This is a genomic window from Cupriavidus oxalaticus (assembly GCF_004768545.1).
Lineage (GTDB): Bacteria > Pseudomonadota > Gammaproteobacteria > Burkholderiales > Burkholderiaceae > Cupriavidus > Cupriavidus oxalaticus_A.
Genome location: NZ_CP038635.1, coordinates 2,207,438 through 2,265,108, shown reverse-complemented (window position 1 = coordinate 2,265,108; position 57,671 = coordinate 2,207,438). Strand labels below are relative to the sequence as shown.

Genomic DNA, 57,671 nt, shown 5'->3' with positions numbered 1-57,671 from the left:
ATACCAAGAATCCGGCGCTGCAGGAAATGGCCGCCAATGCGCCCAAGCTGATCGACTTCCTGGGCGAAGAGTCGCTGGCTCACTTCGAGGGCGTGCAGCGCCTGCTCAAGGCCAACAACATCCCCTTCAAGATCAATCCGCGCCTGGTGCGCGGGCTGGACTACTACAACCTGACGGTGTTCGAGTGGATCACCGACAAGCTCGGCGCGCAGGGCACCATCGCCGGCGGCGGCCGCTATGACCCGCTGATCGCGCAGATGGGCGGCAAGCCGGCACCGGCTTGCGGCTGGGCCATGGGCGTCGAGCGCATCATCGAGCTGATCCGCGAAGAGGGCGTGGTGCCCGACGCCGCGGGTTGCGATGTCTACCTCGTGCACCAGGGCGAAGCCGCCGCGCAGCAGGCGATGGTCGCGGCCGAGCGGCTGCGCGACGCCGGCCTGGACGTGGTGCTCCACGCCAGCCCCGACGGCAAGGGCGGCAGCTTTAAGTCGCAGATGAAGCGCGCCGACGCAAGCGGCGCGGCCTATGCCGTTATCATTGGCGACGACGAAGTGGCCGCTGGCGTGGTCCAGGTCAAGGAACTTCGCCAGCGCGATCAGGCCGAAGGCGGTGGGCAACAGGCCACCGTGCAGGCCGAGGGCCTGGTCGACTACCTGATCGACGCCATGGTCGGCGCCAGCGAATAAGCGCGCCCGCCGCACCGTCATCCAAGACGCCCGTATCCAACCAACGCAGGTGATTGCCTCGACATGGCTTACGATCTAGAAGAACAGGAACAGCTTGAGAATCTGAAGGCCTGGTGGCGCCAGTACGGCAATGCGCTGACCTGGGTGGTCATCGCCGCGCTGCTGGCGTTTGCCGGCTGGAACGGCTGGAAGTACTGGGAGCGCAAGCAGGCCGGCGAGGCCGCGGTGCTGTACGAGCAGGTGCTCAAGGCCGCCGAGGCACGCGATGTCGAACGCATCAAGCGTGCGGCAACCGACCTTGAGGACAAGTACGGGCGTACCGCCTATGGCCAGATGAGCGCACTGGTCGCCGGCCGCGTGTTGTATGACGCGGGCGACCTGGCCGCGGCCAAGACCCAGCTGCAGTGGGCCATCGACCACGGCGACGAAGAATACGCGCATCTGGCGCGGGTGCGCCTGGCCGGCGTGCTGCTCGACGAAAAGGCTTATGACAAAGGCCTGGCGTTGCTGAAGGACGAACCGCCGGCAGCGTTCATGTCGCTGTATGCCGACCGCCGCGGCGACCTGCTCGCCGCGCAGGACAAGCGCGACGACGCGCGCGCCGCCTATCGCAAGGCGCTGGACAAGCTGGGCGAGGCCGAGCCGGCCACGCGCCAGATCATCCAGTTCAAGCTCGATGCGCTGGGCGCGGCCTGATGCGGCCGCGCGCGCTTTATAGCATCACGCAAAACCAGGACCGTAACCTTATGACGTCAGTGCTTTCCCGTGCCGTACACCGCCAGCGCGCCCGCGCCGTGACCCGTGCGCTGGTGGCGGCTGCCTGCCTGGCCGCGCTGGGCGGCTGCTCGCTGTTCAGCAAGGAAAACAAGCACCCGCCCGCCGAACTCAAGCCGGTCTCGGCCACGCTGACCGTGCGCCAGGCGTGGAAGGCCGATGTGGGCAAGAGCGGCCCGTATTCGATGCAGCCCGCCGCGGCGGGCAACAATGTCTATGTGTCGTCCAACAACGGCAACGTGATGGCGCTGGAAGGCGCCTCCGGGCGCGTGCTGTGGAAGGCCAAGACCGACCTGGACCTGACCTCCGGCCCGGGCAGCGATGGCTCGGTGACCGCGGTCGCCGGCGAGAAGGGCGCGATCTACGCCTTCGACGCCAGCGGCAAGCAGATCTGGAAGAAGCAGGTCAACGGCGAGGTGCTGTCCGCGCCGCTGGTCGGCAACGGCCTGGTGGTGGTGCGCACCACCGACACGCGCGTGTTCGGCCTCGACGCCGGGACCGGCGAGCGCCGCTGGATCTACCAGCGCTCGCAGACGCCGCTGAACCTGCGTGCCGCGATGGGGATGGTGTTTGCCGGTGACGGCATCGTGATGGGCTTTCCCGGCGGCAAGCTGGGCGTGCTGACGCCGGGCAACGGCGTGCTGCGTTGGGAAAGCACGATCTCCTATCCCAAGGGCGTATCCGAGATCGAGCGCCTGAACGATGTCACCGGCCAGCCGATGATCAGCGGCCGCCAGGTCTGCGCCACCACCTTCCAGGGACGCGTGGCCTGCCTTGAGCTGGCCAGCGGCCAGCCACAGTGGGGCAAGGATTTCTCGTCGCCGAGCGGCCCCGCGCAGGATGACAATGCCATCTATGCCAGCGACGAGCAGTCGGTGGTGCATGCCTTCGACCGCCAGAACGGCACCGAGCGCTGGAAGAACGACCAGATGCGCAACCGCCGCCTAGGTGCGCCGCTGGCACTGGGCCGCTCGGTGGTGATGGGCGACTTCGAAGGCTATGTCCACTTCCTGTCGCGCGAGGACGGCCAGGTCGTCGCCCGCATGAAGACCGATGGCAGCGCCATCACCGCCGCGCCGGTGGTGGCGGGGCAGACGCTGGTGATCCAGACCCGCGACGGCGACGTCTTCGGGTTCCAGCCGGGCTGACCAGCAAGCAGTGCGCGCTGCCGTACACCTGTCGGTACGGTGCGCGCCGAATCCGGTAGCATGATCCCTGGTCGTGCGGCAAATTGCGCAGCGGGTTGCTGACCGGCGCCGCGCCCCGACAGGACAAGCGGCAAGGGCGCCCACGGGTGCGCGTGCCGTCGGATCCATTGACTCCGGAGTAACCGGGGGGCGGCAGGTGCCGGCCCCCGTTTCCGTTTATTGCATGAAACCAGTTATCGCACTTGTCGGCCGTCCCAATGTGGGGAAGTCGACGCTATTCAACCGCATGACCCGCTCGCGCGACGCCCTCGTCGCCGACCTGCCGGGCCTGACGCGCGACCGCCACTATGGCGAGGGCCGCGTCGGCGAGCGTCCGTTCATCGCCATCGACACCGGCGGCTTCGAGCCGGTGGTCAAGGAAGGCATCGTCGCCGAGATGGCCAAGCAGACCAAGCAGGCGGTGGTCGAGGCCGACGTGGTGATCTTTATCGTCGACGGCCGCCTCGGCCTGGCGCCGCAGGACCGCGCCATTGCCGACTACCTGCGCAAGACCGGCCGGCGCATCATGCTGGCGGTGAACAAGGCCGAGGGCATGAAGTACACCTCGGTTGCCGCGGATTTCTACGAGCTCGGCATGGGCGATCCGTACGCGATCTCCGCTGCCCACGGCGACGGCGTGCGCGAGCTGGTCGACGAAGCGATCGAGCTGGCGGTGCAGGAGCGCCCGGAACTGGCCGCCGAAGAGCCCGTGGACGGCAAGGGCGTCAAGATCGCCATCGTCGGGCGCCCCAATGTGGGGAAGTCCACGCTGGTCAATACGCTGATCGGCGAGGAGCGCGTGATCGCGTTCGACATGCCAGGCACGACCCGCGACGCCATCTACGTGGAATTCGAACGCGGCGGCAAGCCTTATACGCTGATCGACACGGCGGGCCTGCGCCGGCGCGGCAAGGTGTTCGAGGCGATTGAAAAATTTTCAGTGGTCAAGACGCTGCAATCGATCGCCGATGCCAACGTCGTGATCCTGCTGCTGGATGCGCAACAGGACATCTCCGACCAGGACGCGCATATCGCGGGCTTTATCGTTGAATCCGGCCGCGCGCTGGTGGTCGGCGTCAATAAATGGGACGGGCTGGACGGCCATACCCGCGACCGCATCAAGCACGACCTCGAGCGCAAGCTGCAATTCCTGAATTTCGCGAATTTCCACTTTGTGTCGGCGCGCGAGCGCACCGGCATCGGCGCGCTGATGCGTTCCGTCGACGACGCCTATGCCGCGGCCATGGTCAAGCTGCCGACGCCGCAGCTGACGCGCGTGCTGCAGGAAGCGGTCGAATTCCAGCAGCCCAAGCGCGTCGGCGCATCGCGTCCCAAGCTGCGCTATGCGCACCAGGGGGGCTCGAATCCGCCGATCATCGTGATCCATGGCAACGCGCTGTCAGGGGTTGCGGAGACCTATCGGCGGTATCTGGAAAACCGTTTCCGTGCGGCCTTCAAGCTCAAGGGCACCCCCCTGCGCATCGAATTCCGTACGAACAAAAATCCGTACGCGGACTCGAAGGATTGAGTCCGGAATCGGATCCTTGGCGGGGCCAGTTTTCGTTTGCGTTCGTTTGGAACTGCGGCTAAATTCACGGTAGCAGGGGGTTCCCTGTGCATTGACGCCGACTTGGTACCGTTTTTGATCTTTTTTCTGGCGCGTTTTTGCGCCGCTTGACTTGAACCGGGGAGTTCCATCCCCATCATTCACCACTAAACCTATAAATTTGGAGTGTGCCATGAGCAACAAAGGGCAACTGCTACAAGACCCGTTCCTGAACGCGCTGCGCAAAGAGCACGTGCCGGTGTCCATCTACCTCGTCAATGGCATCAAGCTGCAAGGCAATATCGAATCGTTCGATCAGTACGTCGTGCTGCTGCGTAACACTGTGACGCAGATGGTTTACAAGCATGCGATTTCCACCGTCGTTCCGGCGCGCGCGGTCAATTTCCGCGTGGATGATTCCTCCGAGAACTGATCTGCCTCACGGCCGCGGCAACCCGCGGTCGCGGACCCAAGGCATCGGCCTGGCGCCCTTCAGGGTTGCACCGATGCCCGGTACCGGTGCGCCAGCGCGGCCGGTGCCTGCCGGACCGGCCGCGCATCTCGCCGCCGTGGCTTCCCGCCCGGTGCGGGCAGCCATCCCGGCCGGGGACAGGGCAGGGCGGGACTTCCGCCGGCCATCCCTGGAAACCATCGGAAAGCGTTCCGCTATTCCTTGCTATTCCTCTCGCTACCGCTAATTCCCAGCGCATTCGCGCCATCCCTTGGATCCCAGAGCTACTTCCAACACTGCCCCGTCGCGCGCCATCCTCGTCGGCGTCGATTTCGGCAAGCATGATTTCGAGGAAAGCCTCAGCGAGCTCGCCTTGCTGACCTCCACCGCCGGCTCGCTGCCGGTGCATACGCTGACGGGCCGCCGCTCGCGGCCGGATCCGGCGCTGTTTATCGGCTCGGGCAAGGCCGAGGAACTGAAGGAAGCCGCCGACGCGCTCGATGCCGACGTGGTCGTGTTCAACCACGCACTCAGCCCGGCGCAGCAGCGTAACCTCGAGCGCTTCCTGAACCGCCACGTGATCGACCGTACCGGCCTGATCCTGGACATCTTCGGGCAGCGCGCGCAGAGCCACGTCGGCAAGGTGCAGGTCGAGCTGGCGCAGGTGACGTACCGCGCCTCGCGGCTGGTGCGCGCGTGGAGCCACCTGGAGCGGCAGAAGGGCGGTATCGGCATGCGCGGCGGCCCCGGCGAGCGCCAGCTCGAGCTGGACCGGCGCATGCTGGACGACCGTGCCAAGCGGCTCAGGGCGGACCTTTCGCGGCTGCAGCGCCAGCACAGCACGCAGCGGCGCGCACGCGCGCGCAACGACACGCTCAGCATTTCGCTGGTGGGCTATACCAATGCCGGCAAGTCGACGCTGTTCAACGCGCTGACCAAGGCGCGCGCCTATGCCGCCGACCAGCTGTTCGCCACGCTCGATACCACCTCGCGGCGGCTGTTCCTGGACGGGCTGGGCAACGTGGTGCTGAGCGACACGGTCGGATTTATCCGCGACCTGCCCACGCAGCTGGTGGCGGCGTTCCGTGCCACGCTCGAGGAAACGGTCCATGCCGACCTGCTGCTCCATGTGGTCGATGCATCTAGTCCGGTGCGCCATGAGCAGATCGAACAGGTCAACCGCGTGCTGGCCGAGATCGACGCGTCCGACATCCCGCAGATCGTGGTGATGAACAAGATCGATGCGGCGCCCGAGTTGCTGGACCAGGGCCCGCGCACCGAGCGCGATGAAGACGGCATTCCCACCCGGGTGTTCCTGAGCGCGCGCGAAGGGATCGGCCTGGATGCGCTGCGCGAAGCGGTGGTCGAGGTGGCCCAGTGGCTGGCCAGCCGCCCGCCGGAGCCCGCGCCCTACGACCAGAGGCTGGGCGACGCCCATCTGTATGAGGGCAACGGCGACAGCGGCGATCTGGCAGGCGATGGCGCCGACGACGACCAGCTGGGGGCCAGGCCCTGAGCCGGGCCAGCGCGGAGTCTTGCGCGGCTCAGGTGCCGCAGTGGTGCCGCAGCGGCGCATCTGCGGCCCGATTCGGAGCGCCTTTCCACGGATTGGTCGCGATTTGGGTAAATGTGGCGCAGATGACTGCTAGAATCCCCCTGTTACAAACTTCCCCGGACCCGTGCACTTCATGCCCCAGTTTCCCCGGAATGCTGATTCGAGCCTGACACCAGGCAGCCGCTTCGCGCCACGCGCGGGCTGGCAGCGCCTGCGCGCCATCTTCTCGCTGAACGATCCGCGCTGGGGTCGCAATGGTGACGACGACGACAAGAAGGACGGCCGCGACGACAACCGCCAGCAGAACCAGCGCCCGCAGCAGGATGGCGGCCCGCCGGATCTGGACGAACTGTGGCGCGACTTCAACCGCCGCCTGAACGGCCTGCTCGGCCGCAAGGAAAACGGCGGTGGCGGCAACCAGGGATTCGGCGGCCCGCGCACCCCGGGCAAGGGCTCGGGCGTGGGCGTCGGCGTGATCGTGGCCGCGGTGGTCGGCATCTGGCTGGCCAGCGGCTTCTTCATGGTGCAGGAAGGCCAGACCGCCGTGATCCTGCAGTTCGGCAAGTTCAAGTATTCGGCCGGTCCCGGCATCAACTGGCGGCTGCCCTGGCCGATCCAGTCGGCCGAGGTTGTCAACCTGTCGGCGGTGCGCTCGGTCGAAGTGGGCCGTTCCACCTCGATCAAGGACAGCAACCTGAAAGACTCGTCGATGCTGACGCAGGACGAGAACATCATCGACGTGCGCTTCACCGTGCAGTACGTCATCCAGGACGCGACCGAGTTCCTGTTCTTCAACAAGACCGACCGCGGCGGCGACGAGGAGCTGGTGACCCAGGCCGCCGAGACCTCGGTGCGCGAGATCGTCGGCCGCAACAAGATGGATGCGGTGCTGTACGAGAACCGCGAGCAGATCGCGCAGGGGCTGGCCAAGTCGATCCAGGCCATCCTGTCGGCCTACAAGACTGGCATCCGCGTGCTGTCGGTCAACGTGCAGAGCGTGCAGCCGCCCGAGCAGGTGCAGGCCGCGTTCGATGACGTCAACAAGGCCAGCCAGGACCGCGAGCGCGCGATCAGCGAAGGCCAGGCCTATGCCAATGACATCATCCCCCGCGCCAAGGGTACCGCGGCGCGCCTGATGGAAGAGGCCGAAGCCTACCGCTCGCGCGTGGTGGCGCAGGCCGAGGGCGATGCCTCGCGCTTCCGCTCGGTGCAGGCCGAATACGCCAAGGCGCCGCAGGTGACGCGCGACCGGATCTATCTCGAAACCATGCAGCAGATCTACACCAATTCGACCAAGGTGCTGGTGGACGCGCGCCAGGGCAACAATCTTCTTTACCTGCCGCTGGACAAGCTGATGGCACAAGCTGGCGACGGCCGAGCGGCCACCCCTGGCCAGCCGGGAGCCGGCACGCCGGCGCCGGCTCCCGAGACTTCGCCGGATACCCGGTCGCGCGAATCGCTGCGCAACCGTGACCGCGACTCGCGCTGAGGAGACCCGTCATGAACCGACTGATTTCCTTCGCGATCGGCTTTTTCATCCTGCTGGCCGTGCTGTCGTCGATGCTGTTCGTGGTCGACCAGCGCCAGTACGCCGTGGTGTTCGCCTTCGGCGAGATCAAGCAGGTGGTGCGCGAGCCCGGCCTGCATTTCAAGCTGCCGCCGCCGTTCCAGAACGTGGTCTTCATGGACCGCCGCCTGCAGACCATCGACGTGGCCGCCAACGAGCGCTTCCTGACCGCCGAGAAGAAGAGCATGGTGGTGGACTGGTTCGTCAAGTGGCGCATCACCGATCCGCGCAAGTTCTTCGTCGCCTTCGGCGGCAACCTGCGCGGCGCCCAGGACCGCATGACCCAGCGTATCGATGCCGTGGCGCGCGAGGAGTTCGGCAGGCGCACCGTGGCCGACGTGGTCGCGGGCGAGCGCGAGCAGGTGATGCAGGCCATCCGCAGCGGCATGGTCGAATACGCCAAGTCGGTGGGTGTCGAGATCCTGGACGTGCGCCTGAAGCGCGTCGACCTGCTGCCGGCGATCAGCGAATCGGTGTACCGCCGCATGGAGGCCGAGCGCAAGCGCGTGGCCAACGAGCTGCGCTCCACCGGCGCCGCCGAGGGCGAAAAGATCCGCGCCGACGCCGACCGCCAGCGCGAAGTGGTGCTGGCCGAGGCCTATCGCGATGCCCAGGTGATCAAGGGCAACGGCGATGCCAAGGCGTCGCAGATCTACGGCGATGCCTTTGGCCGCGACCCGCAGTTCGCGCAGTTCTGGCGCAGCATGGAAGCGTATCGCAACACCTTCCGCGACAAGCGCGACGTGCTGGTGCTGGAGCCCAATTCCGAGTTCTTCCGCTATATGCGTTCCAGCGGCGGCGCCGCGGCGGCCGCGTCCGGCGGGTCCGGAGGCAAGCGCTAGAACGTCCGCTTGTCCGTGTGGCGAATTGACAAAACCCCGGCTTGCCGGGGTTTTGTCCGGCTGGAGCCATCATTGCCGAGTGATGGACCGGGCGCGCGGAGAGGCAGGGCTGCGGCAACAATGTGCCCGGGCGTGGCCCGGCACCGCGGGCGCGGAGCCCGCGGGGTAACCGAATGACCGAGAAGAGATTCACCATGTCCAACCATTGGCTGCTACCAGAAAACATTGCCGACGTGCTGCCGTCGGAAGCGCGCAAGATCGAAGAACTGCGTCGCCGCATGCTGGACCTGTTCCGCACCTACGGCTACGAGCTGGTCATGCCGCCGATGCTGGAATACCTGGAGTCGCTGCTGACCGGCACCGGGCATGACCTGGACCTGCGCACGCTCAAGCTGGTGGACCAGCTGTCGGGCCGCACCATGGGCCTGCGCGCCGATATCACGCCGCAGGTGGCGCGCATCGACGCCCACCTGCTGAACCGGCCAGGCGTGACGCGCCTGTGCTATGCCGGCAACGTGCTGCATGCGCGGCCGGCGGGCTTCCATGCCACGCGCGAGCCGATCCAGATCGGTGCCGAAATCTACGGCCACGCCGGCCTCGAAGCCGACGTCGAGATCCAGGAGCTGATGCTGGCTGCGCTGCAGGCTGCGGGCCTGTCGGAGATCCGCATCGACCTGTGCCACGCCGGCATCCTGGAAGCGCTGCTGGCCGGACTGCCGTCGATCCGCAAGATCGAGGACGCACTCTTTGCCGCGCTCGAGACCAAGGACGTGCCCGCGCTGCGCGAGCTGACCGTGGGCATGCCGCAGACCGAACGCGATGCGCTGCTGGCGCTGCCGACGCTGTACGGCGGGGTCGAAGTGCTGGACCGCGCCCGCGCCACGCTGCCGCCGAGCCCGGCGATCGGCCGCGCGCTGGACGAACTGGCCGCGCTGGCGGTGCAGGTGCGTGGCGCCAGCGTCAATATCGACCTGTCGGACCTGCGCGGTTACCACTATCACAGCGGTGTGATGTTCGCCGCCTATGTGGCGGGCCTGCCCAACTACGTGGCCCGCGGCGGGCGCTATGACAAGGTGGGCGAAGCCTTCGGCCGCGCCCGCCCGGCGACGGGCTTTTCGCTCGACCTGCGCGAAGTGGCGTCGCTGTCACCGGTGGAAGTGCGCGCCCAGGCGATTTTCGCGCCCTGGGATGCGGATCCGGCACTGCGTGCCGCGATTTCCGCGCTGCGTGCCGCTGGCGAGATCGTGATCCAGTCGTTGCCGGGCCATACTCACGAGCTCGACGAATTCAACTGTGATCGCCAGCTGGTGCGCCAGGATTCCGGCTGGGCCGTGGTGCCGCGCTGACGCCGGGCGAGCAATCCCGCCCAAAAATCGGGAATCGCCCTGCAACAAGAGTAGAATACGTTTTTAACCTATTGACCAAAGCAATATGTCCGCATCCGCAGTAGGCCAGGGACGCAATGTCGTCGTGATCGGCACCCAGTGGGGTGACGAAGGCAAAGGAAAAATCGTCGATTGGCTTACCGACCATGCAAAGGGCGTGGTGCGGTTCCAGGGAGGCCACAACGCTGGCCACACCCTGATCATCGGCGGCAAGAAGACCATTCTCCGCCTGATCCCGTCGGGCATCATGCGCGAAGGCACGATCTGCTACATCGGCAACGGTGTGGTGCTGTCGCCCGAGGCGCTGTTCCGTGAAATCGAAGAACTCGAAGCCGCCGGCCTGCAGGTGCAGAGCCGCCTGCGCATCTCCGAGGCGGCAACGCTGATCTTGCCGTACCACGTTGCCATCGACAAGGCGCGCGAAGCCCGTCGCGGCGCGGCCAAGATCGGCACCACCGGCCGCGGCATCGGCCCGGCATATGAGGACAAGGTTGCCCGCCGCGCGCTGCGTGTGCAGGACCTGTTCGATCCCGAGCAGTTTGCCGAGCGCCTGCGCGAGAACCTGGACTACCACAACTTCATGCTGACCCAGTACCTGGGCGCCGAAGCGGTGGACTTCCAGCAGACGCTGGACGATGCGCTGGCCTTCGCGCCGCGCCTGGCCCCGATGGTGGCCGACGTCTCGGCCGAGCTGTACGCGGTCAACGCCGCCGGTGGCAACCTGATGTTCGAAGGCGCGCAAGGCACGCTGCTCGACGTCGACCACGGCACCTATCCGTTCGTGACCTCGAGCAACTGCGTGGCCGGTGCGGCCGCCGCGGGTGCCGGCGTCGGTCCGGGCCGCCTGAACTACATCCTGGGCATCACCAAGGCCTATTGCACGCGCGTGGGCTCGGGCCCGTTCCCCAGCGAGCTGTACGACAACGACAACCCGCAGCGCCAGGACCAGGTCGGCGTGCGCCTGGCCAACGTCGGCAAGGAATTCGGTTCGGTCACCGGCCGTCCGCGCCGCACCGGCTGGCTCGATGCGGCCGCGCTCAAGCGCTCGGTGCAGATCAACGGCGTGTCGGGTCTGTGCCTGACCAAGCTGGACGTGCTCGATGGCCTGGACAGCATCAAGCTGTGCGTCGGCTACAAGCTCGACGGCACGACTGTCGACATCCTGCCGCGCGGCTCCGACGCCGTGGCGCGCTGCGAGCCGGTCTATGAAGAGTTCCCGGGCTGGAACGAATCGACCTTCGGCGTGAAGTCGTGGGACGCGCTGCCGGAGGCGGCCCGCGTCTACCTGAAGCGCGTGGAAGAAGTGGTGGGCATCCCGATCGACATGATCTCGACCGGCCCGGACCGCGACGAGACCATCCTGCTGCGTCACCCGTACAAGGCCTGACCCGGCAACCAGAAGCATGACGTAGTGCCGCGGCGTCACGAACGCCGCGGCCTGCAACAGACCATCGGCCCGCGCAAGCGGGCCGAGCCTTATTTGCCATCCGGGCCATCCGGGCCAACGGGCCACGAAGATATCTAGAGCAAAACGATGAACCTGCCAACCAACGATGAAGAGAACCTGTGGGTCTCGTGGGACGAATACCACCGCCTGATCGCACGCCTGTCGCTGAACGTGCATGAGTCTGGCTGGAAGTTCGACAAGATCCTGTGCCTGGCGCGCGGCGGCCTGCGCGTGGGCGACCAGATGTCGCGCATCTTCGACGTGCCGCTGGCGATCCTGGCTACCAGCAGCTATCGCGAGGCGGCTGGCACGCAGCAGGGCGACCTGGATATCGCGCAATACATCACAATGACGCGCGGCGAGCTGTCGGGCAAGATCCTGCTGGTCGACGACCTGGTCGATTCGGGCATCACGCTGGAACGCGTGGGCCGCCACCTGAAGGAGCGCTATCCGGCGGTGACCGAGGTGCGCTCGGCGGTGCTGTGGTACAAGGCCTGCTCGAAGATCGAGCCGGACTATCACGTGACCTTCCTGCCGTCGAACCCCTGGATCCACCAGCCGTTCGAAGAGTACGACACGCTGCGTCCCCACAACCTGGGCGCCTGGCTCAAGCGCGGCAAGCGCGCCAGCCTGCTCGACGACGACGCGAGCGCCTGAGCGTCGTCCCGCTTCATCTGTGCCCGCGGCGCCCGCCGCGCGGCACGGGAACCGGTGGCGTCGGTAGCCGGCCGTGCCCGCGGAATGCCGGAATCGCCACTGAAGCTGTTACACTCCTCGGCATTGCCGGACCGATGTGGTTCGGTTGCCGCGCAAGGCAATTGTGCGCGGTTCCAAGGGCGGGAGAAAACCCGTACGCTGATGTATGACACCGCGGCAAGTTGCCGCCAAGCAAGGAGTGGAAGTTGCCGGATCTGGTACGCCAACAAAGCGCCGAAAACAAAAAACCCGCAGGGCTCGAAAGCGCTGCGGGTTTCCCGGTGATCTGGTGCCCAGGAGAGGACTCGAACCTCCACAGTGTTGCCACCGCTAGGACCTGAACCTAGTGCGTCTACCAATTCCGCCACCTGGGCAGGTGTCGAAACAACCGAAGCGCTCATTATAGAGAGCGCGAGAATTTTGTCAAATAGTTTCCAGAAAAAATTGAATCAGAACAACTATCCGATCCCCAGCCGGGAAGAAATCCTGGGCGTGCTGAGAACGTCGGGATCTCCGCAGTCGGCAGGCGATATCGCCAAGGCCCTGTCGGTCACGCGCAAGGAGCATGACGGCTTCCAGAAGCGCCTGGCAGCGATGGAACGCGACGGCCAGATCGAACTGAACCGCAAGGGCCGCTATGAACTGGCCCACCAGCCCAACTTCGTCACCGGCCGCGTGCAGGGCCACCGCGACGGCTTCGGCTTCCTGATCCGCGACGATGGCGAGGACGATATCTTCCTGCCCGAGCGCGAACTGCAGAAGGCCATGCACAACGACCGCGCGCAAGTGCGCGTGGTGGGCTACGACCGCCGCGGCCGGCCCGAGGGCCAGATCGTCGAGATCATCGAGCGCGCCAACCGCTACGTGATCGGGCGGCTACTCAGCGAGGGCGGCGTGCTGGTGGTCGCACCGGAAGACAAGCGCATCAGCCAGGACATCCTGATTCCGCCCAAGGCGCAGGGTAAGGCCCGCGTGGGGCAGGTGGTCAGCGTCGAGCTGATCGAATATCCCGACCGCTATGTGCAGCCGGTGGGCCGCGTGGTGGAGATCCTCGGCGAGATCGACGATCCCGGCATGGAGATCGAGATCGCGGTGCGCAAGTATGGCGTGCCGCATGCCTTCTCGCCGACCGCGGCCAAGGAAGCCGCCGCGTTGCCGGACGAAGTACGCCAGGCCGACCTGGACCACCGCATCGACCTGCGTGACATTCCGCTGGTGACCATCGACGGCGAAGACGCGCGCGACTTCGACGACGCGGTCTACTGCGAGCCGGTCAAGATCGGCCGTGCCAAGGGCTGGCGCCTGATCGTGGCGATCGCCGATGTGTCGCACTACGTGCGCCCCGGCACGCCGCTGGATGCCGATGCGCTGGACCGCGCCACCTCGGTCTACTTCCCCCGCCGCGTGATTCCGATGCTGCCGGAGAAGCTGTCCAACGGGCTGTGCTCGCTCAATCCCAACGTCGACCGGCTGTGCATGGTCTGCGATGCGGTGCTCACGGCCAAGGGCGAACTCAAGGGCTACCAGTTCTATCCCGCGGTGATGCACTCGACCGCGCGCCTGACCTACAACGAGGTCTGGTCGGTCCTGTCCAACACCAAGGGTCCCGAGGCGCACAAGCGCGCCGAACTGGTGCCGCACCTGCAGAACCTGTACGAGCTGTTCCAGGTCCTGCTGAAGGCGCGGCGCGAGCGCGGCGCGATCGACTTCGACACCACCGAGACCTATATCGTCTGCAATGCGCAGGGCAAGATCGAACAGATCCTGCCGCGCACCCGCAACGATGCGCACCGGCTGATCGAGGAATGCATGCTGACCGCCAACGTGTGCGCGGCGGATTTCCTCGAGCGCTTCAAGCACCCGGCGCTGTACCGCATCCACGCCGGCCCCAGCGAAGAGAAGCTGAAGAACCTGCGCGAGTTCCTGAAGACCGCCGGCCTGTCGCTGGGCGGCGGCGACAAGCCGCAGGCGTCCGACTATGCCGAGGTGATGGACAAGATCAAGTCCCGCCCCGATGCGCCGATGCTGCAGACCATGCTGCTGCGCTCGATGCAGCAGGCGGTGTACAGCCCAGACAATATCGGCCACTTCGGCCTGGCGTACGGGGCCTACGCGCACTTCACCAGCCCGATCCGCCGCTATCCCGACCTGCTGGTGCACCGCGCGATCAAGGCGGTGCTGGCGCATACCAAGTACCAGCCGGCGTTTGCCCACGGCACCGAGCTGAATACCGCGATCTCGCCTAAGGCGCGCCGCCTGCAGGCCAAGGACGCCGAGCAGAAGGCGGAGCTCGCCGCGGCGCGCGCCAAGCGCAACGAGGCGATCTGGGACGAGCTCGGCCTGCATTGCTCGGCCAACGAGCGCCGTGCCGACGAGGCTTCGCGCGATGTCGAGGCCTGGCTCAAGTGCTACTTCATGCGCGACAAGCTGGGCAGCGATTTTGCCGGCACCGTCAGCGCCGTGACGTCGTTCGGCATCTTCGTGCAGCTCGACGAGCTGTATGTCGAAGGGCTGGTGCACGTGACCGAACTGGGCAGCGATTACTTCCAGTACGACGAGGCGCGCAACGAACTGCGCGGCGAGCGCACCGGCATCCGCTATCGCCTGACCGACCGCGTGCGCGTGCAGGTCTCTCGTGTGGACCTCGATGCTCGCAAGATCGACTTCCGCCTGGTGCAGGAACCGTCGGCCAAGACCTTGCGTGCGCGCGCAACCGGTGCCGACACCCAGCCGCGCGTCCCGGCCGCCCATGCGGTGCCGGCGCGCAAGAAGGGGCGCCAGCTGGCGGCGCTGCTGGGCGGTTCGTCCAAGCCGGAAGAGTCGTTCGACGAGACGCTCGACCGCGTGATCGAGGAGCAGCCGGTGTTCGAAGCGGTGATCACTCCGCTCAAGCCGCACGTCAGGACCGGCGGCAAGCCGGCCAAGCGCGCGGCCAAGCCCAAGCCCGCGCACCTGGAGAAGCCGCGCAAGCCGGCGTCGAAGTCGCGTCCCGCCAAGACGGCCGGCAAGTCTGCCGCCAAGCGCACCCCGCGCAAGCGTTAAGGCGAGCCAGGACGATTAAAGGCGCAAGTCAGGGCCAACCGCCGTCCCCGCCCGCGCGGGGACGGCGCACGGGCGAGTACAATCGCGCCCATGGCTAAACAAAAACTCCTGATCGGCTTCCACGCCGTGACCGCGCGCCTGCGGCAAGATCCCAAGGGCGTGTCGGATATCTACATCGAATCCGCCCGCCGCGACCGGCGCATGCAAGACTTCGTCCGCCTGGCCGAAAGCCTGGGCGTGCGCTTGCACCCCGTCGATGCCGAGCGCCTGCGCGGCATGGCCGGCACCGACCGGCACCAGGGCGTGGTGGCGCGCGCCGAGGACGTCGCGCTGGCACTGAACCTGGACGAACTGCTGGATGGCATCGAAGGCACGCCTCTGCTGCTGGTGCTCGACGGCGTCACCGACCCGCACAACCTTGGCGCCTGCCTGCGCGTGGCCGACGGCGCCGGCGCGCACGCGGTGATCGCGCCCAAGGACCGCAGCGTCGGACTCAATGCAACCGTGGCCAAGGTGGCCAGCGGCGCGGCCGAGACCGTGCCGTATATCACCGTGACCAACCTCGCGCGCACGCTGCGCGAGCTGCAGGAGCGCGGCATCTGGGTGATCGGCACCGCCGACGGTACCGAGAAATCCCTCTACGACATCGACTTCAAGGGCCCGACCGCGATCGTGATGGGCGCCGAAGGCGAGGGCATGCGCCGGCTGACGCGCGAGACCTGCGATGAACTGGTCGGCATCCCGATGGCCGGCGGCGTCGAGAGCCTCAACGTCTCGGTGGCCAGCGGCGTCTGCCTGTACGAAGCGGTGCGCCAGCGGCGCCTGCCGCGCTGAAGCCATGGTGGCCGATCCGCTACGTTCCACCTCTGAGCCCTGGCCGGGGATGGAAGAGGCGCGTCGGCTGATCGCGCAGGCGCGCCGCATCTTCGTGCTGACCGGTGCCGGCATTTCGGCCGAGTCGGGCGTGCCGACCTTCCGCGAAGCGATGACTGGCCTGTGGGAACGGTTCAATCCGGAGGAGCTCGCCAGCGAAGAGGCTTACCGGCGCCAGCCCGAACTGGTGTGGGAGTGGTATCTGCACCGGCGCGCGCTCGTGGCGGCCGCGCATCCCAATCCGGCGCACCACGCGCTGGTGGCGCTGGCCGCGCAGAAGACCGTCACGCTGGTGACGCAGAACGTCGACGGCCTGCACCAGCGTGCCGGCAGCCAGCATGTGATCGAACTGCATGGCAACCTGTTTGCCAACAAATGGCTGGACGGGTGCGGGCGCTGCGAGGAAGCCAGCGCGGTGCCCGGCATGCCGCCGCGCTGCCATTTGTGCGGGGCACTGATGCGCCCGGGCGTGGTGTGGTTCGGCGAAGACCTGCCGCGCGTGGCGCGCTTTCGCGCCGAGCATGCGGCGGAGACTTCGGACCTGTGCCTGGTGGTGGGGACGTCGGGACTGGTTTATCCGGCTGCCGCGCTGCCGGGGCTGGCGAAGGAGCACGGCGCGCCCGTCATCGTGATCAACCCGCTGCCGTCCGCGCTGGACCAGACCGCGGACCTGGTGGTGCCGGCAGCGGCAGGCGCCTTGCTGCCGCTGCTGTGGCCGCAACCGGGGGTGGAGCCGGACTGAGCCGGCCCCGCCGGCTTCTTATTTGGCAATCTCGCCGATCAGCTTTTCCAGCTTGACTGCATCCGCCGCGAACAGGCGGATGCCTTCGGCCAGCTTCTCGGTGGCCATTGCGTCTTCATTCAGCTGCCAGCGGAACGACGGCTCGTCCGCCGTGATGCGGGCGATATTGGCGGCCTGGGCCTGGTCGACCGACAGCTTGCGCTCTGGCGCACCCTGGCCGGCGGCCAGCTGCTCCAGCAGTTCCGGGCTGATGGTCAGCAGGTCGCAGCCGGCCAGCGACAGGATCTGCGCGGTGCTGCGGAAGCTCGCGCCCATCACCTCGGTCGGGTAGCCGAACTTCTTGTAGTAGTCATAGATCTGGCGCACCGAGCGCACGCCGGGATCGTTGTCGCCGCCGTTGGCGACCGGGTCCCACTGCTCGCCGGCCTGCTTCTTGTACCAGTCGAAGATGCGGCCGACGAAGGGCGAGATCAGCTGTGCGCCGGCCTCGGCGCAGGCCACCGCCTGCACCAGCGAGAACAGCAGCGTCATGTTGCAGCGGATGCCGTCGCGCTGCAGGATCTCGGCCGCGCGGATGCCTTCCCAGGTCGAGGCGATCTTGATCAGCACGCGCTCGCGCGCGATGCCGCGCTGCTCGTACAGCTGGATCAGGTGGCGGGCCTTGTTGACGGTGGCGGTGGTGTCAAAGGACAGGCGCGCGTCGACTTCGGTCGAGACGCGGCCCGGCACGATCGCCAGGATCTCGCAGCCGAAGGCGATCAGCACTTCGTCCATCACCGCATCGACGCCGCCGTTGCCATGGTGATCCTGCACCGCCTTTTCCAGCAAGTGCCGGTATTCGGGCTTCTGCACGGCCTTCAGGATCAGCGAGGGGTTCGTGGTCGCGTCCTGCGGGGTGTATTGCTTCATCAGCTGGAAGTCGCCGGTGTCGGCCACTACCGTGGTGAACTGCCTGAGTTGTTCGAGCTGGTTCATGTCGCTTAGTCGTTGGCGCTGAATTGGCGCTGAATTGGCGCTGAATCGTTGGCGATTCGGTTTGCGGTGGCAGGGCGGCAAGCACCGGCCCCGGCCAATCCATTGTACCGCCGGTGACGGGGGATGCCGCTCAATCCGCTACACTATGCGTTTCCTCCACCGCAATCTGGCTGTTGTCATGACTCAGGATGAACTCAAGGCGTTGGTGGCGCAGGCCGCCGCCGACTATGTGAAGCAGGAAGTTCCCGAAGGTGCCGTGCTGGGCGTGGGCACCGGCTCCACCGCGAACCTCTTCATTGATGCCGTGGCGGCGTTCAAGGAGCGCTTCGCGGGTGCCGTGTCGAGCTCCGAGGCTTCCACGCGCCGCCTGCAGCAGCACGGGTTCAAGGTGCTCGACCTGAACGAGGTCGACGAGATCCCCGTGTACGTCGACGGCGCCGACGAGATCGATGCCAGCGGCGCCATGATCAAGGGCGGGGGCGGCGCGCTGACGCGCGAGAAGATCGTTGCCTCGGTGGCGAAGCGCTTTGTCTGCATCGCCGACGGCAGCAAGCTGGTCGGCACCATGGGAGCCTTCCCGCTGCCGGTCGAGGTGATTCCGATGGCACGTGCGGCAGTCGCGCGCAAGCTGCAGGCGCTGGGCGGCCAGCCGAAGCTGCGCATGACCAAGGAAGGCGGCATCTACAAGACCGACAACGGCAATGTGATTCTGGACGTCGCCGGCCTGAAGATCGACGATCCGCGCGGGCTGGAGCAGACCGTCAACCAGGTGCCGGGCGTGGTCACCGTGGGCCTGTTCGCGCTGCGTGGCGCGGACGTGCTGCTGCTTGGCACCGGCGACGGTGTGCAGCGCACGGACTACTGATCCGGCTGGCCGGCCCGTCAGCGGCCAGACGACAAAGGGGCGCCTCGGGCACCCCTTTGTCGTCTGATGCGGTCCGGAATCAGGACTGCGGCGGCACGTAGCCCTGGGCCTGATCGGCGCCTTCGCCGAAGAAGTATTTTTCGGTCTGCTTGATCAGGTACTGGCGCGCACGCGTGTCGGCCATATTCAGGCGGTTCTCGTTGATCAGCATGGTCTGGTGCTTGAGCCAGCCGGCCCACGCTTCCTTCGACACGCTCTGCCAGATCTTCTTGCCCAGCTCGCCGGGCAGCGGCGGGAAGTCGAGGCCTTCGGCTTCCTTGTTCAGCTTGATGCAATGGACCATGCGGGCCATGGGGGACTCCTTGTACGTTCGTTAGACTGGGCTCAGGGCGCTGGCGCTATTGTAGCCAAGCAGGGCGGCTGGCCGCGGCGCGGCGGCCATTGACCCTACGCCGTCACAGTTTTTTCATCAGCACCATCGACTTGCGCTGCCAGTTATAGAGCTTGCGCTTGTCTTCTGGCAGGTCGTCCACATTGGCGTGGACGAAGCCGCGCTTGAGGAACCAGTGCTCGGTGCGCGTGGTGAGCACGAACAGGCGCTCCAGGCCGAGCGCGCGGGCGCGGCGCTCGATGCGCTTGAGCAGGCGCTCGCCGTCGCCTGTGCCCTGGGCTTCAGCGGAGACCGTCAGGCAAGCCATCTCGCCCATGTTCTCGCGCGGGTAGTCATAGAGCGCGGCGCAGCCGAACAGCACGCCATCGTGCTCGATCACCGAGAAATTGGCGATATCGCGCTCGATCAGGTGGCGTCCGCGCGGCACCAGGGTGCCGTCCGCTTCCAGCGGCGCGATCAGCTGCAGGATGCCGCCGACGTCGTCCAGCGTGGCTTCGCGCAGGCTTTCGAGGTCGGTATCGGACAGCATGGTGCCGACGCCATCGTGCAGGAACAGTTCCAGCAGTACCGACCCGTCCAGCGCGTAGGGGATCAGGTGCGCGCGCGGCACGCCGCCCTTGAGCGCCTTGACCAGGTGGCGCAGGTAGTCGGCCACGTCGTGCGGCAGGTGGTTGTTCTGCAGGCGCTCCACGGCCGTGCGCAGCGACATTTCCGGCATCAGCTTGCCGACCGGGTCGGGCACGCCCGGCACCTCGGTGATAAAGATCAGCTTGTCGGCCTTGAGCGCGGTGGCGGTGGCGCTGGCCACGTCCTCCATCGACAGGTTGAAGGCCTGGCCGGTCGGCGAGAAGCCCAGCGGCGACAGCAGCACCACCTTGCCGTGCGACAGCGACATGCGCACCGACTCGGCGTCGATCTTGCGCACCAGCCCGGTGTGCTGGTAGTCGGTGCCGTTGACGATGCCGACCGGGCGCGCGGTGACGAAGTTGCCGGAAATCACCGACAGCTGCGCACCGGCCATCGGCGTATTGGGCAGGCCCTGGCTGAAGGCGGCCTCGATGTCAAGGCGCAGTTCGCCGGCGGCTTCCTTGGCGCATTCGAGCGCGGCGTTGTCGGTGATGCGCACGCCGTCGACGAATTGAGACTCGACATGGCGCAGTGCCAGTTGCTCTTCCACTTGCGGGCGCGAGCCGTGCACCAGCACGATCTGCATGCCCATCGCGTGCAGCAGCGCGACGTCGTTGACCAGCGCGTTGAGCACGCCCGACTTGACCAGTTCGCCCGCGAATGCGATCACGAAGGTCTTGCCGCGGAAGGCATGGATATACGGCGCCACCATGCGCAGCCAGTCGACGAACTGCTGGTGATCGGGGCCGCCGCGTTCGATGGCGTCCGCCGGCGCCGGTGCGGTGGCGGGCGTGGTGGAAGTCGGGGCGGGCGGGGGGAGTTCGGCCGTGGCGGGCGGCTCCGCCGCCATAGCGGCTGCCGTGTCGGAAGGGGTCGCCGGCTGCGGCGTATCGGTTCTGGCGTTCATCCCGCGGATTATAATCCCGGCCAATGTCAGAACAACGCCCCTTCAAGGCTGTAAAGCCCGCCAGGCCAGGTCAACCCGCCGCCCCGCAGACGCCGGCCGGTGCCGGCCAGTCCACGCCATCCAATCCGTCCCGGCCGCCTAAAGGGCAGACCGCGGGCCAGACCGCGGGCCAGACCGCGGGGCAGACCCGAGGGCAGGCCCAGCGCCCGGTCCGGCCGCCGGCCGGACGCCCGGACCCCGCTGCCGCCCGTCCGGCCGACGCATCCGGCCAGCGCCAGCCGCGAGGCTTGCGCCAGGAGCGCGCGCCGCGTGCGCCACAGCCACCGCGCGCGGTCAACCCGCTGCCGCCGATCACGTTCCCCGAGGCCCTGCCGGTCTCAGCCCGCCGCGACGAGATCGCCGCGGCGCTGCTGGCCAACCAGGTCGTGATCGTGTCGGGCGAGACCGGCTCGGGCAAGACCACGCAGCTGCCCAAGATCTGCCTGTCTATCGGGCGCGGGCCGGGGCGCGAGGGCGGGGGGCTGATCGGCCACACCCAGCCGCGCCGCATCGCCGCCACCTCCACCGCCAAGCGCATCGCGCAGGAGCTGGGGTCGCCGGTGGGCGAGCATGTCGGCTACCAGGTGCGCTTCAACGACACCATGTCGGCGGGCGCGTCGGTCAAGCTGATGACCGACGGCATCCTGCTGGCCGAGACGCAGAACGACCCGCTGCTGCGCGCCTACGACACCCTCATCATCGACGAGGCGCACGAGCGCAGCCTGAACATCGACTTCCTGATCGGCTACCTGCGCCAGATCTTGCCGAAGCGGCCTGACCTGAAGGTGATCATCACCTCGGCCACCATCGATGCGCAGCGCTTTGCCGAGCATTTCACGCTCAACGGCAAGCCCGCGCCGGTGATCGAGGTCAGCGGCCGGCTGTACCCCGTGGAAGTGCGCTACCGCCCGGTTACCGACGACGCGCCGCCGGGCGCCGCGCCGCGCAGCGCGCAGGCGCGCGAGCGCGACCTGTACGACGGCATCGTCGATGCCGTCGATGAGCTGTGCCGCGTCGGCCCGGGCGACGTGCTGGTGTTCCTGCCGGGCGAGCGCGAGATCCGCGAGGCCGCCGAGGCGCTGCGCAAGCACCATCCGCCGCATACCGAGATCCTGCCGCTGTTCGCGCGGCTGTCGGTGCAGGAGCAGGAGCGGGTGTTCAAGCCGTCCAACACGCGCCGCATCGTGCTGGCGACCAACGTCGCCGAAACTTCGCTGACGGTGCCGGGCATCCGCTACGTGGTCGATACCGGGATGGCGCGCGTCAAGCGCTATTCGTACCGCAACAAGGTCGAACAGCTGCAGGTCGAGTCGATCTCGCAGGCCGCCGCCAACCAGCGCGCCGGCCGTTGCGGCCGCGTGGCCAACGGCGTGTGCATCCGGCTGTACGAAGAGTCGGATTTCACCGGTCGCCCGCGCTTTACCGATCCGGAAATCCTGCGCTCGTCGCTGGCGGCGGTGATCCTGCGCATGAAGGCGCTGCGGCTGACCGATATCGAGTCGTTCCCGTTTATCGAACCGCCGCTGGGCCGCGCGGTCGCCGACGGCTACCAGCTGCTGCAGGAGCTGGGCGCGGTCGACGACGGCAACCAGCTCACGCCGACGGGGCGGCAGCTGGCCAAGCTGCCGCTGGACCCGCGCGTGGGCCGCATGATCCTGGCCGCGCGCGAGCACCAGTGCCTGCGCGAGGTGCTGATCATCGCCAGCGCGCTGTCGGTGCAGGACCCGCGCGACCGCCCGCAGGAGGCGCAGGAAGCCGCCGACCAGGCGCACCGCAAGTTCATGGACGAGAGGTCCGAGTTCCTGGGCTGGGTCAAGCTGTGGAAGTGGTTCGAGGAGGCGGTCACGCACAAGAAGTCGAACCGCCAGCTGCAGGACCAGTGCCGCGCCAGCTTCCTGTCGCACCTGCGCCTGCGCGAATGGCGCGACGTGCATTCGCAGCTGCTGACCACGGTGACCGAGCAGGGCTGGCGCCTGAACGAAAGCGAGCCGACCTACGAGCAGGTGCACAAGGCGCTGCTGACTGGCCTGCTCGGCAACGTCGGCGTGCGTATCGAGGACGGCGACGGCAAGGGCCGCGAGTACCTGGGCGCGCGTGGCATCAAGTTCCACCTGTGGCCGGGCTCGCTGATCGCGCGCAAGGTCGGCCGCTGGATCGTGGCGGCCGAGCTGGTCGAGACCAGCCGCCTGTTCGCGCGCACGCTGGCGCGGATCGAGCCGGAATGGCTGGAGCAGATCGGCGGCCACCTGCTCAAGGTGAGCTGGAGCGATCCGCACTGGGAAAAGAAGGCCGGCCAGGTGTTGGCGCTGGAACGGGCCACGCTGTACGGCCTGGTGGTCTACCAGCACCGCCGCGTCCACTACGGGCCGATGAACCCGCAGGAAGCGCGCGAGCTCTTTATCCGCCGCGCGCTGGTCGAGGGCGAATTCGATACGCGCCTGCCGTTCTTCGCGCACAACCAGCGCCTGGTGCGGGAGATCGAAAACCTGGAGCACAAGTCGCGCCGGCAGGACGTGCTGGTCGACGACGAGCTGATCTACGCCTTCTACGATCGCGCCATCCCGGCGGAGATCAACCAGCAGACCACCTTCGAACAGTGGTACCAGGCCGAAAGCGCCAAGGACCGCAAGCTGCTCTACCTCAACCGCGACGAGCTGATGCGGCACGAGGCGGCCGGCATCACCACCGACCTGTTTCCCAAGACCATGAACGTGGCTGGGGTGGACATGGGGCTGACGTACCACTTCGAGCCCGGCAGCCACCGCGACGGCGTGACGCTGACCGTGCCGTTGTACGCGCTCAACCAGGTGCGGCAGGAGCGTGCCGACTGGCTGGTCCCCGGCATGATCAAGGAAAAGGTCCACCTGCTGCTGAAGTCGCTGCCGCAGAAGCTGCGCCGCCATTGCGTTCCATTGCCGGACTTTGCCGCCGGCTTTGTCTCGCGCCAGCGGTTCGGCGAGGGCGAGCTGCTGGACGTGCTGATCGCCGATATCCGCGGCGAGACCGGCACCATGGTCAAGCGCGCCGACTTCAAGCTGGAAACGCTGCCGGCACACCATGCGATGAACTTCAAGGTCATCGACGAGCACGGCCGCCAGCTCGACATGGGCCGCAACCTGGCGCAACTGCGCGCCGAGCTGGGCGGCCAGGCGCAGCAGTCGTTCCAGCGCGTTGCAGCGCAGGCGGCCGCGCAAGCCGGCTCGCCCGACCAGGCCGCGCAGCTGCCGGCGGCCGAGCCCGGCCAGTACGAGAACCTGACCGGCTGGACCTTCGGCGAGCTGCCCGAGCTGCTGGAGATCCGCAAGGGCAGCCAGACGCTGTTCGGCTACCCGGCGCTGGTCGACCGCGGCACGCACTGCGACGTCGAGGTCTTCGACGATCCGCAGGAAGCCGCGCGCATCCACCACCTGGGGCTGCGCCGGCTGTTCGCGCTGCAACTGCGCGAGCAGGTCAAGTTCATCGAGAAGAACATCCCCGGGCTGCAGCAGATGGCGATGCAGTACATGACGCTGGGTACGCAGGAAATGCTGCGCGACCAGATCGTGATGCTGGCGCTGGAACGCGCCTGCATGCAGTCGCCGCTGCCGCGCAACGAGGCAGAGTTCAACGCCCGCAAGGACGAGGGCCGCACGCGGCTGTCGCTGCTGGCGCAGGAGATCGCACGGCTTGCCGGCGCGATCCTTGCCGAATACGCCGGGCTGCCGCGCAAGCTGCTGCAGGCCAAGCCGTTCGCCGCCGCCTACGCCGACATGGAAGCGCAGCTCGGCCGGCTGGTGGGCAAGCGCTTTATCGATGAGACGCCGTACACGCAACTGGTCCACTTCCCGCGCTACCTGAAGGGCATCGCCATGCGCATCGACAAGCTCAAGGGCGATCCGGCGCGCGATACCCAGCGCATTCAGGAGATGGCGCCGCTGCTGCAGCAATGGCAGCGCGCCGAAAAGCAACTGCGCACGCAAGGCCGTGGCGGCGAGGACGCGCGGCTGGAAGAGTTCCGCTGGATGCTGGAGGAGCTGCGCATCGCGCTGTTCGCGCAGGAGCTGCGCACGCCGGTGCCAATGTCGGTGAAGCGGCTGCAGAAGGTTTGGGAATCGATGCAGCGCTGAGGCTCGGGCGCCGGTACGGCCGCAAATGGTCGTGCCGGCGCAACAATCTGCCAAATTCTTGTTCGCCGTCAGCCGCGACGTCAGCGGAATTAGCCGCCCAAACGTTAGAATCGCCGATTCAGTTCTTCTTGTAGCGGGTCTTATGTTTGCATTGCGTCGGTTGGTGGCTGGTAGGATCACGGTGGGCGCGCTCGCGCTGGGCCTGATGGCCGCGCCGGCATCGGCGGAAGTGGTGGTGATCCTCAATTCGGGTGATGCAACCGTCACGCTGATCGACAAGGATACGCAGAAGGTGCTGGAGACCTTTCCGATCGGCAAGGAGCCGCACCACCTGATCGCGACGCCCGATGAAAAGTCGCTGATCGTCGCCAACGCGGTCGGCAATGACCTGGTGTTCCTGGACCCGGCGACCGGCAAGGTGCAGCAGCGTGTTCCCAATATCGACGACCCCTACCAGATCGGCTTTTCGCCCGACCAGAAGTGGTTTGTCGCCACCGGCAACCGGCTCGACCGGGTCGATGTCTACCGCTGGGACGGCAAGGCGCTGAAGCTGGCCAAGCAATACCCGCTGGCCAAGACGCCAAGCCATATCGCCTTTACCGCCGACAGCCGCATCGCCTTTATCACGCTGCAGGACTCGAATGAAGTCGTGGCGATCGACCTGATCACGCAGAACGTGTTGTGGCGCATGGAGGCCGGCTCCGCGCCGGCCGGCATCTGGCTGACGCCGGACCAGAAATACCTGCTGGTCGGCATGACCGGTGCGGACTATATTGCCGTGATCGACTGGCGCACCCGCACCGTGGTCAAGCAGATCCAGACCGGCAAGGGCGCGCATAACTTCCGCGCGGTGGGCGACAAGCGCCACCTGTTCCTGAGCAATCGCGTGACCGGAAGCATCAGCATCATCGACCAGCAGACGCTGGCCAAGATCGGCGACATCACGGGTCTGGCACCCGGGCCGGACGACATGGAGCTGACCGCCGACGGCAAGACCTTGTGGGTGACGTTCCGCTGGGCGCGCTCGGTCGGGCTGATCGACGTGCCGAGCCGCAAGCTGGTCAAGACCGTTCGCGTCGGCCGCTCGCCGCACGGCATCTACTTCCGCACGCGCGCGCCGCTGTACTAGACGGGGCGGGGCAGGATCATGCGCGATACCAGGGCTTCGCGTTTCGGACGGTTCGGACGCCTGGGACGATTCAGACGATTCGGCAGGATGCTGGCCGGGCTCGCGCTTGCCTGCGCCTTGCCCTCTGCGCTGCATGCGGCGGATGCAACCGGGGCCGCGGCAAAAGCCTGCCCGGCCGGCACGCTCTACCTGACCTTCGATACCGGCAGCATGAGCCAGGCCCAGCTGATCGCCGACGCGCTGCGCCGCCACAGGATCCGCGCGACCTTCTTCCTGGCCAATGAACCCACGGTGCGGCAGGACAGCTCGCTCGACCCGTCATGGGCGCCGTACTGGAAGGCGTTGGCCGCTGATGGCCATGCCTTCGGCACGCACACCTTCGACCATGTCTACCTGCGCGGCGTGCGTGCGGGCCAGGTGACCATGCGGCCGCAGTTCGGCGCGCAGGCCGGCAAGGACACGGTGATGGATGCTGCCGGATTCTGCCGCGAACTGCGCCGCAGCGCCGACGCCTTCCGTGACATGACCGGTGCCGAGATGATGCCGATCTGGCGCGCCCCGGGCGGCCGCACCGCGCCGCAGACGCTGCAATGGGCCGAGCAGTGCGGCTTCCGCCATGTCGGCTGGGCGCCGGCCGGCTTCCTGGGCGATGAGCTGGCGTCGGACCGCTACCCGAATGCCATGCTGCTCGAGCGCGCGCTCGACAAGCTGCGCGATGGCGACATCACCATGGCGCACCTGGGCATCTGGTCGCGCAAGGACCCGTGGGCGCCGGGCGTGCTGGAGCCGCTGCTGTCCGGGCTGGAGCGCAAGGGCTTCTGCTTCGCGACGCTGCGCGAGCACCCGGCCTACCGCGACTGGATCGCCCGGCATGCCATCGGTCAACAGGAGGGCAGGCGGTAATGTGGGAGTCGCTCAACGGCTGGATCGGACAGGTCGAAGGCGCGTTGTTCCAGGACGTGGTGCTGCCGGTGGTCTATGACCTCGGGTTTGGCCGCTATGCCGAAGAGGCCTTCACCGGCACCGAGTGGCTGCTGGTGGGGCTGGTGCAGATCGCGGCGATGTTCCTGATCCTGGGCCCGCTGGAAAAATGGCGTCCGGTCGAGCCGGTGGCCGACCGCGCGGCGATCCGCACCGACATGCTGTACACGGCGATCCACCGCCTCGGGCTGTTCCGCCTCGCCATGTTCTTCCTGCTGGCGCCGCTGACGGATTCGCTCGAAGGGCATCTGCGCCTGATGGGCTGGCACCGGGTCAATGTCGAGGACTGGTGGCCGGGCGTGACCTCGGTGCCGCTGGTCAGCTTCTTCGTCTACCTGCTGCTGTTCGACCTGCTCGACTACTGGTACCACCGCCTGTCGCATACGTTCCGCTGGTGGTGGCATTTGCATGCGGTGCACCACAGCCAGCGCCAGATGACGCTGTGGAGCGACAACCGCAACCACCTGCTGGACGACATGCTGCGCGACCTGGTGTTTGCGCTGGTGGCACTGGGCGTGGGTGTCGAGCCGTCGCAGTATGTGCTGCTGGTGGCGCTGTCGCAGCTGCTGCAGAGCCTGCAGCATGCCAATGTGCGGCTGCATTTCGGCGCCATCGGCGAACGCCTGCTGATCTCGCCGCGCTTCCACCGCACCCACCATGCCGTGGGCATCGGCCATGAAGCCGACGGCGCCCCGGCACGGCTGGGCGGCTGCAACTACGGCGTGATCTTTCCCTGGTGGGACATGCTGTTCGGCACCGCGGTCTTCACCGCGACCTATCACCCCACCGGTATCCGCGACCAGCTGCCGCCGCCGCTGGGCAAGGGCCACGACTACGGGGCGGGCTTCCTCGCCCACCAGTGGTACGGCGTCAAGCGCCTGCTGCGGCTGCGCTGAAGCGATCCTCTACTGCCGGCGCGGCAGTCCGCGTGGCCGCGGCAAGTGGCGTATGCTAGTGTTCCGGTTTGCCGCCGGCCCCGGCGCCGGCTCGAATGCCGGCTCGAATGCCGGCTGTTTCCGCCTTCCACTGCATAATCGCCGAATTCACGCTCGGCCCCACGCTGCATGAACGATATCTTCCGCTCGTTTGGCCGCGCGCTCGTCAGCCAGCTGCATCCCCGCATGCTGCTGCTGACCGTGCTGCCTTTCGTCCTGGCCACGCTCTTCTGGGGCGGGCTGCTCTGGTGGGGCTGGGATCCCATCATGACCGCCACGCGCGGTTTTCTCGAAACCTCGGTGCTGACCAGCTGGATCTACAGCGCACTGGACTGGCTCAGCCTGCAATCGATGCGGGCCGTGGTGGCGCCGCTGTTCGTCGCCGCGCTGGTGGTGCCGCTGGTGATCGCATCGATGCTGATGTTTATCGGCGTGTTCTCGGTGCCAGCCGTGGTGCGCCACCTCGAGCGCAGCTACCCGGACTTGTCCAAGGCCCACGGCGGCAGCGTGCTCGGCAGCGTGTTCCAGTCCCTGGGCAGCACCGTCGTATTCCTGTTGCTGGTGCTGGTGACGCTGCCGCTATGGCTGGTGCCGCCGTTCTTCGCGCTGATCCCGCCGGTGCTGTGGGGCTGGCTGACCTACCGGGTGATGACCTATGACGCGCTGTCCGACCACGCCAGCGCGGAAGAGCGCAAGACGCTGATGCGGCGCCATCGCACGCCGCTGCTGGTGATCGGCGTGGCGGTGGGTCTGCTGGGCTCGGCGCCGACACTGCTGTGGGTGTCGTCCGCGGCGGTGATCTTCCTGTTCCCGTTCGTGCTGGCGGGCACGCTGTGGCTGTACGTGCTGATCTTTATCTTTTCGGCGCTGTGGTTCGGCCACTTCTGCCTGCGCGCGCTGGCGCAGCTGCGCGCCGAACGTGCTGCAGATCGCGCACCGCCGCCGGCACAGCAGCCGACCGGTCCGTCCGCGGGCGGCGACATCATCGACCTGGCGCCCTCCGACGTGCGGCGCATCGAACATTCCTGAAGCGAGGGCAACATGGGTTTCGGCCTGATCATCATCGGCGACGAGATTCTGTCGGGGCGGCGCGAAGACAAGCATCTGCGCCGCACCATCGAACTGCTGGGCGCGCGCGGCCTGGCGCTGGACTGGGCGCAGTATGTCGGCGACGACCGCGGCCGCATCACCGCCACGCTCAAGCGCACCTTCGCCGGCACTGACGTGGTGTTCTGCACCGGCGGCATCGGCGCAACGCCTGACGACCATACGCGCCAGTGCGCGGCCGCGGCGCTGGGCGTGCCGCTGCAGCTGCATCCCGAGGCGCGCGAGCAGATCGCGCTGCGCATTGCGGAGACCGCAGGCGGCGATCCCGTCAAGGCCGACCTGAGCCAGCCGGAAAACCAGCACCGGTTCAAGATGGGCGAGTTTCCCGAAGGCGCGCGCATCATCCCCAACAGCTACAACCGCATCCCGGGCTTCTCCGTGGGACATCACCACTTCATGCCCGGCTTCCCGGTGATGGCATGGCCGATGATGGAGTGGGTGCTCGACCATGAGTACGCGCACCTGTTCCACCAGGTGCAGCACCAGGAACGCGCCTTCTATGTGTTCGAGGCGCCCGAGTCCACGCTGACCCCGCTGATGGAGACAGTAGAAGCCGCCTTTGCCGGCATCCGCGTGTTCAGCCTGCCTTCGGTCGGCGACGTGCAGCGCGGCGACCGCTTCGCACGCCGGCACATCGACCTGGGCGTCAAGGGGCCGGCCGACCTGGTGCCGCCCGCCTATGCCATGCTGCTGGACGGGGTGCGCGCGATGGGGTTTGAAGTCGTCGAGCAGCCGGCGCGGGAATCGGCGCAGGCCTGAGCGTTCGCAATAGCGGACCAACAAAAAGGGGGGGCAGCCTACGCTGCCCCTTTCGTCATTCCGGCGCGGCGGCGCTCAGGCGCCGTGCCACGGCAGGCCGCGCACGCACCAGCCTTCGACCGTCTTGCGGTGGTGATGCTCGTCGCGATTGCCCTCGAAGCCTTCCAGCACGTCCATGGCGAAGTGGTAGCCGGCTTCGGTCGCCACGCGCGCGGCATGCTTGGAGCGCGCCGCGCTGCGGCACAGGAACAGCACCGGCACGTCGGCCGGCACGCGCGCCTTCAGTTCCTCGATGAAGCGGGCGTTCTGCGCGCCGCCCGGGTACGCCATCCATTCGACATGGGCGAACTGCGCGTCGGGCACATCGACGCCGCCGACCCAGTCCAGCTCGGCCTGCGTGCGCACGTCGACCAGCACCGCCGCGGGATCGTTCTGCAGGAGGGCATAGGCTTCCTGCGGCGACAGCGCGCCGAAGTACGGGAGCTGGTTCTGTTGCTGGCGCTGCTGGGCGGCCTGGAGAAGATCGTCTCGGGTGGTCATCTGCGTGACAAATGAAATGGATGAAATTGAGGGCGCGAAGGCCGTAACCCGGTATTCTATAGCGCCGCGGCAACCCGGCGGCCGTAACACGCACCGCGCTGGCTGGATGGCATCACGACCGGGCACGCAATGACCGATTTTGGTGCCACCGCACTAATGCGGTGCGATTACTTGCTCATTGCACCATTGTGGTGTTTTATTGGTGGGCGGAACCCGAGTGTGCATGTCGATGGTGCGCCACCCCGGCGCTTTCTGGCACGGCACTCCGGATCGCGCCTACCCCGCGACGGTGCGCGGTTCGCCGGAGTTGCACATTTTTCGGGCCGGGAAAGGCAGTGGGGCGTTTGCTTGGCATGCTTTCTGCTAACATTCCCCCGTCCTTTCGTGGCGAGGTCGGCAAGCGCGGCGACATGCAGCGGCGCCGCCGGCGACAGGCCCAAGAATTGGCTTTCACAGACATTTGCCGAATACCCAGGAGATTGGCATGGCCCACAGCGTTGCAGACGTGATGAAGCTGGTGAAGGAAAACGACGTCAAGTTCGTCGACTTCCGTTTCACCGATACCAAAGGCAAGGAGCAACACGTGTCCGTGCCCGTGTCGCACTTCGATGAAGACAAGTTCGAAAGCGGCCACGCTTTCGACGGCTCGTCGATCGCCGGCTGGAAGGGTATCGAGGCTTCGGACATGCTGCTGATGCCGGATTCGAACACGGCTCACATCGACCCGTTCTATGAAGAGCCGACGCTGGTGCTGTCGTGCGACGTGATCGAGCCGTCGGATGGCAAGGGCTATGACCGCGACCCGCGTTCGATCGCCAAGCGCGCCGAAGCCTACCTGAAGAGCACCGGCCTGGGCGACACCGCCTTCTTCGGTCCGGAACCCGAGTTCTTCATCTTCGACGGTGTGACCTGGAACGTCGACATGCAAGGCTGCTTCGTGAAGATCCATTCCGAAGAAGCCCCGTGGTCGTCGGGCAAGGAGTTCGAGCACGGCAACGCCGGCCACCGTCCGGGCAAGAAGGGCGGCTACTTCCCGGTCGCCCCGATCGACACGTTCCAGGACATGCGTTCGGAAATGTGCCTGATCCTGGAATCGCTGGGCATCCCCGTTGAAGTCCACCACCACGAAGTGGCTGGCCAGGGCCAGAACGAAATCGGCACCAGGTTCAGCACGCTGGTGCAGCGCGCCGACTGGACCCAGCTGCAGAAGTACGTGATCCAGAACGTCGCTCACACCTACGGCAAGACCGCCACGTTCATGCCGAAGCCGGTCGTCGGCGACAACGGCTCGGGCATGCACGTGCACCAGTCCGTGTGGAAGGACGGCCAGAACCTGTTCGCCGGCAACGGCTACGCCGGCCTGTCGGAATTCGCGCTGTACTACATCGGCGGCATCATCAAGCACGCCCGCGCGCTGAACGCCATCACCAACCCGGGCACGAACTCGTACAAGCGCCTGGTGCCGGGCTTCGAAGCCCCGGTCAAGCTGGCCTACTCGGCCCGCAACCGTTCGGCTTCGATCCGTATCCCGTATGTGGCCAACCCGAAGGGCCGCCGCATCGAGACCCGCTTCCCGGATCCGCTGATGAACCCGTACCTGGGCTTCTCGGCGCTGCTGATGGCCGGCCTGGACGGCGTGATGAACAAGATCCACCCGGGCGAAGCCGCCGACAAGAACCTGTACGACCTGCCGCCGGAAGAGGATGCAAAGATCCCGACCGTCTGCTCGAGCCTGGACCAGTCGCTGGAGTACCTGGACAACGACCGCGAGTTCCTGACCCGCGGCGGCGTGTTCTCGAACTCGATGATCGATGCGTACATCGAACTGAAGATGGAAGAAGTCACGCGTTTCCGCATGACCACGCACCCGGTCGAGTTCGAGATGTACTACTCGCTGTAAGCGGCCCTTGCCCGGGAATGACGCAGGTTGTGACCGGGCAACAGTTGCACCAGAAAGGGGCGGCTTCGGCTGTCCCTTTTTGCTTTGCTCGCTAGAATGGGGAATCCGATCCCATCCCGATCCATCCCTGTTCACACCTAACGCCATGTCCATGGACGCTTCTTCGCGCAAGGCCAGCCGGGCCGCGTCGCCGCACCAATTTCGTGTTCGATTCCCTGTTCTGGTGAGTGCCGTGGCATTGACACTGGGTGCCTGGGCCGGGCTGTCGCAGGCGCAGTCGTCTTCCGACGTCTACGTTTGCACCGGACCCAATGGCGTACCCGAGTATCGCAACGGCAGCGCCGGCAAGGGATGCAAGAAGCTGAGCCTGCCCGATGTGGTGACCGTGCCGGGCGGGCGAAGCGCGCCGGCGCCGGCGGCGGCCAAGGGCGGTGCTGCCACGGCCGGCAACGCCAGCTTCCCGCGCGTGGACAGTGCCACGCAGCGCAGCCGCGACAGCGAGCGCCGTACCGTGCTCACGCAGGAACTGCAGAGCGAAGAGGCCAAGCTGCAGACGCTGCGCGCCGAATACAACAACGGCCAGCCCGAGCGCCAGGGCAATGAGCGCAACTATCAGAAATACCTGGATCGCACCGCGGCGCTGCGCGACGACATCGCGCGCAGCGAGGCCAACGCGGCATCGCTGCGGCGCGAGCTTGGCAACCTGAAGGACTAAGTCTTATGCGTCGCCTGATTCGAGGTGTGTCGCGCAAGGTCGGTGGTGCCGACAGCGCCCGTGGCGAGACCGCCGCGCCGGACCTCGTGCAATCGGGCGGCAGCGCCCAGGTGTTGCCCATGGGCGTGGTGGCCTTCCATGCCGGCCTCGACGTGGTGGCCAACCCGGTGCTGCTGGTGCGGCAGCCCGGCCTGCGCGTGGTCTACGCCAACCCCGCCGCCGAGGCGACCTTCGGCGTATCGCGCCGGGGTATGGTGGAGCTGTCGCTGCCGGACCTGTTCGGCCACTCGGACGAGCTGCACAGCATGCTCGACACCGTGGTCGCGCGCCAGTTCGACGTGCGCCGGCAGGACCTGGTGCTGCACCCGCCGCTGCAGGAACCCATCCATGCGCACGTAGTGATCGCCGCATTGGAAGCGTCCGGCGACACCGTGGTGGTGGAAATCCTCCCCAACGAGCAGAAGGTGCGCAGCGACCGCGAGGAGCGCATCCTCGACCTGACCTCGGCCAACAAGGAACTGATCCGCAACCTGGCGCACGAGATCAAGAACCCGCTTGGCGGCATCCGCGGCGCCGCGCAGCTGCTGGAGTTCGAGCTGCCGGAGCGCTCGCTGCGCGAATACACGCAGGTCATCATCAAGGAGTCGGACCGGCTGCAGACGCTGGTGGACCGGCTGCTGGAGCCGCACCGCCATCCGCATATCGTATCGAGCCTGAATATCCACGAGGTGCTGGAGCGCGTGCGCTCGGTGGTGCTGGCCGAATTCCCGAACGGGCTCGATATCGTGCGCGACTACGATGCCAGCCTGCCCGAGCTGCAGGGCGACATGGAGCAGCTGATCCAGGCGGTGCTCAACATCGTGCACAACGCCGCGCAGGCGCTGGCCGACCGCATTGCGCGCGGCGATGCGCAGATCGTGCTGCGCACGCGCGTGGCGCGCCAGGTCACCATCGCCAAGCGCCTGTTCAAGCTGGCATTGGACTTGCATGTGATCGACAACGGCCCGGGAATCCCCGAAGACATTCGCGAGCGCATTTTCTATCCGCTGGTATCGGGTAGGGATGGCGGCAGCGGTCTCGGTCTCACACTCGCTCAAACCTTCGTGCAGCAGCACGAGGGCTTGATCGAATGCGAGAGCCGGCCGGGCTGTACCGACTTCCGCATCCTGCTGCCGTTGCACTAGCTGTCCGCGAGCGATCGCGCCGCAGTGCCGGGTATGTGGAAGACCAAATGACACCGAGCAGACAAGCGACGCACATGAAGCCGATCTGGATAGTCGACGACGATCAATCAATCCGCTGGGTCCTGGAAAAGGCCCTTGCCCGTGAAAGCCTGCTCTCGCGCAGCTTCACCAATGTGCGAGACGTGCTGGCCGCGCTGGAAGAAGACCAGCCGCAGGTGCTGATTTCCGATATCCGCATGCCCGGCGGCTCCGGGCTGGATCTGCTGCAGGCCATCAAGGCGCGGCATCCGGGGCTGCCGGTCATCGTGATGACCGCCTACTCGGACCTGGACAGCGCCGTGGCGGCGTTCCAGGGCGGCGCCTTCGAATACCTGGCCAAGCCGTTCGATGTCGACAAGGCGGTCGAGCTGATCCGCCGTGCGCTCGAAGAAAGCCTGCGCGAAGAGGAGATGGACGACCGGCTGGTCGATGCGCCGGAGATCCTCGGCCAGGCGCCGGCGATGCAGGATGTGTTCCGCGCCATCGGGCGGCTGTCGCAGTCGAATGTCACGGTGATGATCACCGGCGAGTCGGGCACCGGCAAGGAACTGGTTGCGCGCGCGCTTCACAAGCACAGCCCGCGTGCCAACGGCCCGTTCATCGCGCTCAATACCGCGGCCATTCCCAAGGACCTGCTCGAATCCGAACTGTTCGGCCACGAGCGCGGCGCCTTCACCGGTGCGCAGACCATGCGCCGCGGCCGCTTCGAACAGGCCGAGGGCGGCACGCTGTTCCTCGATGAAATCGGCGACATGCCGTTCGATTTGCAGACCCGCCTGCTGCGCGTGCTGTCCGACGGCAACTTCTATCGCGTCGGCGGCCACAACCCGTTGCGCGCCAATGTGCGGGTCATCGCCGCGACGCACCAGAACCTGGAGCTGCGCGTCAAGGAAGGCCTGTTCCGCGAGGACTTGTTCCACCGCCTGAACGTGATCCGGCTGCGCTTGCCGCCGCTGCGCGAACGGCCCGAGGACATCACGCTGCTGGCGCGCCATTTCCTGCAGAAGAGCGCCAAGGAACTGGGCGTCGAGCCCAAGCGCATGTCGGACGAGGCGCTGGCCTATGTCAGCACGCTGCCGTTCCCCGGCAACGTGCGCCAGCTCGAGAACCTGTGCAACTGGCTGACGGTGATGGCACCGGCGCAGACCATCGAGGTCAAGGACCTGCCGCGCGAAATGCTGGAGGCTGGCGTCAGCGAGCCGATCAATGCGCCGCGGCCCGAGCGCGTGGTCGAGGCGCGTGCCGCCGAGTACGAAGCCGGTCATGAGCTGGCCGACTACGGCGGCTTTGCCATGCCGGTGGCGGAGGCGGATACGGCGACCGTGGTGCGGCCGGCGCCGGCTGTCAGCGCCGCGCCGGCCGGCACTGCCGCCGGCTGGGAGCACCTGCTGGCCGGCGAAGCGCGCGCCATGCTCGAGGCCGGGCAGCCGGAGGTCATGGATGTGCTGACACGCCGGTTCGAGAAGGCGGTGCTGGAGGCCGCGCTGGGTGTCACACGCGGGCGTAGGGTCGAGGCCGCGACGCGACTGGGCATCGGGCGAAATACCATTACGCGCAAGCTGCAGGAATTGGGATTCGACTGAGCGGGCAGAGCGGAAAAAAACGGCCGGGCATGTGCCCGGCCGTTTTGCTTTTTGCCTTGCCAGATCTCAGCCGCGCGCCTGCACCAGCCGCTGCGCCATCTCGGCGAAACCTTCGCCACCCGCCGCCGCAGTGATGAAGGCCGGCGGCACCGGCAACTGCGGCAGGATATCCCGCACATTGGCCACTCCGACCGACAGCGGAAAATGCGCGAACATGCTGGCATCGTTGGCTGAATCGCCGATAAACAGCCATTCATCGCGGCAAGCATCCAGATCTTCTCCGAGCAGTTCCGCCACGCACAGCTTGCTCATCGAGAGCTTGTCATGCTCTCCGAACCAGCCGTTGACATGGATGGAGCTGACCGTGGCAGTCATGCCGGCCTCGCGCATCAAGGCGGCAATGCGTGCCACCGCTTCCTGCGGCAGTGGCGGCACGTCTTCGGCATGATCGATCGCCAGGTCGGCGGCGTGCCAGGCCTGGTCCGACGCCAGCGCGCAGCCCGGCACCTCAAGCAGGATGCGCTGGCCAAGCGCATCGATGCGCTCGAGGTTGCGCGTCCGGGTGGCCGCATCGTCCAGGAAGCGGGTATGCAGCCGGCCATCGCGCAGGTGCGAATAGAAGGCACCGTTCTCGCCGATGATCGCGTCCACCGGCCACAGCCGGGTCAGGATCTCGGCCCACGCAATGCAGCGCCCCGTTACCGGGATGACGTGCAGGCCAGCCTGGCGCAGGCCGTCCAGCGCCAGATAAGTGGAAGCGGGCAGCCGCCCGTCGGTCGTCAGCGTGCCGTCGATATCGGTCAGCACGCCGCGCACGCGCCGCAGCACGGAATTAGAGAGCTTGTTCAGGGATTGCATGGCGGGCCATTGTAACCGTCATCCTGCCGTCTTCATTGGCTATGTCGGTTATTGCACTGCAAAACGGCCGGGATCCGTGAAGTTGCTGATTTGCTTGCCCGGGTGCGACCGGCGTAACATGCCGCTGTCACAAAATAATCACATGCTGTCGGGTTTTCGACCGCACAGAAACTGACAGACCAAGGAGAGCATCGATGTCCGTATCCCGTACCGCGCTCAAACTCGTCGCGCTGGCCGCCCTGACCGGGGCCGGCAGCGCGCACGCCGCCGTTGAAATCCAGTGGTGGCACGCCATGCAGGGCGCGCTGAACGACAAGGTGAACGAGATCGCCAACAAGTTCAACGCGAGCCAGTCCGACTACAAGATCGTGCCGGTCAACAAGGGCAACTACGACGAAACCATGGCGGCTGGCATCGCCGCGTTCCGTGCCGGCGGCGCGCCGGCGATCCTGCAGGTGTTTGAGGTCGGCACCGCCACCATGATGAGTGCCAAGGGCGCGATCAAGCCGGTGTCGACGGTGATGAAGGACGCCGGCGAGAAATTCGACCAGAAGGCCTACATCCCGGCGGTGGCGGGCTACTACACCTCGTCCAAGGGCGAGATGCTGTCGTTCCCGTTCAACAGCTCGACCACGGTCTTCTACTACAACAAGGATGCCTTCAAGAAGGCCGGCCTCGACCCGGAGAAGGCGCCCAAGACTTGGCCGGAGGTGATGCAGTATTCGGCCAAGCTCAAGGCCTCGGGTACCAACTGCGCGTACACCACCGACTGGCAGGGCTGGGTCCACCTGGAAAGCTTCTCCGCCTGGCATAACACGCTGTATGCCACCAAGAACAACGGCTTCGGCGGCACCGACACGCGCCTGGTCTTCAACAGCCCGCTGCACGTCAAGCACATCACCAACCTGCAGGACATGGTGAAGAAGGGCTACTTCAGCTATGGCGGCCGCAAGGCGGAATCGCAGGCCAAGTTCTATAACGGCGAGTGCGCGATGTTTACCGGCTCGTCGGCCTCGCTGGCCAATATCCGCAAGAACGCCAAGTTCGCGTTCGCGGTGGCCCAGCTGCCGTACTACCCGGACGTGCAGGGCGCCCCGCAGAACACCATCATCGGCGGCGCTTCGCTGTGGGTGATGGGCGGCAAGAAGCCGGACGAGTACAAGGGCGTGGCCAAGTTCTTCAACTTCCTGTCGCGTCCGGAGATCCAGTCGGACTGGCACCAGGCCACCGGCTATCTGCCGGTAACGATGGCCGCCTACGAGATGACCAAGAAATCCGGCTACTACGACAAAAACCCGGGTGCCGATGTGTCGGTGCAGCAGATGGTGGTCAAGACCACCGACAAGTCGCGCGGCGTGCGCCTGGGCAACATGGTGCAGATCCGTACCGTGGTGGACGAGGAACTGGAAGCCGTCTGGGCCGGCAAGAAGGAGCCCAAGGCAGCGCTGGACTCGGCTGTGGCCCGTGGCAACGATCTGCTGGAGCGCTTCCAGAAGACCGCGCGCGAATAAGCGCGGGCTGACAGCAAGCTGATAGGAAAGGGCGGGCGGCGGCGAAACCTCCGCCCGCTTGCATTGTGGCCGGCCGCATCCGGCCGTACCTGGAACGATGCCGCGACCCGCGGCATCCGCCGGAATCCGTTCATGGAAAAACGCGTTGTTTTCCGCTCGCCGTGGCTGCCGTATCTGCTGGTCTTGCCGCAGATCGCGATCACGCTGATCTTCTTTTTCCTGCCCGCGGGGCAGGCGCTGTATCAATCGATGCTGCAACAGGATGCCTTCGGCATCAACCTGGAGTTTGTTGGCCTCGATAACTTCCGCATGCTGTGGAACGACCCGCTGTATGTGGAGTCATTCCAGACCACTGCGATCTTCGCCATCGGCGTCACCGTGGTGGGCCTGACCACCGCGCTGGCGCTGGCCTATTTTGCCGATCGCGTGATCCGCGCCGCGGTCGGCTACAAGACCTTGCTGATCTGGCCGTACGCGGTCGCGCCGGCGGTGGCGGGCGTGCTGTGGATGTTCATGTTCAACCCGACGCTGGGCGTGGTCTCGTACGCACTGCGCAAGATGGGCGTGGAATGGAATTTCCTGCTCAACGGCAACCAGGCGCTGCTGCTGGTGGTGCTGGCCGCGGCATGGAAGCAGATCAGCTACAACTTCCTGTTCTTCCTGGCCGGGCTGCAGAGCATCCCGCGCTCGCTGATCGAGGCCGCGGCCATCGACGGCGCCGGGCCGTGGCGCCGCTTCTGGTCGATCATCTTCCCGCTGCTGTCGCCGACCACTTTTTTCCTGATGGTGATCAACGTGGTCTACGCCTTCTTCGATACCTTCGCCATCATCGACGCGGTCACGCATGGCGGCCCGTTCAACTCGACCAACACGCTGGTGTACAAGGTTTTCCATGACGGCTTCCGCGGCATGGATATTGGTGGCTCGGCCGCGCAGTCGGTGGTGCTGATGGTGATCGTGATCGCGCTGACCGTGGTGCAGTTCCGCTACGTGGAACGCAAGGTCCAGTACTGACGGAGGCAGCCATGGTAGAACGACGTCCTTTCCTTGATTTCCTGACCCACGCGGTGCTGATTCTCGGCATCGTGGTGGTGGTGTTCCCGGTGTACCTGACCTTCGTCGCGTCGACGCTGACTGCGGAAGAAGTGCTGGACGCGCCGATGACGCTGATCCCGGGCAGCCACCTGATCGAGAACTATCGCACCGTGCTGTTCCAGGGCGTGGGCGAGGCCGCATCGCCGGTCTCGACCATGATGAAGAACAGCCTGATCATGGCGCTCGGCATTGCGCTGGGCAAGATCGCGATCTCGATCATCTCGGCCTTTGCCATCGTCTATTTCAAGTTCCCGCTGCGCAAGACCTTCTTCTGGCTGATCTTCATCACGCTGATGCTGCCGGTCGAGGTGCGGATCCTGCCGACCTACAAGGTCGTGTCGGACCTTGGGCTGCTCGACAGCTACTTCGGGTTGACCATTCCGATCATCGCGTCGGCGACCGCGACCTTCCTGTTCCGCCAGTTCTTCCTGACCATTCCCGATGAACTGGCGGAAGCCGCGCGCATCGACGGCGCGGGGCCACTGCGCTTTTTCTGGGACGTGGTGCTGCCGCTGTCGCGCACCAGCATCGCCGCGCTGTTCGTGATCCAGTTCATCTACGGCTGGAACCAGTACCTGTGGCCGCTGCTGATCACCACGCAGAAGTCGATGACGCCGGTGGTGGTGGGCGTGACGCAGATGATCTCGCGCTCGGGCGATGCCGCCACCGACTGGAACCTGGTGATGGCCACGGTGATGCTGGCGATGATCCCGCCCGCGGTGGTGGTGGTGCTGATGCAGAAGTGGTTCGTCAAGGGCCTGGTCGAAACCGAAAAATAAGCGGAACAACAAGGCGTGGCGCGCCACCCGCGCGCGCGCAGGACAACAGCAATGGCAAAACTGTCGCTTCGCAACGTTCAGAAAACCTACGCCGGCGGTACCCAGGTGGTGCACGGCATCGACATGGAAATCGCCGACGGCGAGTTCATCGTCATCGTCGGCCCTTCGGGCTGCGGCAAGTCAACGCTGCTGCGCATGGTGGCGGGGCTGGAAACCATCACCGGGGGCGAGATCCATATCGGCGACAAGATCGTCAACAACCTGGAGCCGGCCGAGCGGGACATCGCCATGGTGTTCCAGAACTACGCGCTCTACCCGCACATGAGCGTGTACGACAACATGGCCTACGGCCTGAAGATCCGCGGCATGGCCAAGGCCGAGATCCAGCAGCGCGTGGAGCATGCCGCCGGCATCCTGGAGCTGTCGCCGCTGCTGGACCGCAAGCCGCGCCAGCTGTCGGGCGGGCAGCGCCAGCGCGTGGCCATGGGCCGTGCCATCGTGCGCGAGCCGGCGGTGTTCCTGTTCGACGAGCCGCTGTCCAACCTCGACGCCAAGCTGCGCGTGCAGATGCGGCTGGAACTGAAGGACCTGCATCGCCGCCTCGGCACCACCAGCCTGTACGTGACCCACGACCAGGTCGAGGCGATGACGCTGGCCGACCGCATGATGGTGCTCAACGCGGGCCGCGTGGAGCAGATCGGCACGCCGCTGCAAGTCTATTCGAAGCCGGCCAGCACCTTTGTTGCGGGCTTTATCGGTTCGCCGCCGATGAACCTGATCCCGGTGGTTCGCAACGGCGCGGGCAATGGTGGCGCGCAGATGCGGGTGGTGGCGAAGGAGGGCGCCGACAGCGCTCCCGCCACGCTCGGCCACCTGCCGATGGGACTGCACCTGCCCGAACAGGCGTTGCTGGGACTGCGGCCGGAACATATCGAGCCGTGCGCCGCGCACGAGGCCATCGCCGAGGTCGATGTGCGCGTGGTGGAGGCGCTCGGCGCCGACTCGTTCGCCTATGGTTCGCTCGGCGGCCAGCCGGTGGTGGTGCGGCTGGAGAGCCATGCGCGCGTGAGCGCAGGCGACCGCCTGCCTGTGACCTCGTCGCCTGACCACCTCCATTTCTTCGCGCCGGATACCGGCAAGCGCATCGAGGCCTGACATGCCAGCCATCGCAGACACCCAGTCCTGGCCGTACCCGCGCCATATCGCGCATCGCGGCGCGGGCAAGCTGGCGCCCGAGAACACGCTCGCCGCGTTCCGCCACGGCGCCGCCTTTGGGTACCGGATGTTCGAGTTCGACGTCAAGCTGACTGCCGACGGCAAGCCGGTGCTGATGCACGACGCGACGCTCGACCGCACCACCAGCGGCAAGGGCAGGGTCGATGCGCTGACGCTTGGCGAGTTGGCGCTGCTCGATGCCGGCAGCTGGCACGGCCCGGCCTGGGCCGGAGAGCCGGTGCCGACGCTGGCCGCCATCGCCCGCTATACGCAGGCCAACGGCTTCCTGGCCAATATCGAGATCAAGCCGGTGCCCGGCACCGAAGCGCGCACCGGCGCGGCGGTCGCGCTAGATGCCGCGGCGCTGTGGGCTGGCGCTGCGGTGCCGCCGCTGCTGTCGTCGTTCTCGGAAGAGACACTGACTGCGGCAGCACGCGTGGCGCCAGACCTGCCGCGAGCGCTGCTGCTCGACAAGCTGCCGGCCGACTGGCTCGAGCGGTTGCGCCGGCTCGGCTGCGTGGCACTCGATGCGAATTACCGAGAGCTGGACGAGGGCGTCATTGCGTCCGCGCACGCGGCCGGCTACCGCGTCCTCAGCTATACCGTGAACGACCCGGCGAAGGCCGCGCAACTGCTGGGCTGGGGGCTGGACGGGCTGATCACCGATGCCGTCGACAAGATAGAGCCGCACGTCTGATTGTTGTGTGGCTGTTGCTAAAACGCCGATGGCGATGCGAGTTGTCGTGCGATGAAGTTCCGCATCGCGAAAAGTCCACATCCCGTTCAGGCAAACATGCTATTCTTACCGCCGTGAAGACTTAGGTCCTTCCCCGCACAACTTGCCCTTTCGGGCCTTGTGAGGAAGCCAGCACATGCGGCACCCCGGTGGCGCCGTTTGCGCAGGGTCCTCAGTTGGGCTCCCAAGAGTTGTTTGCAATCCGCTAACCGGTCAAGCCGTGTCGCGGAAGGTTGAATAACCCGCTGAACTCCGGCATACCCGGAGAATAGTGAGCGTCCCATGATGCAGCAGTACCAGAGCAATTCGTACCTCTTCGGCGGTAACGCCCCGTATGTCGAAGAACTGTACGAAGCCTACCTCCAGAATCCCGCCTCGGTTCCCGACAACTGGCGTTCGTATTTCGACGCCATGCAGAACGTTCCCGCCGTCGACGGCTCGAACGGCCGGGATGTCGCCCACGCTCCCATCGTTGCCTCGTTCGCCGAGCGCGCCAAGCAAGGCCCCATCAAGACCATCGTTGCCTCGGCCGATTCCGACATGGGCCGCAAGCGCGTCGCTGCCACCCAGCTGATCGCCGCCTACCGCAACATCGGTTCGCACTGGGCCGACCTGGACCCGCTCAAGCGCCAGGAGCGTCCGCCCCTGCCGGATCTGGACCCCGCGTTCTACGGTTTTTCCGAAGCTGACCTCGACATCGTCTTTAATGCCAGCAATACGTACTTTGGCAAGGAGTCGATGAGCCTGCGCGAGCTGCTGAACAACCTGCGCGAAACCTACTGCGGCACCATCGGCGCCGAATTCATGTACGTGAGCGACCAGGCGCAGAAGCGCTGGTGGCAGGAGCGCCTGGAAACCACGCGTTCCAAGCCGGTCTTCACGCTGGAGAAGAAGAAGCACATCCTCGACCGCCTGACCGCGGCCGAAGGCCTGGAGCGCTTCCTCCACACCAAGTACGTCGGCCAGAAGCGCTTCTCGCTGGAAGGCGGCGAAAGCTTCATCGCCGCGATGGACGAACTGATCCAGCGCGCCGGTACCAAGGGTGTGCAGGAAATCGTGATCGGCATGGCCCACCGCGGCCGCCTGAACGTGCTGGTCAACACGCTGGGCAAGATGCCGGCCGATCTGTTCGCCGAATTCGAAGGCAAGCACGTCGACGACCTGCCGGCCGGTGACGTCAAGTACCACAAGGGCTTCTCGAGCGATGTCTCGACCGAAGGCGGCCCGGTGCACCTGTCGCTGGCGTTCAACCCGTCGCACCTGGAAATCGTCAACCCGGTGGTGGAAGGCTCGGCCAAGGCCCGCCAGGAACGCCGCGGCGAAGTCGGCCACAAGGAAGTGCTGCCGGTGCAGGTGCACGGCGACGCCGCCTTTGCCGGCCAGGGCGTGGTCATGGAGACGCTGAACCTCGCGCAGACCCGCGGCTACGGCACGGGCGGCACGATGCACATCGTCATCAACAACCAGATCGGCTTCACCACCTCCGACCCGCGCGACGCCCGCTCGACGCTGTACTGCACGGACGTGGTCAAGATGATCGAGGCCCCGGTGCTGCACGTGAACGGCGACGATCCCGAAGCCGTGGTGTACGCGATGCAGCTGGCGGTTGATTTCCGCATGGAATTCAACAAGGATGTCGTGGTCGACATCATCTGCTTCCGCAAGCTGGGCCACAACGAGCAGGATACCCCGGCGGTCACGCAGCCGCTGATGTACAAGAAGATCAGCCAGCACCCCGGCACGCGCAAGGTGTACGCCGAGAAGCTGGCCGCGCAGAAGCTGGTCCCGGCCGAGTTTGGCGACGAGAAGGTCAAGGAATACCGCGCTGCGATGGACGCCGGCAAGCACACCGCCGACCCCGTCCTGTCGAACTTCAAGAACAAGTTCGCGGTGGACTGGATGCCGTTCCTGAACCGCAAGTGGACGGACGCCGCCGACACCGCGGTGCCGGTGACCGAACTGAAGCGCCTGGCCGAGCGCATCACCACCACGCCTGAGACGCTGAAGCTGCACCCGCTGGTGGAGAAGGTCGTCAAGGACCGCGCCAACATGGGCCGTGGCGACCAGCCGCTGGACTGGGGCATGGGTGAGCACCTGGCCTTCGCCTCGCTGGTGTCCTCGGGCTACCCGGTGCGCATCACCGGCCAGGACGCCGGCCGCGGCACCTTTACCCACCGCCACGCCGTGCTGCACGACCAGGCGCGCGAGCGCTGGGATGCCGGCTCGTACGTGCCGCTGCAGAACGTGTCGGAAAACCAGGCACCGTTCACGGTGATCGACTCGGTGCTGTCGGAAGAAGCCGTGCTCGGCTTCGAATACGGCTACTCCGCAGCCGAGCCGAACGCGCTGGTGATCTGGGAAGCCCAGTTCGGCGACTTCGTCAACGGCGCCCAGGTGGTGATCGACCAGTTCATCTCGTCGGGTGAAGTGAAGTGGGGCCGCGCCTCGGGCCTGACCCTGATGCTGCCGCACGGCTACGAAGGCCAGGGTCCGGAGCACAGCTCGGCTCGTATCGAACGTTTTCTGCAGCTCTGCGCGGACCACAACATGCAGGTCTGCCAGCCGACCACGCCGGCCCAGATCTTCCACCTGCTGCGCCGCCAGATGATCCGCCTGTTCCGCAAGCCGCTGGTGATCATGACGCCGAAGTCGCTGCTGCGTAACAAGGACGCCGTGTCGTCGCTGTCTGAACTGGCCAAGGGCCACTTCGAGACCGTGATTGCCGACCAGGAAGAACTGAACGCCAGCAAGGTCAAGCGCGTCATCATGTGCTCGGGCAAGGTCTACTACGACCTGGTCAACACGCGCAAGGAACGCGAGGCCAACGACACCGCGATTATCCGCCTGGAACAGCTGTATCCGTTCCCGCACAAGGCTGTTGCCGCGGAACTGAAGAAATATCCGAACGCCACCGAGATCGTGTGGTGCCAGGACGAGCCGCAGAACCAGGGTGCCTGGTTCTTCGTGCAGCACTACATCATGGAAAACATGACGGATGGCCAGAAGCTCGGTTATGCCGGTCGTCCCGCCTCGGCTTCGCCGGCGGTGGGCTACTACGCAAAGCACAACGAGCAACAGAAGGCTCTGCTGGAAGCTGCCTTCGCCAAGCTCAAGGGCTTTGTTCTGACCAAGTAATCAGAGGCAGCCACGGCGACGCGCGCAGTTGCGCCGTGGCTTGCCGATATAAAGACAACACGCATAACACGAGGAATTCACAACCATGGCTATTGTTGACGTCAAGGTTCCGCAGCTGTCCGAATCGGTCGCCGAAGCGACCATGCTCAACTGGAAGAAGAAGCCTGGCGAAGCCGTTGCCCAGGACGAGATCCTGATCGAGATCGAAACCGACAAGGTCGTGCTGGAAGTGCCGGCCCCGTCGGCAGGCGTCCTGTCGATCATCGTCAAGAACGACGGCGATACCGTCGTGGCCGATGAAATCATCGCCAAGATCGATACCGAAGCCACTGCTGGTGCCGCCGCCCCGGCTGCTGCCGCTCCGGCGCCCGCCGCCGCTGCCCCGGCACCGGCTGCTGCTGCCGCTGCCGCTCCTGCCGCCGCAGGCGGCGTGGCCATGCCGTCTGCTGCCAAGCTGATGGCCGAAGCCGGCCTGTCGGCTGGCCAGGTTGCCGGCACCGGCAAGGACGGCCGCATCACCAAGGGTGACGCGCTGGCTGCTGCTGCTGCTCCGGCCGCCAAGGCCGCCCCGGCTCCGGCCGCCGCCAAGCCGGCGCTGCAGCAGGTTTCGGCTCCGGTCGACTTCGCCGCACTGGGCGACCGCCCGGAAGAGCGCGTGCCGATGAGCCGCCTGCGCGCCCGTATCGCCGAGCGCCTGCTGCAGTCGCAAGCCACCAACGCCATCCTCACCACCTTCAATGAAGTCAATATGAAGCCGGTGATGGACCTGCGCAACAAGTACAAGGACCGCTTCGAGAAGGAACACGGCGTGAAGCTGGGCTTCATGTCGTTCTTCGTCAAGGCCGCGGTGCACGCGCTGAAGAAGTTCCCGCTGATCAATGCCTCGATCGACGGCAACGACATCGTCTACCACGGCTATTTCGACATCGGTATCGCCGTGGGCTCGCCGCGCGGCCTGGTGGTGCCCATCCTGCGCAATGCCGACCAGATGAGCCTGGCCGACATCGAGAAGAAGATCGCCGAGTTTGGCGTGAAGGCCCGTGACGGCAAGCTGTCGCTGGACGAGCTGAGCGGCGGGACCTTCTCGATCTCCAACGGTGGCGTGTTCGGTTCGATGCTGTCGACCCCGATCATCAACCCGCCGCAATCGGCCATCCTGGGCGTGCACGCCACCAAGGATCGCCCGGTGGTGGAAGACGGCCAGATCGTGATCCGCCCGATGAACTACCTGGCCATGTCCTACGACCACCGCATCATCGACGGCCGCGAAGCCGTGCTGGGCCTGGTCGCCATGAAGGACGCGCTGGAAGATCCGGCCCGCCTGCTGCTGGACCTGTAATCGACGGTCCCCCCTGCGCGCGTTGGTTCATGCCGGCGCGCGCGGTGCGCATCTCCAGAGTTGATCGCGCGCCGGCACACGCTGCCGGTGCCACAAAGGAATCCCCATGAGCAAACAATTCGACGTGCTGGTGATCGGCGCCGGCCCCGGCGGCTATATCGCCGCGATCCGCGCCGGCCAGCTCGGCCTGAACGTGGCCTGCTGCGAAGGCAACGCCTACGACGATCCCAAGAACGAGCCGCGCCTGGGCGGCACCTGCCTGAACGTGGGCTGCATCCCGTCAAAGGCACTGCTGGCTTCCTCGGAAGAATTCGAGAACGCCCAGCACCACCTGGCGGACCACGGCATCACCGTGGGCGACGTCAAGGTCGACGTGTCCAAGATGCTCAAGCGCAAGGACGATATCGTCGGCAAGATGACCAAGGGCATCGAGTTCCTGTTCCGCAAGAACAAGGTGACGCTGCTCAAGGGCTACGGCAAGTTCGTCGGCAAGACCGCCGAGGGCTTCCAGGTCGAGATCGCCGGTGAAGTCGTGACCGCCAAGCAGGTCATCATCGCCACCGGTTCGAAGGCCCGCCACCTGCCGGGCATCAAGGTCGACAACGACCTGGTCAGCGATAACGAGGGTGCGCTCAAGTTCCCCGCAGTGCCGAAGAAGCTGGGCGTGATCGGCGCCGGCGTGATCGGCCTGGAGCTGGGTTCGGTGTGGCGCCGCCTGGGCTCGGACGTGACCGTGCTGGAAGCGCTGCCCGCGTTCCTGGGCGCCGCCGACGAAGGCGTGGCCAAGGAAGCCCAGAAGCAGCTGACCAAGCAAGGCCTGAAGTTCAGCCTCGGCGTGAACGTGAGCGAAGTGACCACCGGCAAGAACGGCGTCACCGTCAAGTACACCGACAAGGACGGCGCCGCCCAGACCCTGGAAGTCGATCGCCTGATCGTGTCGGTCGGCCGCGTGCCCAACACCGACAACCTGGGCCTGGATGCTGTCGGCCTGGCCGCCGACCAGCGCGGTTTCATCGAGGTGGACGACCACTGCGCCACCAAGGTGCCGGGCCTGTGGGCCATCGGCGACGTGGTGCGCGGCCCGATGCTGGCGCACAAGGCCGAGGACGAAGGCGTGGCCGTGGCCGAGCGCATCGCCGGCCAGAAGCCGCATATCGACTACAACTGCGTGCCGTGGGTGATCTACACCTTCCCGGAAATCGCATGGGTCGGCAAGACCGAAGCCCAGCTCAAGGCAGAAGGCCGCGAGTTCAAGGCTGGCCAGTTCCCGTTCATGGCCAACGGCCGTGCGCTGGGCATGGGTCACGCCGATGGCTTCGTCAAGATGCTGGCCGACGCCAAGACCGACGAGATCCTGGGCGTGCACATCGTGGCTGCCAACGCCTCGGACCTGATCGCCGAAGCCGTGGTGGCGATGGAGTTCAAGGCCGCCAGCGAAGATATCGGCCGCGTCTGCCATCCGCACCCGTCGATGTCGGAAGTCATGCGTGAAGCCGCGCTGGCTGTCGACAAGCGTCAACTCAATATGTAAGGCGCATGCCTCGCATTGTTTGAGTACCGGCGCGCCGCACCAGCGGCGCGCCGTTTTCACTTGCGGCGCGTGCCGCGTGAGCCCCCAGCATGAACGTCACTGAGTACTACAAAAAGGAACTGAAGGAGCGCGGCTACACATCCGACGAGGCGCAGTTGCGTGCCGTGGCGCGGCTGCAGCAGTGCTACGACGAATGGGTGGCCTACAAGAGCCGCCGCAACAACGCGCTGAAGAAGCTGCTGGTCCGTCCCGACGTGCCCAAGGGCGTCTACATGTGGGGCGGGGTGGGGCGCGGCAAGTCTTTCCTGATGGACAGCTTCTATACCTGCGTGCCGGTGGTGCGCAAGACGCGGCTGCACTTCCACGAATTCATGCGCGAGGTCCATCGCCAGCTGGAAGAGCTGCGCGGCCGCCCGGACCCGCTGGATGAACTGGCCAGGCGCATCGCGCGCCGGTTCCGGCTGATCTGTTTCGACGAGTTCCATGTCAGCGACGTCGCCGACGCGATGATCCTGCACCGCCTGCTGCAGCAGCTGTTCGACAACGGCGTGCAGTTCGTGATGACTTCCAACTACCGGCCGGACCTGCTCTATACGGACGGCCTGCACCGCGACCGGGTGCTGCCTGCCATCGCGCTGATCCAGCAGAAGATGGACGTGCTCAACGTCGATGCCGGCATCGACTACCGCAAGCGCGCACTGGAACAGGTGCAGGCTTACCACACGCCGCTCGACGCCAGCGCGAACTCGGCGCTGCGCGATGCCTTCACGTCGATTGCCGGCGTGGCCGACGAGTCGCCGCTGCTGCATATCGAGCACCGCGAACTGCGCTCGCTGCGCAAGGCCAATGGCGTGGTGTGGTTCGACTTCGCCACGCTATGCGGCGGGCCGCGCTCGCAGAACGATTACCTGGAGCTGGCTTCGCAGTTCCATACCGTGATCCTGTCCGACGTGCCGCGCATGACGCCGCGCATGTCGTCGGAAGCACGGCGCTTTACCTGGCTGATCGACGTCTTCTACGACCACAAGGTCAAGCTGCTGATGTCGGCAGAAGTGCCGGCGGACGAACTCTACACAGAGGGGCAGATGGCCAACGAATTCCACCGGACCGTGTCGCGCATCATCGAGATGCAGTCGCGCGAGTACCTGGAATCCGAGCGCCGCACCATGGACACGTCGCTCACCTGAGCGTCGGCAAGCGTTGTATTTCGGCCCGGCGCGACGATAGCCGGGCCGCATTGACCTAAATCAAGGCCGATGCCGGGACCGCCCTATACCCTGCAGGGGGTAGAAAAAGGTCCCCATGTCGTCCCCAGCCACCATCCCTTCCGCCAGCGTGCTGGCCTTGCATGCAGCGTCCGCGGCGCCTGCCGCCAACGCTGGCACGGCCGCTGTTGGGGCGCAACTCGCATGCTTCCATTGCGGCCTGCCCGTCGCGCAGGCCGAGCCACTGGCTGCCGAACTGGACGGCGCCCGCCGGGTCTTCTGCTGTGGCGGCTGCCAGGCCCTGGCGCAGACCCTCCACGCAGCCGGATTTGCCCATCTATATGGTGACGAGGCCCGCTTTGCCCGTCCGATCGACGACGCGGCGCGGCGCGAAGCCGAGCCGATCTGGGGCGCCTATGACACCCCCGAATTGCGCACCCAGTTCGTGCGCCCGCTCGACAACGGCCGCGCCGAGATCACGCTGGCGCCGGAGAACATCCGCTGCGCCGCCTGCGCCTGGCTGATCGAGCAGCACCTGACGCGCCAGCCCGGCGTGGAATCCGCGGTTGCCAATGTCGCCACCCGCCGCGTGGTGGTGCGCTGGCGCGAAGGCACGCAGTCCGTGGCCGGATTGCTGGCCGCGCTCGCCGGCATCGGCTACATGGCGTGGCCGTTCGAGGTCTCGCGCACCGACCAGCAGGACCGTCGCGCGCGCCGCAGCCTGCTGATGCGCATGGCCGTGGCCATGCTCGGCATGATGCAGGTAATGATGTACGCATGGCCGATCTACACGCACGAGGCCACCATCGACCCCGGCCAGTTGCAGCTGATGCGCTGGGCCAGCTTTGCGCTGACGTTGCCGGTGGTCTTCTATTCCGCATCGCCGATCTTTGGCGGCGCCTGGCGCAGCCTGCGCCAGCGCCATATGGGCATGGACGTGCCGGTCGCCATCGGCGTGGGCGCGGGATTTATCGCCAGTGCGCTCGCCACCGTGCGCGGCATCGGCGAGGTCTATTTCGATTCGGTGACGATGTTCGTCGCCTTCCTGCTGCTGGCGCGCTACCTCGAACTGCGGGTGCGCCAGGCATCGCGCAGCGGTGCCGAGATGCTCGCGCGCCAGCTTCCCGCCACCTGCGAGCGGCTTGCCGGAATAGGGGCCACGGGTGAACGCATCCCGGTGGCACGTTTGCGCCAGGGCGACCTGATCCGCGTGAAGGCGGGCGAGATCGTTCCCGCCGACGGGACCGTCGTCGCCGGCGCCAGCGAACTGGACGAGTCCATGCTGACCGGCGAAAGCCGGCCGGTGCGCCGCCGTGCCGGTGAAACCGTGCTGGCCGGCTGCTTCAACACCGCCAGCCCGCTGGAGCTGCGCGTGTCGCGCGTGGGCGCCGGCACACGGCTGGCCGAGATCGTGGCGGTGCTCGACCGCGCACTGGCGGAGAAGCCCCGCCTGGCCACGCTGGCCGACCGTGTCGCCGGCTGGTTCGTGGCGACGCTGCTGGTGCTGGCGGCGCTGACCGGGCTGGTGTGGGGGCTGTGGATCGATCCGTCACGCGCGCTGCTGGTGACGATCGCCGTGCTGGTGGTCAGCTGTCCGTGCGCGCTGTCGCTGGCCACGCCGGCCGCGCTGGCCGCCGCGGGCGCCGCGCTGTCGCGGCGCGGCGTACTGCTGACGCGCGGCCATGCGCTGGAGACGCTGGCGCGCGTGACCGATGTGGTGCTGGACAAGACCGGCACGCTGACTGAAGGACGCTTTGCCGTGGCGGCAGTGCAGCCGCTGGCCGACCTGAGCGAGGCGCAATGCCTTGCACTGGCCGCGGCGATGGAGCGCGGCGGCGAGCACCCCATCGCACGCGCACTGCTCGCGGCCGTGCCCGATGGAGGGGGCCATGCCGTGGCGGTCACCGGCATCCGCAACGTGCCCGGACAGGGCCTTGAAGCCACGGTCGACGGACGCCGCCTGCGGCTCGGCCGGCTGGATTTCGCGCGCGGGCTCGTTAGCGGCGGCTCATCCGTGCCAGTGCCGGCGGTTGCGGGCCCGGCCCATCCCGGCGCCACGGTCGTGTGGCTGGCGGCACAGGACGGCGTGCTCGCCAGCTTCGTGCTGGCCGATGTCGAGCGCGCGCAGACGTCCGCGCTGCTGGCGCGGCTCGGTGCGCTGGGCGTGCGCTGCCACCTCGTCTCCGGCGATAACGCCGCGGCCGTGCGCTGGTGGGCAGAGCACTTCGGCATCGGCCATGCCGCCGGCGAAGTGACACCCGAGGGCAAGCGCGACTACGTCGCGCGGCTGCAGCAGGGCGGGGCGGTAGTGCTGGCCGTGGGCGACGGCATCAACGACGCCCCGGTGCTGGCGCAGGCGCAGGTCTCGATCGCGATCGGCAGCGGCGCGCCGCTGGCGCAGGCCGGCGCCGACGCCGTGCTGACACACGGCGGCATCGACGAGATCGCAACCGCGCTGGCGGTGTCGCGCAAGGCGCGGCGCGTGGTGCGGCAGAACCTGGGCTGGTCCTTTTTCTACAACGTGGTGGCGATCCCGCTGGCGGCGACCGGGCTGGTGATGGCATGGATGGCCGGTATCGGCATGTCACTGTCGTCGCTGCTGGTGGTGGCCAACGCCTGGCGTCTGCTGCGCGCCGGCCGCAAGTCGGTCTAGGAGCCTCATGGAAACGCTTTACCTGCTCGTGCCGATGAGCCTGGTACTCGTCGTCGTGATCGCCGCCGCGCTGTGGTGGGCATTGCATGCGGGCCAGTACGACGATCTCGACCGGCCCGCGGAATCGATCCTGCTGGACAACGACAAGCCTTGATGCGCGCATGTCCTGGGATGACATCGGTCTGGGACCGGGGCGCGCCGCGAGGTTCATTGCCGGTCCTGAGCGACTTGATAAAGATCAACACACCGGTGGCGGGGTTTTTCTAAAGTCACAACGTCAGTAGGTTTTTTCTCTTCTCTAAGCTTTGGGGGTCTGAATGGATGTCACTGCCGCGTCTTCACGCGTCGACACCTTCAATTACGGCGTCGTAAGACAGTTCGCTGTCATGACGGTAGTCTGGGGGATCGTCGGCATGGCCGTCGGCGTGCTGCTGGCAGCACAGCTGATCTGGCCTGAACTCAACTTCAACACGCCCTGGCTGTCGTTCGGCCGCCTGCGGCCGCTGCATACCAATGCGGTGATCTTTGCCTTCGGCGGCAGCGCGCTGTTCGCGACCTCGTACTACGTGGTCCAGCGCACCTGCCAGGCCCGCCTGTTCTGCGGCCCGCTCGCGGCGTTCACGTTCTGGGGCTGGCAACTGGTTATCGTCGCCGCGGCCATCACGCTGCCGCTGGGCATTACCTCCTCGAAGGAATACGCCGAACTGGAATGGCCGATCGACCTGCTGATCACCGCGGTCTGGGTGGCCTATGCGATCGTGTTCTTCGGCACCATCGTCAAGCGCAAGACACGGCATATTTATGTCGCCAACTGGTTCTTCGGCGCCTACATCCTGACCATCGCGCTGTTGCACATCGTCAACAACATTGAGATGCCGGTGTCGCTGTGGAAGTCCTACTCGGCCTATGCCGGCGTGCAGGACGCAATGATCCAGTGGTGGTATGGCCATAACGCGGTGGGCTTCTTCCTGACCACCAGCTTCCTCGGGATGATGTACTACTTCATTCCCAAGCAGGCCGAGCGTCCGATCTATTCATACCGCCTGTCCATCGTCCACTTCTGGGCGTTGAACTTCACCTACATGTGGGCCGGCCCGCACCACCTGCAGTACACCGCGCTGCCAGACTGGGCGCAGTCGCTCGGCATGGTGTTCTCGCTGATTCTGCTGGCGCCGTCGTGGGGCGGCATGATCAACGGCATCATGACCCTGTCGGGCGCCTGGCACAAGCTGCGCACCGACCCGATACTGAAGTTCCTGGTGGTGGCGCTGTCGTTCTATGGCATGTCCACGTTCGAAGGCTCGATGATGTCGATCAAGACCGTCAATGCGCTGTCGCACTACACGGACTGGACCATCGGCCACGTGCACTCCGGCGCGCTGGGCTGGGTCGCAATGATCTCGATTGGTTCGCTCTACTACCTGATCCCGCGGCTGTTCGGCGAGAAGCAGATGTACAGCGTGCGCCTGATCGAATGGCACTTCTGGATCGCGACCATCGGCGTGGTGCTGTATATCGCCTCGATGTGGATCGCCGGCGTGATGGAAGGCCTGATGTGGCGCGCCACGCAGCCTGACGGCACGCTGACCTATGCCTTCGTCGAAGCGGTCAAGGCCAAGTACCCGTTCTACCTGATCCGTTTGCTGGGTGGCATCTGTTTCCTCTCCGGCATGCTGCTGATGGCCTACAACGTCGCCAAGACCATCGTCGGCAAGCGTGCCGTGGATGCGCCGATCCCGGCCAGCATCCCGGCCTCCGCACACTGATCATTCCAGGATAGAAAGATGTCGGAAAAACAAAGATTCTTTTCCCACGAAACGCTGGAGAAGAACATCGGCTGGCTGATCATCTGCACGATCCTCGTGGTCAGCATCGCGGGTCTGGTGCAGATCGTGCCGCTGTTCTTCCAGCACTCCACGACCAAGCCGGATCCGGGTATCACGCCGTATTCGCCGCTGCGGCTGATGGGCCGGGATATCTATATCCGCGAAGGCTGCGTCGGCTGCCACTCGCAGCAGGTGCGGACACTGCAGGCCGAAACCGAGCGTTACGGCCATTTCTCCACCGCGGGCGAGGCCGTCTACGATCACCCGTTCCTGTGGGGCTCGAAGCGTACCGGTCCCGACCTGGCACGCGTCGGCGGCCGCTACTCGGACGACTGGCAACGCATCCACCTGCGCAACCCGCGTGACGTGGTGCCCGAGTCGGTGATGCCTTCCTACCCGTGGCTGGAGAAGGCCGCGCTGCCGACCAACGATATCCAGGCGCGCATGCGGGCGCTGGCGAAGCTGGGCGTGCCATACACCGAGGCCGACATCGCCAAGGCGCCGGACGAGCTCCAGGGCAAGACCGAGGAAGACGCGCTGGTGGCTTACCTCCAGGCTCTGGGCACCAACCGCCGCAATGTCCGCGTGGACACCGCTGCAGCAGTTGCACCGGCGAAGGAGTAAGCCATGGCCATGATCACCGCTGTTGCGACCGTCGTGTCGATGGTCGTCTTCCTTGGCATCTGCTGGTGGGCGTGGTCGGCCGGCCGGCAGGCCGCCAACCGGGAATCCGCCATGCTGCCGTTCGCGCTGCCTGACGAAACCACGACAACATCGAGCCGGAACACCTAGCCATGAGCGATTTCTTTTCCGATTTCTGGAGTTACTACATTGCCGCGATCGCGCTCGTCGGCATCGTCTGGTGCGTATGGCTGCTGTTCTCGCAACGCAAGATCACCAAGACCGCCAGCGGGGGCGACGACACCGGCCACGTCTGGGACGACGACCTGCGCGAACTGAACAACCCGCTGCCGCGCTGGTGGATGTGGATGTTCCTGCTGGCCTGTATCTTCGGCCTGGTCTACCTCGTGTTGTATCCGGGTCTGGGCAAGTACTCAGGCGTGCTGAAGTTCTCGACGCAGGGCGAACTGGCCGCGCATCGTGCCGCGCAGGAGCAGATGCAGAACGAGATCTATGCCAAGTACCTGAAGATGGATGTCAAGCAGGTGGCTGGAGATCCGCAGGCGCGCGAAATTGGCCAGCGGCTGTTCCTGAACTACTGCGCGCAATGCCATGGTTCGGATGCGCGCGGCAGCCGCGGCTTTCCCAACCTGACGGACGGCGACTGGCTGTATGGCGGCGAACCTGAGACCATCCAGCAGACCATTGCCAAGGGCCGCAATGGCGTGATGCCGCCGTTCGCATCCACCATCGACGGCAAGCTGGCAGGCGACGTGGCGCAGTATGTCCGCTCGCTGTCGGGGCTGTCTTCGGATCCCATCCGCGCCTCGCGTGGCGAGAGCACTTTCAAGTCGACCTGCGCGGCTTGCCACGGTGCCGGCGGCAAGGGCAACCAGGCACTGGGCGCGCCGAACCTGTCCGATAACGTGTGGCTGTATGGCAGTTCGGAAGGCAGCATCGTCGACGCCATCCTGAAGGGGCATAACAACCATATGCCGGCACATGAAGAGATCCTGACGCCAGAGCGGATCCGCATGCTGACGGCCTATGTCTGGGGTCTGTCGAATACCGGCGGGGGTGCCGGCCAATGACAGGCGACTCATCTGAGCGGGCGCGGGCCGCCCGCAGGAGAAACCATCCATGAACGCACCCGGGACCGAAGAAATGGCCCGGGCGGCCGACCGCCAGCGGTCGGCCGCTGCGCCTGCCGAGACCTCGGATGAAACGCTGTACGAGGTCCGCCGCAAGATCTATCCGCGCTCCGTTACGGGCGCTTTCTCCAGTTGGCGCGTCTGGCTGGTCCTCTTCACGCAGCTGATCTACTACGGCACGCCCTGGCTCCAGTGGAACGGACGCCAGGCCGTGCTGTTCGACCTTGGCGAACGCAAGTTCTACATCTTCGGGCTGGTGTTGTGGCCTCAGGATGTCATCTATCTCGCCGTGCTGCTGGTCATTTCGGCGCTGGCGCTGTTCCTGTTCACGGCGATCGCCGGGCGGCTGTTCTGCGGTTACGCCTGTCCACAGACGGTCTATACCGAGATCTTCATGTGGATCGAGCGGCGGATCGAAGGCGACCGGATCGCCCGCATCCGTCTCGACGGCGACCCCTGGAGCCTGCGCAAACTGCGTATCAAGGCCACCAAGCACTTCCTGTGGGTACTGATCGCGCTGTGGACCGGCTTCACCTTCATCGGCTACTTCGCGCCGATCCGTGAGCTGGGTGGCGAGCTGGCGAGCCTGTCGCTGGGCCCGTGGCAGACGTTCTGGATGCTGTTCTATGCGTTCGCCACCTGGGGCAACGCTGGCTTCATGCGCGAGCAGGTGTGCAAGTACATGTGCCCGTATGCGCGTTTCCAGAGCGTGATGGTCGACCGCGACACCTACGTCGTGACCTACGACGTCGGCCGGGGCGAGCCGCGCGGCAGCCGTTCGCGCAAGACCGACCATCGCCAGGCGGGCCTGGGCGATTGCGTCAACTGCAGCATCTGCGTGCAGGTGTGCCCGACCGGCATCGATATCCGCGATGGCCTGCAGTATGAATGCATCGGCTGCGGCGCGTGCATCGACGCCTGCAACCAGGTCATGGACAAGATGTCCTACCCGCGCGGGCTGATCCGATACACCTCGGAGAATGCCATGCGCAAGGCGCTGTCCGCGGCAGCATCGCGCAAGCGCCTGCTGCGTCCGCGTGTCATCATCTATTCCGTGATCTGGGTCGCGCTGCTCGCTGGCTTTGTGGCTTCGATCGCGCTGCGCACGCCGCTGAAGGTGGACATCATCCGCGACCGCGGCGCGCTGGGCCGGGAGGTCGAAGGCCGCTGGATCGAGAATGTGTATCGCCTGCAGCTGATCAACACGACCGAGGGGCCGATGCATATCAGCGTGCGAGCCGACAGCGACGAGCTGAAGCACCTGACGGTCGAATATGACAAGCAGGCCGAATCGCTGGCGCCGACCTCGAACCGGCTGTTGCCGATCCGCATACGCGTGCCGATCGAAGACGCGGCGCAGGGTACGCACAAGATCAGCGTGACGGTGACCAGCGAAGGATCGGAGCAGGGCAACGCCGAGATCCGGCAGAGCACCAGCTTTATCGTGCCGCGCGACCTGTGACGCCAGGCGCTCGGTGCAGAACTCAAGGGGGCATGATGAATCAGCAAGGCAATCCGTGGTGGAAAGAGCCGTGGCCGTGGCTGTTGATGAGCGGCCCGCTGGTCGCGATGGTGGCGTGCGGCGTCACCATCTGGCTTGCGTCGGCGCATCCTGACGTGCCGGTGCAGGGCGCAGCGCGCCATGGACTGGTGGTCGAGAAGGCCGAGGCGGTGCGGCCTCAGCCGAGCGCAGCGAGGCAGCCATGAGGTTGCGCTGGCTGATGTGGGTCTTGTGGCCCGGGTTCCTGATGGCGGGCTTCGCCACCGCGACGGTGTTCTCGGTCGTGGACCCCGGTGATCTGAAGTTCTTCGGGCATCCGATCGAGGCGTCGCGCGAATCGATCTACACGATGAGCTTCCTGCTAGCGTGGATCTTCTGCGCGCTGTCCAGCGGGTTGACGCTGTACACGATGCCGACGCGGCTCAGCGATACCGACGAGTTGGAGTGAATGCCGATGCCTGCGCCGCCCCGCGCGGCGCAGGCGCAAAGCGGCGGGTGGTGGGAAGGGTCAGCAGCTACGGCTGTAGAGCTGCTTGATGCCGGCGAGATCCACCAGCTTGACGTGGCGCTGGCGAATCTGGATCAGGCCGGCCTCAGCGAAACGCGAGAACAGGCGGCTGACGGTTTCCAGCTTCAGGCCCAGGTAGCTGCCGATTTCCTCGCGGCTCATGCGCATCACGAATTCGGTCGACGAGTAGCCGCGCGCCGACAGGCGCTCGGACAGGTTGATCAGGAAAGCGGCCAGGCGTTCTTCGGCGCGCATCGAACCGAGTGTCACCAGCATCATCTGGTCGTGCGTGATTTCCTTGCCCATCAGCCGCAGGAACTGATGCTGCAGCGAAGGCAGGTCTGCAGACAGCGTCTGCAGGTCCCCAAGGCGGACTACACAGACCTCGGTATCTTCCAGCGCGGTGGCGTCCGAGGCATGCTGCATCTCACC

49 protein-coding genes and 1 tRNA gene (2 of these 50 running past the window's edge) are annotated in these 57,671 nt (G+C 66.1%); 43 read left to right on the top strand and 7 right to left on the bottom strand.

The window, feature by feature from the left end; all coding sequences use genetic code 11:
• From hisS to E0W60_RS21245, 11 genes are all read left to right on the top strand, one after another.
• Positions 1–686 carry the final stretch of a histidine--tRNA ligase gene (gene hisS / locus E0W60_RS21295; RefSeq protein WP_133096530.1) on the top strand. Its footprint begins 709 nt before the window's first position, so only the last 686 of its 1,395 coding nucleotides appear in the window; the start codon falls outside the window, past its left edge; the stop codon is at positions 684–686.
• A gap of 63 nt (positions 687–749) precedes the next feature.
• Positions 750–1,382: a YfgM family protein gene (locus E0W60_RS21290; RefSeq protein ID WP_135705507.1), complete on the top strand. Its 633-nt coding sequence runs from the start codon at positions 750–752 to the stop codon at positions 1,380–1,382.
• A gap of 50 nt (positions 1,383–1,432) precedes the next feature.
• Entirely contained in the window at positions 1,433–2,608 is a 1,176-nt protein-coding gene (gene bamB, locus E0W60_RS21285) for an outer membrane protein assembly factor BamB (RefSeq protein ID WP_133096528.1), read from the top strand.
• Positions 2,609–2,831: 223 nt separating this feature from the next.
• Positions 2,832–4,175 carry a ribosome biogenesis GTPase Der gene (der, locus tag E0W60_RS21280; RefSeq protein WP_133096527.1) on the top strand — a complete coding sequence of 448 codons (1,344 nt, stop codon included), beginning with the start codon at positions 2,832–2,834 and terminating at the stop codon, positions 4,173–4,175.
• A 211-nt stretch (positions 4,176–4,386) separates the two neighbouring features.
• Complete coding sequence (gene hfq / locus E0W60_RS21275) at positions 4,387–4,626, top strand: RNA chaperone Hfq (protein WP_029046151.1); 240 nt, start codon at positions 4,387–4,389, stop codon at positions 4,624–4,626.
• 289 nt (positions 4,627–4,915) lie between these two features.
• Complete coding sequence (gene hflX, locus E0W60_RS21270) at positions 4,916–6,160, top strand: GTPase HflX (protein WP_135705506.1); 1,245 nt, start codon at positions 4,916–4,918, stop codon at positions 6,158–6,160.
• Positions 6,161–6,332: 172 nt separating this feature from the next.
• Positions 6,333–7,688, top strand: a complete 1,356-nt coding sequence (hflK, locus tag E0W60_RS21265; RefSeq protein WP_135705505.1) for an FtsH protease activity modulator HflK — start codon at positions 6,333–6,335, stop codon at positions 7,686–7,688.
• Positions 7,689–7,699: 11 nt separating this feature from the next.
• A complete protein-coding gene (gene hflC / locus E0W60_RS21260; protein ID WP_133096524.1) occupies positions 7,700–8,608 on the top strand; it encodes a protease modulator HflC in 909 nt (302 codons plus the stop codon).
• A 194-nt stretch (positions 8,609–8,802) separates the two neighbouring features.
• Positions 8,803–9,954 (top strand): ATP phosphoribosyltransferase regulatory subunit, encoded by a 1,152-nt coding sequence (locus E0W60_RS21255; RefSeq protein ID WP_135705504.1) that lies wholly within the window; start codon positions 8,803–8,805, stop codon positions 9,952–9,954.
• An 85-nt stretch (positions 9,955–10,039) separates the two neighbouring features.
• Positions 10,040–11,380, top strand: a complete 1,341-nt coding sequence (locus E0W60_RS21250; RefSeq protein WP_135705503.1) for an adenylosuccinate synthase — start codon at positions 10,040–10,042, stop codon at positions 11,378–11,380.
• Positions 11,381–11,527: 147 nt separating this feature from the next.
• A complete protein-coding gene (locus E0W60_RS21245) occupies positions 11,528–12,097 on the top strand; it encodes a phosphoribosyltransferase (protein WP_029046156.1) in 570 nt (189 codons plus the stop codon).
• 326 nt (positions 12,098–12,423) lie between these two features.
• Here the strand turns inward: E0W60_RS21245 and E0W60_RS21240 are convergent.
• Positions 12,424–12,510 (bottom strand) — tRNA-Leu (locus E0W60_RS21240).
• A gap of 70 nt (positions 12,511–12,580) precedes the next feature.
• Between E0W60_RS21240 and rnr the strand changes: the two genes are divergently transcribed.
• From rnr to E0W60_RS21225, 3 genes are all read left to right on the top strand, one after another.
• Complete coding sequence (gene rnr / locus E0W60_RS21235; RefSeq protein WP_135705502.1) at positions 12,581–15,178, top strand: ribonuclease R; 2,598 nt, start codon at positions 12,581–12,583, stop codon at positions 15,176–15,178.
• 90 nt (positions 15,179–15,268) lie between these two features.
• Entirely contained in the window at positions 15,269–16,012 is a 744-nt protein-coding gene (rlmB, locus tag E0W60_RS21230; RefSeq protein WP_012353149.1) for a 23S rRNA (guanosine(2251)-2'-O)-methyltransferase RlmB, read from the top strand.
• 49 nt (positions 16,013–16,061) lie between these two features.
• The gene (locus tag E0W60_RS21225; protein ID WP_240745883.1) at positions 16,062–16,793 is read left to right on the top strand and encodes an SIR2 family NAD-dependent protein deacylase; all 732 of its coding nucleotides are present in this window, start codon (positions 16,062–16,064) and stop codon (positions 16,791–16,793) included.
• 18 nt (positions 16,794–16,811) lie between these two features.
• Here the strand turns inward: E0W60_RS21225 and tal are convergent, their stop codons facing one another.
• Positions 16,812–17,768, bottom strand: a complete 957-nt coding sequence (gene tal / locus E0W60_RS21220) for a transaldolase (protein ID WP_133096519.1) — start codon at positions 17,766–17,768, stop codon at positions 16,812–16,814.
• Between the two features lie 178 nt (positions 17,769–17,946).
• On the opposite strand from tal, the gene rpiA reads away from it, so the two are divergent.
• Complete coding sequence (gene rpiA / locus E0W60_RS21215; RefSeq protein ID WP_029046162.1) at positions 17,947–18,633, top strand: ribose-5-phosphate isomerase RpiA; 687 nt, start codon at positions 17,947–17,949, stop codon at positions 18,631–18,633.
• Positions 18,634–18,712: 79 nt separating this feature from the next.
• Here rpiA and E0W60_RS21210 read toward each other — a convergent pair whose 3' ends face one another.
• Complete coding sequence (locus tag E0W60_RS21210; protein WP_029046163.1) at positions 18,713–18,985, bottom strand: oxidative damage protection protein; 273 nt, start codon at positions 18,983–18,985, stop codon at positions 18,713–18,715.
• A gap of 103 nt (positions 18,986–19,088) precedes the next feature.
• Positions 19,089–20,501, bottom strand: a complete 1,413-nt coding sequence (gene argA, locus E0W60_RS21205) for an amino-acid N-acetyltransferase (RefSeq protein ID WP_135706289.1) — start codon at positions 20,499–20,501, stop codon at positions 19,089–19,091.
• Between the two features lie 80 nt (positions 20,502–20,581).
• Between argA and hrpA the strand changes: the two genes are divergently transcribed.
• The 6 genes from hrpA to E0W60_RS21175 all read left to right on the top strand — a co-directional run bounded on the left by hrpA (position 20,582) and on the right by E0W60_RS21175 (position 29,614).
• The gene (gene hrpA, locus E0W60_RS21200) at positions 20,582–24,703 is read left to right on the top strand and encodes an ATP-dependent RNA helicase HrpA (RefSeq protein WP_135705500.1); all 4,122 of its coding nucleotides are present in this window, start codon (positions 20,582–20,584) and stop codon (positions 24,701–24,703) included.
• A gap of 142 nt (positions 24,704–24,845) precedes the next feature.
• A complete protein-coding gene (locus tag E0W60_RS21195) occupies positions 24,846–25,832 on the top strand; it encodes a beta-propeller fold lactonase family protein (protein WP_135705499.1) in 987 nt (328 codons plus the stop codon).
• Positions 25,833–25,850: 18 nt separating this feature from the next.
• The gene (locus E0W60_RS21190) at positions 25,851–26,735 is read left to right on the top strand and encodes a polysaccharide deacetylase family protein (protein ID WP_135705498.1); all 885 of its coding nucleotides are present in this window, start codon (positions 25,851–25,853) and stop codon (positions 26,733–26,735) included.
• On the top strand, positions 26,735–27,709 hold the full coding sequence (locus E0W60_RS21185) for a sterol desaturase family protein (RefSeq protein ID WP_135705497.1): 975 nt from the start codon (positions 26,735–26,737) through the stop codon (positions 27,707–27,709). Before E0W60_RS21190 ends, E0W60_RS21185 begins: the two co-directional genes overlap by 1 nt.
• Before the next feature lie 168 nt (positions 27,710–27,877).
• Positions 27,878–28,777, top strand: coding sequence for an EI24 domain-containing protein (locus E0W60_RS21180; RefSeq protein WP_135705496.1), 900 nt, complete (start codon positions 27,878–27,880; stop codon positions 28,775–28,777).
• A gap of 12 nt (positions 28,778–28,789) precedes the next feature.
• Complete coding sequence (locus E0W60_RS21175) at positions 28,790–29,614, top strand: competence/damage-inducible protein A (protein ID WP_135705495.1); 825 nt, start codon at positions 28,790–28,792, stop codon at positions 29,612–29,614.
• Positions 29,615–29,689: 75 nt separating this feature from the next.
• Here E0W60_RS21175 and E0W60_RS21170 read toward each other — a convergent pair whose 3' ends face one another.
• Positions 29,690–30,154 carry a rhodanese-like domain-containing protein gene (locus E0W60_RS21170; protein WP_133096511.1) on the bottom strand — a complete coding sequence of 155 codons (465 nt, stop codon included), beginning with the start codon at positions 30,152–30,154 and terminating at the stop codon, positions 29,690–29,692.
• A gap of 484 nt (positions 30,155–30,638) precedes the next feature.
• Here E0W60_RS21170 and E0W60_RS21165 point away from each other — a divergent pair, with 484 nt between their 5' ends.
• The 4 genes from E0W60_RS21165 (at position 30,639) to ntrC (ending at position 35,575) form a co-directional block, all read left to right on the top strand.
• Positions 30,639–32,054: a 3-hydroxylaminophenol mutase gene (locus E0W60_RS21165; RefSeq protein ID WP_116320415.1), complete on the top strand. Its 1,416-nt coding sequence runs from the start codon at positions 30,639–30,641 to the stop codon at positions 32,052–32,054.
• A 151-nt stretch (positions 32,055–32,205) separates the two neighbouring features.
• Complete coding sequence (locus E0W60_RS21160; RefSeq protein ID WP_135705494.1) at positions 32,206–32,769, top strand: DUF4124 domain-containing protein; 564 nt, start codon at positions 32,206–32,208, stop codon at positions 32,767–32,769.
• Positions 32,770–32,774: 5 nt separating this feature from the next.
• Positions 32,775–33,953, top strand: a complete 1,179-nt coding sequence (glnL, locus tag E0W60_RS21155; protein ID WP_133096509.1) for a nitrogen regulation protein NR(II) — start codon at positions 32,775–32,777, stop codon at positions 33,951–33,953.
• 74 nt (positions 33,954–34,027) lie between these two features.
• The gene (gene ntrC / locus E0W60_RS21150; protein ID WP_133096508.1) at positions 34,028–35,575 is read left to right on the top strand and encodes a nitrogen regulation protein NR(I); all 1,548 of its coding nucleotides are present in this window, start codon (positions 34,028–34,030) and stop codon (positions 35,573–35,575) included.
• Between the two features lie 66 nt (positions 35,576–35,641).
• Here the strand turns inward: ntrC and E0W60_RS21145 are convergent, their stop codons facing one another.
• The gene (locus E0W60_RS21145) at positions 35,642–36,433 is read right to left on the bottom strand and encodes an HAD-IIB family hydrolase (protein WP_135705493.1); all 792 of its coding nucleotides are present in this window, start codon (positions 36,431–36,433) and stop codon (positions 35,642–35,644) included.
• 194 nt (positions 36,434–36,627) lie between these two features.
• Here E0W60_RS21145 and ugpB point away from each other — a divergent pair, with 194 nt between their 5' ends.
• From ugpB to E0W60_RS21055, 18 genes are all read left to right on the top strand, one after another.
• Positions 36,628–37,944, top strand: coding sequence for a sn-glycerol-3-phosphate ABC transporter substrate-binding protein UgpB (gene ugpB / locus E0W60_RS21140; RefSeq protein ID WP_135705492.1), 1,317 nt, complete (start codon positions 36,628–36,630; stop codon positions 37,942–37,944).
• Between the two features lie 132 nt (positions 37,945–38,076).
• Positions 38,077–38,958: a sn-glycerol-3-phosphate ABC transporter permease UgpA gene (gene ugpA, locus E0W60_RS21135; RefSeq protein WP_029046178.1), complete on the top strand. Its 882-nt coding sequence runs from the start codon at positions 38,077–38,079 to the stop codon at positions 38,956–38,958.
• Between the two features lie 11 nt (positions 38,959–38,969).
• On the top strand, positions 38,970–39,818 hold the full coding sequence (gene ugpE, locus E0W60_RS21130) for a sn-glycerol-3-phosphate ABC transporter permease UgpE (RefSeq protein ID WP_133096505.1): 849 nt from the start codon (positions 38,970–38,972) through the stop codon (positions 39,816–39,818).
• 51 nt (positions 39,819–39,869) lie between these two features.
• Positions 39,870–40,973, top strand: a complete 1,104-nt coding sequence (locus tag E0W60_RS21125) for a sn-glycerol-3-phosphate import ATP-binding protein UgpC (protein WP_133096504.1) — start codon at positions 39,870–39,872, stop codon at positions 40,971–40,973.
• Between the two features lies 1 nt (position 40,974).
• A complete protein-coding gene (ugpQ, locus tag E0W60_RS21120; RefSeq protein ID WP_133096503.1) occupies positions 40,975–41,730 on the top strand; it encodes a glycerophosphodiester phosphodiesterase in 756 nt (251 codons plus the stop codon).
• Positions 41,731–42,051: 321 nt separating this feature from the next.
• Positions 42,052–44,904: a 2-oxoglutarate dehydrogenase E1 component gene (locus E0W60_RS21115; RefSeq protein WP_133096502.1), complete on the top strand. Its 2,853-nt coding sequence runs from the start codon at positions 42,052–42,054 to the stop codon at positions 44,902–44,904.
• 85 nt (positions 44,905–44,989) lie between these two features.
• Entirely contained in the window at positions 44,990–46,243 is a 1,254-nt protein-coding gene (gene odhB / locus E0W60_RS21110; protein ID WP_135705491.1) for a 2-oxoglutarate dehydrogenase complex dihydrolipoyllysine-residue succinyltransferase, read from the top strand.
• 106 nt (positions 46,244–46,349) lie between these two features.
• The gene (lpdA, locus tag E0W60_RS21105) at positions 46,350–47,774 is read left to right on the top strand and encodes a dihydrolipoyl dehydrogenase (RefSeq protein WP_133096500.1); all 1,425 of its coding nucleotides are present in this window, start codon (positions 46,350–46,352) and stop codon (positions 47,772–47,774) included.
• A gap of 89 nt (positions 47,775–47,863) precedes the next feature.
• Positions 47,864–48,961 (top strand): cell division protein ZapE, encoded by a 1,098-nt coding sequence (gene zapE, locus E0W60_RS21100; protein ID WP_133096499.1) that lies wholly within the window; start codon positions 47,864–47,866, stop codon positions 48,959–48,961.
• Between the two features lie 115 nt (positions 48,962–49,076).
• Positions 49,077–51,632, top strand: a complete 2,556-nt coding sequence (locus E0W60_RS21095) for a heavy metal translocating P-type ATPase (protein WP_133096498.1) — start codon at positions 49,077–49,079, stop codon at positions 51,630–51,632.
• A 7-nt stretch (positions 51,633–51,639) separates the two neighbouring features.
• Positions 51,640–51,786, top strand: a complete 147-nt coding sequence (gene ccoS, locus E0W60_RS21090; RefSeq protein ID WP_063238066.1) for a cbb3-type cytochrome oxidase assembly protein CcoS — start codon at positions 51,640–51,642, stop codon at positions 51,784–51,786.
• 163 nt (positions 51,787–51,949) lie between these two features.
• Positions 51,950–53,398, top strand: a complete 1,449-nt coding sequence (gene ccoN / locus E0W60_RS21085) for a cytochrome-c oxidase, cbb3-type subunit I (RefSeq protein WP_133096497.1) — start codon at positions 51,950–51,952, stop codon at positions 53,396–53,398.
• 18 nt (positions 53,399–53,416) lie between these two features.
• On the top strand, positions 53,417–54,082 hold the full coding sequence (gene ccoO, locus E0W60_RS21080) for a cytochrome-c oxidase, cbb3-type subunit II (protein WP_135705490.1): 666 nt from the start codon (positions 53,417–53,419) through the stop codon (positions 54,080–54,082).
• Positions 54,083–54,085: 3 nt separating this feature from the next.
• A complete protein-coding gene (locus E0W60_RS21075) occupies positions 54,086–54,250 on the top strand; it encodes a cbb3-type cytochrome oxidase subunit 3 (RefSeq protein ID WP_135705489.1) in 165 nt (54 codons plus the stop codon).
• Between the two features lie 2 nt (positions 54,251–54,252).
• Positions 54,253–55,170 (top strand): cytochrome-c oxidase, cbb3-type subunit III, encoded by a 918-nt coding sequence (ccoP, locus tag E0W60_RS21070; RefSeq protein ID WP_133096495.1) that lies wholly within the window; start codon positions 54,253–54,255, stop codon positions 55,168–55,170.
• Positions 55,171–55,219: 49 nt separating this feature from the next.
• A complete protein-coding gene (gene ccoG, locus E0W60_RS21065; RefSeq protein ID WP_133096494.1) occupies positions 55,220–56,692 on the top strand; it encodes a cytochrome c oxidase accessory protein CcoG in 1,473 nt (490 codons plus the stop codon).
• A gap of 35 nt (positions 56,693–56,727) precedes the next feature.
• A complete protein-coding gene (locus E0W60_RS21060) occupies positions 56,728–56,937 on the top strand; it encodes a hypothetical protein (protein WP_135706288.1) in 210 nt (69 codons plus the stop codon).
• Positions 56,934–57,179: a hypothetical protein gene (locus E0W60_RS21055; protein WP_029046193.1), complete on the top strand. Its 246-nt coding sequence runs from the start codon at positions 56,934–56,936 to the stop codon at positions 57,177–57,179. The genes E0W60_RS21060 and E0W60_RS21055 overlap by 4 nt, the downstream gene beginning before the upstream one ends.
• A gap of 60 nt (positions 57,180–57,239) precedes the next feature.
• Here E0W60_RS21055 and fnr read toward each other — a convergent pair whose 3' ends face one another.
• Positions 57,240–57,671: the 3' portion of a fumarate/nitrate reduction transcriptional regulator Fnr gene (gene fnr, locus E0W60_RS21050; protein WP_063238060.1), read on the bottom strand. Its footprint extends 294 nt past the window's final position; the window shows 432 of its 726 coding nt (coding positions 295–726); its start codon lies beyond the right edge, outside the window; the stop codon is at positions 57,240–57,242.

Excerpts from the sequence above, each read along its gene's own strand:
- E0W60_RS21055 (WP_029046193.1), top strand. The coding sequence starts at position 56,934 with ATGAGGTTGCGCTGGCTGATGTGGGTCTTGTGGCCCGGGTTCCTGATG.
- E0W60_RS21095 (WP_133096498.1), top strand. The coding sequence starts at position 49,077 with ATGTCGTCCCCAGCCACCATCCCTTCCGCCAGCGTGCTGGCCTTGCAT.
- E0W60_RS21060 (WP_135706288.1), top strand. The coding sequence starts at position 56,728 with ATGAATCAGCAAGGCAATCCGTGGTGGAAAGAGCCGTGGCCGTGGCTG.
- E0W60_RS21075 (WP_135705489.1), top strand. The coding sequence starts at position 54,086 with ATGGCCATGATCACCGCTGTTGCGACCGTCGTGTCGATGGTCGTCTTC.
- tal (WP_133096519.1), bottom strand. The coding sequence starts at position 17,768 with ATGAACCAGCTCGAACAACTCAGGCAGTTCACCACGGTAGTGGCCGAC.
- E0W60_RS21180 (WP_135705496.1), top strand. The coding sequence starts at position 27,878 with ATGAACGATATCTTCCGCTCGTTTGGCCGCGCGCTCGTCAGCCAGCTG.
- E0W60_RS21225 (WP_240745883.1), top strand. The coding sequence starts at position 16,062 with ATGGAAGAGGCGCGTCGGCTGATCGCGCAGGCGCGCCGCATCTTCGTG.
- glnL (WP_133096509.1), top strand. The coding sequence starts at position 32,775 with ATGCGTCGCCTGATTCGAGGTGTGTCGCGCAAGGTCGGTGGTGCCGAC.
- E0W60_RS21160 (WP_135705494.1), top strand. The coding sequence starts at position 32,206 with ATGGACGCTTCTTCGCGCAAGGCCAGCCGGGCCGCGTCGCCGCACCAA.
- rlmB (WP_012353149.1), top strand. The coding sequence starts at position 15,269 with ATGGCTAAACAAAAACTCCTGATCGGCTTCCACGCCGTGACCGCGCGC.
- bamB (WP_133096528.1), top strand. The coding sequence starts at position 1,433 with ATGACGTCAGTGCTTTCCCGTGCCGTACACCGCCAGCGCGCCCGCGCC.
- hfq (WP_029046151.1), top strand. The coding sequence starts at position 4,387 with ATGAGCAACAAAGGGCAACTGCTACAAGACCCGTTCCTGAACGCGCTG.
- hflC (WP_133096524.1), top strand. The coding sequence starts at position 7,700 with ATGAACCGACTGATTTCCTTCGCGATCGGCTTTTTCATCCTGCTGGCC.
- odhB (WP_135705491.1), top strand. The coding sequence starts at position 44,990 with ATGGCTATTGTTGACGTCAAGGTTCCGCAGCTGTCCGAATCGGTCGCC.
- E0W60_RS21195 (WP_135705499.1), top strand. The coding sequence starts at position 24,846 with ATGTTTGCATTGCGTCGGTTGGTGGCTGGTAGGATCACGGTGGGCGCG.
- ugpE (WP_133096505.1), top strand. The coding sequence starts at position 38,970 with ATGGTAGAACGACGTCCTTTCCTTGATTTCCTGACCCACGCGGTGCTG.
- ntrC (WP_133096508.1), top strand. The coding sequence starts at position 34,028 with ATGAAGCCGATCTGGATAGTCGACGACGATCAATCAATCCGCTGGGTC.
- E0W60_RS21145 (WP_135705493.1), bottom strand. The coding sequence starts at position 36,433 with ATGCAATCCCTGAACAAGCTCTCTAATTCCGTGCTGCGGCGCGTGCGC.
- argA (WP_135706289.1), bottom strand. The coding sequence starts at position 20,501 with ATGGCGGCGGAGCCGCCCGCCACGGCCGAACTCCCCCCGCCCGCCCCG.
- E0W60_RS21255 (WP_135705504.1), top strand. The coding sequence starts at position 8,803 with ATGTCCAACCATTGGCTGCTACCAGAAAACATTGCCGACGTGCTGCCG.
- ugpB (WP_135705492.1), top strand. The coding sequence starts at position 36,628 with ATGTCCGTATCCCGTACCGCGCTCAAACTCGTCGCGCTGGCCGCCCTG.
- ccoS (WP_063238066.1), top strand. The coding sequence starts at position 51,640 with ATGGAAACGCTTTACCTGCTCGTGCCGATGAGCCTGGTACTCGTCGTC.
- ccoO (WP_135705490.1), top strand. The coding sequence starts at position 53,417 with ATGTCGGAAAAACAAAGATTCTTTTCCCACGAAACGCTGGAGAAGAAC.
- hflK (WP_135705505.1), top strand. The coding sequence starts at position 6,333 with ATGCCCCAGTTTCCCCGGAATGCTGATTCGAGCCTGACACCAGGCAGC.
- lpdA (WP_133096500.1), top strand. The coding sequence starts at position 46,350 with ATGAGCAAACAATTCGACGTGCTGGTGATCGGCGCCGGCCCCGGCGGC.
- E0W60_RS21175 (WP_135705495.1), top strand. The coding sequence starts at position 28,790 with ATGGGTTTCGGCCTGATCATCATCGGCGACGAGATTCTGTCGGGGCGG.
- E0W60_RS21125 (WP_133096504.1), top strand. The coding sequence starts at position 39,870 with ATGGCAAAACTGTCGCTTCGCAACGTTCAGAAAACCTACGCCGGCGGT.
- E0W60_RS21115 (WP_133096502.1), top strand. The coding sequence starts at position 42,052 with ATGATGCAGCAGTACCAGAGCAATTCGTACCTCTTCGGCGGTAACGCC.
- zapE (WP_133096499.1), top strand. The coding sequence starts at position 47,864 with ATGAACGTCACTGAGTACTACAAAAAGGAACTGAAGGAGCGCGGCTAC.
- E0W60_RS21185 (WP_135705497.1), top strand. The coding sequence starts at position 26,735 with ATGTGGGAGTCGCTCAACGGCTGGATCGGACAGGTCGAAGGCGCGTTG.
- rpiA (WP_029046162.1), top strand. The coding sequence starts at position 17,947 with ATGACTCAGGATGAACTCAAGGCGTTGGTGGCGCAGGCCGCCGCCGAC.
- ccoG (WP_133096494.1), top strand. The coding sequence starts at position 55,220 with ATGAACGCACCCGGGACCGAAGAAATGGCCCGGGCGGCCGACCGCCAG.
- E0W60_RS21170 (WP_133096511.1), bottom strand. The coding sequence starts at position 30,154 with ATGACCACCCGAGACGATCTTCTCCAGGCCGCCCAGCAGCGCCAGCAA.
- ccoP (WP_133096495.1), top strand. The coding sequence starts at position 54,253 with ATGAGCGATTTCTTTTCCGATTTCTGGAGTTACTACATTGCCGCGATC.
- E0W60_RS21290 (WP_135705507.1), top strand. The coding sequence starts at position 750 with ATGGCTTACGATCTAGAAGAACAGGAACAGCTTGAGAATCTGAAGGCC.
- E0W60_RS21250 (WP_135705503.1), top strand. The coding sequence starts at position 10,040 with ATGTCCGCATCCGCAGTAGGCCAGGGACGCAATGTCGTCGTGATCGGC.
- E0W60_RS21210 (WP_029046163.1), bottom strand. The coding sequence starts at position 18,985 with ATGGCCCGCATGGTCCATTGCATCAAGCTGAACAAGGAAGCCGAAGGC.
- E0W60_RS21190 (WP_135705498.1), top strand. The coding sequence starts at position 25,851 with ATGCGCGATACCAGGGCTTCGCGTTTCGGACGGTTCGGACGCCTGGGA.
- E0W60_RS21245 (WP_029046156.1), top strand. The coding sequence starts at position 11,528 with ATGAACCTGCCAACCAACGATGAAGAGAACCTGTGGGTCTCGTGGGAC.
- der (WP_133096527.1), top strand. The coding sequence starts at position 2,832 with ATGAAACCAGTTATCGCACTTGTCGGCCGTCCCAATGTGGGGAAGTCG.
- E0W60_RS21165 (WP_116320415.1), top strand. The coding sequence starts at position 30,639 with ATGGCCCACAGCGTTGCAGACGTGATGAAGCTGGTGAAGGAAAACGAC.
- ugpA (WP_029046178.1), top strand. The coding sequence starts at position 38,077 with ATGGAAAAACGCGTTGTTTTCCGCTCGCCGTGGCTGCCGTATCTGCTG.
- ugpQ (WP_133096503.1), top strand. The coding sequence starts at position 40,975 with ATGCCAGCCATCGCAGACACCCAGTCCTGGCCGTACCCGCGCCATATC.
- ccoN (WP_133096497.1), top strand. The coding sequence starts at position 51,950 with ATGGATGTCACTGCCGCGTCTTCACGCGTCGACACCTTCAATTACGGC.
- hrpA (WP_135705500.1), top strand. The coding sequence starts at position 20,582 with ATGTCAGAACAACGCCCCTTCAAGGCTGTAAAGCCCGCCAGGCCAGGT.